Source organism: Tsuneonella troitsensis (assembly GCF_001441535.1).
Lineage (GTDB): Bacteria > Pseudomonadota > Alphaproteobacteria > Sphingomonadales > Sphingomonadaceae > Tsuneonella > Tsuneonella troitsensis.
On sequence record NZ_LMAU01000001.1, the window covers coordinates 558,340 to 614,568 of the forward strand.

Consider the following 56,229-nt stretch of genomic DNA (forward strand, 5'->3'; position numbering starts at 1 on the left):
TCCGCAGCGTGACGGCGGCACCCATCTAGCCGCCTTCCGCGCGGCGCTGACCCGCACGATCAACAATTATGCCGAGCGCACCGGTCTTTTGAAGAAGGAAAAAGTCGGGTTGACCGGCGAGGATATGCGCGAAGGTCTCACCGCAATCGTTTCGGTCAAGTTGCCCGATCCCAAGTTCGGTTCGCAGACCAAGGACAAGCTCGTTTCGTCGGAAGTCCGGCAGCCGCTGGAATCGCTGATGAGCGAGAAGATGACCGAGTGGCTCGAGGAAAACCCGGCCGACGCGAAGCAGATCATCCAGAAGATCGTCGATGCCGCCGCCGCCCGCGAGGCTGCGCGCCGCGCCCGCGAGATGAGCCGCAAGGGCGCGATGTCGGTCGCGTCGCTGCCGGGCAAGCTCAGCGATTGCCGGGAGCGCGATCCCGCCAAGTGCGAACTGTTCCTGGTCGAGGGTGACAGCGCCGGCGGCTCGGCGAAGTCCGGGCGCGACAGCAAGTACCAGGCGATCCTGCCGTTGCGCGGCAAGATCCTCAACGTCGAGCGCGCGCGGTTCGACCGGATCATTTCCTCCAAGGAGGTCGGTACGCTGATCCAGGCGATGGGCACCGGCCTGCGCGACGAGTTCAACCTCGAGAAGCTGCGCTACCACAAGATCGTCATCATGACCGACGCCGACGTCGACGGCGCGCACATCCGCACGCTTCTGCTGACGTTCTTCCATCGCCAGATGCCCGAGATCGTGAAAGCAGGGCACCTGTTCATCGCCCAGCCGCCGCTGTTCAAGGTCAGCAAGGGGCGCAGCGAGGTCTATCTCAAGGATCAGGGCGCGCTCGACCGGCATCTGGTCGAGGCGGGCCTTGCGGGCCGCGTGCTCGAAACGACCGAGGGCGCGCGCTCGGGGGAAGATCTCCGCAGTCTCGTCGACTATGCGCTGCGCATCCGCAGCCTGCTGGGCTTCGTCCCGCGCAAGTACGATCCTGCGGTCATCGAGCAGATGGCTCTGGCGGGTGCATTCGACCCCGCGCTCGACACCGCAGGCCGGACAGAGGCGCTCGACCGGGCGGCTCGCCGGCTCGGCATGGGCGATACCGAAGCGGACTGGTCGGTCATTCGCCGCGACGACGGTTCGATCGCGTTCGCCCGCCGCTGGCGCGGCGTTACCGACGCGCACGAGATCGACGCCAAGTTCCTCGACAGCGCCGAGGCGCGCAAGCTCCACCGCCTGGCCCAGGAGCACGCCGCCGCGTTCGCCCAGCCCAGCCGCTTCTCCCGGACGGGCGCGGAAGTCGAGCCCGAGCCCGAAGCGACCGCCGAGGACGAGGATGAGGTTGCGACGATCGGCGACAGCCAGGCTCAGGCAGCGCCCGTCGCCTTCGACGGGGCGATTACCCGGCCTTCGCAACTGCTAGACGCCGTCCTCGCCACGGGCCGCAAGGGACTGTCGATCAGCCGGTACAAGGGCCTGGGCGAAATGAATGCCGAGCAGTTGTGGGAAACCACGCTCGATCCCGAGAACCGCGCGCTTTTGCAGGTGAAGGTCGAGGATGCCGACGTGACCGACGAGATCTTCACCCGCCTGATGGGCGATGTGGTAGAACCGCGCCGCGAGTTCATTCAGGAGAATGCCCTCAACGTCGCAAATCTGGACGTGTGATCTATCGGCACCCGCGGAAGAGCACGAAGAGGATCAGGCCGACAGCCGCCACCAGCGCGAAAAGCGCGATGATGACGAGGGTATCGGGTTCCACTGCATGTCCTTCCTCCGGTCTTCGCCGGCGAGTCACAAACAAGGGCTAGGACCGAACGTTCCAACGGCTCGCCGCAAGTCATTGTTCTTGCGGGGCTGAACTTACCGAGGCAATCACACGCCATGCCGACCAGATACCGCGCTCCGCTCCTCGCCCTTGCGCTGTCCGCAACGGTGGGCGCCTGCGCCACCGTTCCCGGCGCTTCCCCTGAACCGGTCACGGTCAGGATCGTCGGGCTGAACGACTTTCACGGCAACCTGGAACCTATCCGGCGCCCGGTGATGCTAGACGACGGAGCCGGTGGCAGGACCGAGGTCTACGCCGGCGGTGCGGCATGGTTTGCGAGCGCGGTCGCAAGTCTGCGGAGCCAGAACGAGCACAGCCTCGCGATCGGGGCGGGCGATCTCATCAGCGCGAGCCCCCTGGCATCATCGCTGTTCCTCGACGAGCCGACCATCGGCGTGATGAACCGCGTGAAGCTGGATTTCGCGGCGGTCGGCAACCACGAATTCGATCGCGGATGGCGCGAACTCAAGCGTCTGCGCGAAGGGGGCTGCGAGAAGCTGACCCTGCGCGAGCCCTGCGCGGTCGAGCCGGACTTCAAGGGCAGCGACTTTCCGATACTGGCCGCCAACGTGCGGATGCCCGATGGGAGCACGCTGTTCCCCGGCCATGGCATCAAGCGCTTCGGTAGCGGCGCGCGCGAGGTAGCGGTCGGCGTCATCGGGCTGACCCTGCAGGGTACCGCGAACATCGTCGAACCGGCGGGGATCGCCGGTCTCACGTTCGAGGACGAGGCGACCGCGATCAACGCGCTGGTCCCTCGACTGGTCGAAGAAGGCGCCGATGCGATCGTCGTCTCGATCCACCAGGGGCTGGTGCCCGAACCCGGCACCGGACCCAACGCCTGCGGTGCAATGGCGGGCGATTTGCGTACGATCCTCGAGAAGCTCGATCCGCGCATCGACCTCGTGATCTCGGGGCATACGCACCGGGCCTACGTTTGCGATTTCTCGGCCGTCGATCCGTCGCGGCGGTTCAAGGTGACGAGCGCCGGGTTCGGCGGCACGATGCTGACCGACATCGCGCTGACGATCGATCCGCGGCTGAACGATGTGACCGCCGTCTCCGCCCGCAACGTCCCCGTGCAGAGCCCGGGCGAAGGGCGTCCCGCCAATCCCGCATTTCCGACGTTCGAGCCCGATGCGGCGATGGCCGCCTATGTCACGCGCTACGTTTCGGCGGCGGCCGATGTGGCGAACCGACCGGTGGGCCGGATTTCCGCGTCCGCGCCAAGGGCCGTGCCCGAAAGCCAGATCGGCAACCTGATCGCGGACTCGCAGCTTGCGGCGACCCGCTCGGCGGGGGCGCAGATCGCCCTGATCAACCCCGGCGGAGTCCGCTCGGACCTTGCCGCGCGCGAGGGCGGAACGGTCACCTACGGCGATCTCTACGCTGTGCAGCCGTTCGGCAACACGCTGGTGACGATGACGTACACCGGCGAGCAGCTTCTGCGGATACTAGAGGAACAGTTCGTAAACCCTAACGACGAGAACATCCTGTCGGTGAGCGACGGTTTCACCATGACGCTCGATCCGGCGCGGCCGGCCGGACAGCGGGTCGTCGCTGCGGCGCTCGACGGCACGCCTATCGACCGGGCAGCGAGCTATCGGGTCACACTCAACAGCTTCATCGCTTCGGGCGGCGATGGCTTCGCGACCTTCAAGGAGGGTGCCGATGCGACCACCGGACCGGTCGATCTCGATGCGATGGAAGCCTACCTGCGCGCGCGCGATATGATACCGGTGCCCGCGATCGGGCGGGTCACACTGCTCTCGCGCTAGGCCGCGCGCAGGCCCTTCAAGCCGCGCGCGCCGCCTTCCTGCGCGCTCAGCCCGGCGAAGAGCGTATCGACGATCCGCCCCAGCTTCTGCTCGCTCAGGCGCTCGTCCATGTATGTAAGCACGTCGGCCATGGTGTACGGCAGCACCATCTGGTTGATGAGGCTGAGCGCGTCGTTGATCGCCAGCCCTTCGAACGATCCTTCGGCCTGGGCCTGTGCAATCAGTTCGCACAGGTAATGGTCGGCTAGGTCCACGTAACTGCGGACGCGTTCGAAGTTCGCCGCGCCAAGCTCACAATAGACCTTGAACGCTGCCGGATCGGCGCGGAACCGCTCGCGCTGCAGCAGGAATCGGCGAGCGAAGAATTCATACATCTTGCGATTCGGCGGCAGGTCGGCGGCGACCACGTCTTCCATGATCGTCACATAGTCGGCGAACCAGTTCTCTACGATCGCGTCGAACAGGTCGCTTTCTTCGGGGAACAGCGCTTCCACCCGCGCACGGGGGATGCCCGCGCCGTTGGCGAGCGCCAGTCGGCTGACCTCTTCGCCGCGCTCCTCGATCAGGCGCATGGCGATGCGGACCAGCCGCCCCTTCTCGTTGTCGGGGCTATGCCCGGCGACGGTCATTCCAGTCTCCCCAGATCGCAATGACTGCAATCTAATGGCGAAGACCGTCAACGTGAAGGGGCGTCTCGCCTTGTTTGACGAGCGTCAGGATCCGGTGCGGCGCCAAGTCTGCTCTTCGGTCATCGTGCCGGTGGTCGGCGCGTTCGCATCGGGCATGCGGTAGAGCGCGCCATTGGCGATGGCGTAGACCATGTTGTGGTCGCCCTGCTTGATCAGGATGCGAGTGTTGTCGCTGTACCAGTTGTAGGAACCGCTGGTCTCCACACCGTTTTCGTCGCGCATGGTATAGGTGCCGTCTGTCCGCAGAGTGACCGACCTCTGTCCTGCGCCGACGGGCTGGGCGTAGGTTCCGGCATAATTCACGCTGGTCCGCGCATCGGGCGCGACGGACGGAAAGCGCGTTTCCACCTGGGGCAGGTTTACATCGGCCGCGGCGGTTTCGGTCCCCGCCTCTGCCGTGTCGGCGGCATCGTTGCCTCCACATGCGGCGAGCGCAAGTACGAGTGGGGCGGCGATCGTAGCGAACGCAATACGCATGAGTTTCTCCCGTGAAATGGACGGCCAGCCGCCCCGCGAACGAAATTGAAACCAACTGATCGAGTCAAAGTTTCCTACCGCTTCGACCGCGGAGGCAAGGAACGAATCCCGAAGTCCGCGCGACGTATTCTGAATAGCCCGGACGGCGCTTGGCAAGTCCGGCTTCGAGGAGCGGCTTGCCGGACCAGCGGGTGAGGGTGAACGTCAGGAACAGAGGGCCGATCACCGTCGCCGCGGCGACCCACCAACTCGCCGAGGCCGCAGCGAGCCAGATGCCCCACCACGCGCAGGCATCGCCGAAATAGTTCGGGTGCCGGGTATATCGCCACAGGCCGCGATCCATCACTTGCCCCTTGTTCGCCGGATCGGCGCGGAACCGGGCGAGTTGCCAGTCTCCCACCCATTCGAAGAACACGCCGACCACCCAAAGCGCCAGGCCGGCCAGCGCCAGCGGTCCGATCGGCTGCGTGCTCCCTGCCGCGACGATGCCGGCCTGCGCGGGGCTCGAGACGAGAAACAACAGGACCGCCTGGCCAAGAAACACCTTGGTCAGCGCGGCACTGGCGAAGCGACCCTGCTCGCGCGGCTTCCGCATCATCCGGGCGTATCGCGGATCTTCGCCCTCTTTCCGCCAACGCCGATAAAGGTAGATCGCCAGCCGCCCGCCCCACAACACCGCCATCGCCATGATGAGGGTCGCCAGCGGGCCGGGTTCCGCCACCCGCAACCAGCTGGCGAGTGCGAGCAGCGCCATCCCGCCGCCCCAGAAGCTGTCGATGAACGAAACGTCGTTTATCTGCAGCGATATCGCCCAGAGCAGGAGGACGAGCCCGAGCAGGATCGCCGCATTGCCGACAAGTGCCTCAACCATTGCGTGCCATCCCCTCCGCCTGCTCTGCCAATTTTTCGAAACGCGGGCTGTCTGGCCGTTTCGAGCGATAGAACGCCGCGAACTTCGCCAGGTCCGCCGCCAGATCGTCGCTCGGCCAGATCGGCCGGCCGATCCCGCCTAGCATGGTTTCGTGGTTCACCCACGCTGGCACGATGGGAACACCCGCCGCGCGGGCGATGTGCCACACGCCGGTGCGCCAGGTCCCGTCTCCGGTGCGCGAACCCTCGGGCGCGACGACCAGCGCCAGTTCGTCGGCCGCGGCAAACGCCTGCGCGATCTGCTCGACATAGTTGGAACCGCGCTTCGAGCGATCCACGGATATGCCGCCCATGTCGCGCATGAAGCGGGTCAGGGGCCACTTGAACAATGTGTGCTTGCCCATGAAACTGGGCGCGATGCCAATCTCGTGCGCGACGCCGAGGAAGAAGACGAAGTCCCAGTTGGACGTATGCGGGGCGCCGGTGACGATGAACTTTGGCACGCCAGGGTGGCCGCCTTCGATGCGCCAGCCCTTCCAACGGTAAAGCCCGATGATCAGTCGCTGCACGACGCGCGACACGATGCTCGGCTGCGGCATTACGTTCGGCAAGCATCCCCTCCGGACCGCAGTCTAACTTAGGTTAGACCAGCCCGGGCCGCGAGGCTACATCCTAAACACGCCGAATGCGGGCCGCTCGGCGATCGGCGCCTCGAGAGTGGCGGCAAAGGCGAGGCCGAGGACGTCGCGGGTCTGAACGGGGTCGATCACTCCGTCGTCCCACAGGCGGGCCGTGGCGTAGTAGGGATTACCCTCGTCCTCGTATTTCTGGCGGATCGGGAACTTGAATGCCTCGGCCTGTTCGGGCGTCCAGCTGTCCGCGTCGCGGTGGACGGTGGCGAGGACGCTGGCCGCCTGTTCGCCGCCCATCACGCTGATGCGCGCGTTGGGCCAGGTGAACAGGAAGCGCGGGGAATAGGCGCGCCCGCACATGCCGTAATTGCCCGCGCCGAAGCTTCCGCCGATGACCACGGTTACCTTGGGCACGGTGGCGGTGGCGACCGCCGTCACCAGCTTCGCGCCATGCTTGGCGATGCCTTCCGCCTCGTACTTGCCGCCGACCATGAAGCCGGAAATATTCTGCAAAAACAGTAGCGGAATGCGGCGCTGACAGGCGAGTTCGATGAAGTGCGCACCCTTCTGCGCGCTTTCGGAAAACAACACGCCGTTGTTGGCGAGGATCGCCACCGGCATCCCCCAGATATGCGCGAAGCCGCACACCAGGGTGGAGCCGTAGAGCGCCTTGAACTCGTGGAACTCGCTGCCGTCGACGATCCGGGCGATGACTTCGTGGACATCGTACGGCGCGCGCACGTCGTCGGGGATCAGCGCGTAGAGGTCGTCGGCGTCGAATTTCGGCGCTCTGGGAGTGACGATTTCGACGTTTTGCGCCGCAGAATTGTTCGCGCCGAGGTGGCTGACGATGTCGCGCACGATGGTCAGCGCATGCTCGTCGTTCTCGGCGAGGTGATCGACGACGCCCGACTTCTTCGCATGAAGATCGCCGCCGCCCAAATCCTCGGCCGAAATTTCCTCGCCCGTCGCGGCCTTCACCAGCGGCGGTCCGGCCAGGAAGATCGTGCCCTGTTCGCGCACGATCACCGTCTCGTCGGACATGGCGGGCACGTAGGCCCCGCCGGCAGTGCAGCTGCCCATCACGCAGGCGATCTGCGGAATGCCGAGCGCCGACAAATTGGCCTGGTTGAAGAAGATCCGCCCGAAATGGTCGCGGTCAGGAAACACCTCGGCCTGGTAGGGCAGGTTGGCGCCGCCGCTGTCGACGAGGTAGATGCACGGCAGCCGGTTCTCGGTCGCGATCTCCTGCGCGCGCAGGTGCTTCTTGACCGTCATCGGGTAGTAGGAGCCGCCCTTCACGGTCGGATCGTTGGCGACGATCATCACCTGGCGGCCGGACACGCGCCCGATGCCGCAGATCATCGAGGCGCCGGACACGTCGCCCTCGTACATCCCGTTTGCGGCGAGCTGCCCGATCTCGAGGAACGGCGATCCCGGATCGAGCAGCCGCTCGACGCGGTCGCGGGGGAGCAGCTTGCCGCGGCTGACATGGCGCTCGCGGTGCTTCTCCGGCCCGCCGAGCGCGGCCTCGGCCACCCTGGCGCGCAGGTCGTCCGCCAAACCCTTGTTGTGTGCGAACCGCGCCTTGGCCTCCGGGCTCTCGCGGTCGAGCTTGGTGGTGAGCGTAGGCGCGCTCATGAGCGGGCCTCCCAGAACACCTGAGCGCCGGGCCCCAGCGGCAGGTCGAAGGCGACCCAGCTGACCACCATGGCGACGCCCACCGCCATGAAGGTCAGCGCATAAGGCAGCATGAGCGCGAGCAGCGAGCCGACCCCGAAACTCTTGTCCCACCGTCTGCTGAATGCGAGGATCAAGGGGAAGTAACTCATCAGCGGGGTCATGATGTTGGTGTAGCTGTCGCCCATGCGATAGGCGGCCGTGGTCATTTCCGGGCTGATCCCGAGCAGCATGAACATCGGCACCACGACCGGGGCGAGGGCGCTCCACTTGGCCGATGCCGAGCCGATGAACAGGTCGAGGAACGACCCGAGCATCTGGACGCTGACCAGAAGGATCGGCGCGGGCAGCGCCAGTTGCGACAATGCCCCGGCGCCGTTGATCGCGATGATCGGGCCGATGCGGCTCCAGTTGAACATCGCCACGAAGTGCGCCGCGAAGAACACGAACACGATGTAGGGCGCGATGGCCTTGATGCCGTCGCGCATCATGCCGGTCACGTCCTCGGACCTCTTGATCGTGCCTGCCGCGGTGCCGAAGGCGATGCCGGTGGATACGAACAGCAGGAAGAACCCGGCGATCAGCGCGGCGAACAGCGGCTGGTACTGCGCGGTGCCTTCGCCTTCGTGATTGAACAGCGGCGAGTAGCCCGGAAACAGCGTCAGCGCGGCGAACAGCCCGACGATGGCGAGTGCGACCAGTCCGGCGCGGCGCAGGCCCTTGCGCTCACCCGGTTCCAGCGCCGCCTTGGCGAGTTCGGTGCGGGTTTCCTCGTCGACTTCGCCGTTCCACGCACCCAGCCGCGGCTCGATCACCTTGTCGGTGATGAACCAGATGACGGGGGTGTAGAGGACCACGATGGCCAGGATGAACCACCAGTTGCCTGCCGGGTTCATCAGCCAGTCGGGATCGACGATGCGCGCCGCTTCCTGAGTGAAGCCGAACAGCAGCACGTCGATCTGGCCGGGGGTGATGTTGCCCGCATAACCGCCCGAAACCGCGGCAAACGAAGCGGCGAGCCCGGCCAGTGGATGACGGCCTGCCGACGCATAGACGAGCGCGGCGAGCGGCACGAACACCACGTATGCCGCGTCGGACGCGTGGTGCGAGATCATGCCGATCAGCGCCACGATCGGGGTGAGGATCGCGCGCGGTGCGTTGCGCAGCGAAGCGCGGATCAGCGCGGAGAACATGCCCGATCGCTCGGCCACCGCGGCGCCGAGCATGATCACGAGGATCAGCCCGAGGGGGGCGAACCCGCTCATCGTGCGGGGCATTTCGGACAGCAGGCGACCGATGTTCTCGGCGGAGAAGAGGCTCGTCGCTTTGTACGTGATCGAACCGTCCGCCAAGGTGGCGCCTTCGGGCGCTTCCTCGCCCGAGAAGGGCAGGCTCGCCGACCAGCCGAGCGCATCGCCCAGCGCGGACAGCACCATCAGCGCGATGATCAGGTAGACGAAGATCATTGTCGGCTCGGGCAACAGATTGCCCGCCCGCTCTACGAAGCCGAGGAACCCGCGTTGGCGCTCGGGCGGCGGGGACGCCGAACCCGCTTCTGGGGGGGGTACGGCGTTCTCCGCGCCGCTCATGCCCCGCGCTCCGATAGTCGGGCCCAGGCCTTGAGCGTACCCGCGCCGAAGGCCGCTGCCATGACGGCAACGATGAGCGATGAGGCGACGATGAAGTTCATGCCGACTTCGGGTGGAAACGCGCCGCGGAAGAAGCCCATGACCACACGAGCGACAAGAACCAGCGTGATCGCGACAAGTGCGGTGCGAACCAAAGGCAGACGGCGAATCGCACCCGCGCCGGAAAGGGCGTAAAGCCCCCATCCAGCGAGGATCGCGGCAATGATGCCCGTCATGATGGCGGGCCGGGGAGAACCGGCTTCGGCCAGCCGCGCCATCTGTTCTCCCGCACCGAAGAAGCGGTACCAGTCGCCCCCGCCCAAAATCGCAGCGATATGCGCGAGCGAGGCGGCAAGGCTCATCAGCGCGGCCCCAATCAGCCCCTTGTTGGTCGATGCGCTCATCCCGCAGCCCCGATCAGTTCGCGCCCGATCAGCATCCGGCGGATCTCGTTCGTGCCCGCGCCGATGTCGAGCAGCTTGGCGTCGCGCAGGTAGCGCTCGACCGGCCAGTCTTTCGTATAGCCCGCGCCGCCCAGCGCCTGGACCGCCTCGCCCGCCACGCGGAAGGCGTTCTCGCTCGCCAGCAGGATCGCGCCCGCCGCGTCGAAGCGGGTGGTCTGTCCGGCGTCGCAGCTCTTGGCCACGGCATAGGTATAGGCCCGCGCCGATTGCAGCGCGACGTACATGTCGGCGACCTTGGCCTGCATCAGCTGGAACGCGCCGATCGGCTTGCCGAACTGCTTGCGCTCGCGAAGGTAGGGAATGACCGTGTCGAGGCACGCCTGCATAATCCCGAGCTGCAGGCCCGCAAGCACCACGCGCTCGTAATCCAGCCCGCTCATCAGCACCCCGACACCGCCGTTCAGCGGGCCCATGATGTTCTCTTCGGGCACTTCGCAGTCGTCGAACACCAGTTCGGCGGTCGGGCTGCCGCGCATCCCCATCTTGTCGATCTTCTGCCCGATCGAGAAGCCGGGCATGTCCTTTTCGATCAGGAACGCGGTGATCCCACGCGATCCGGCGTGCCCGTCGGTCTTGGCATAGACCACCAGCGTGTCGGCGTATGGGGCGTTGGTGATCCAGAACTTGGTGCCGTTAAGAACGTAGCCGCCCTGCACGGCGTCTGCCTTGAGCTTCATCGAGACGACGTCGGAACCGGCGCCGGCTTCGGACATCGCGAGGCTGCCGACATGCTCGCCGCTGACCAGCTTGGGCAGGTATTTGGCCTTCTGCTCGTCGGTGCCCCAGCGGCGGATCTGGTTGACGCACAGGTTCGAGTGCGCGCCGTAGCTGAGGCCCACGCTGGCCGAGGCGCGGCTGACTTCCTCCACCGCGATTACGTGTTCCAGGTAGCCGAGACCGAGACCGCCCCATTCTTCCTCTACGGTGATCCCGTGGAGGCCCAGTTCGCCCATTGCCGGCCACAGCTCGCGCGGGAACCAGTCTTCGCGGTCGGCGCGCTCTGCCAGGGGAGCGACCCGTTCGTCGGCGAAGCGGGCGGTTGCATCGCGAATCATCTCGGCGCTTTCGCCAAGCTGGAAGTCGAAATCGGGCGTCGCGCGCAAAGCTGTTCTCTCCTGCTTCTCGCGCTGCGCATAGACGAGCCCCGCGCAGTCGCAAACCCTGCCTTTCCAAACACTTGCGCAAGGATCAAGTTCTACTGCCAAGCCCTTGAACAAGCATAATAATTCTCGTAAGACGCTCAAGGGATCGCATTTCATGACGACAGTTCGTTCGCCATCAGGGCCGAAAGGGCCTTCGCAGCCGGGTGCACCGAGCGCGGAGACCCTGCGCCTGTCCGTGCTCCAAAGCTATCGCGCTGACGGGATCGAGGACGATCCCGAGCTGTCGGCCATCACGGCATTCGCGGCCGAATTGACCGGTTGCCCGATTTCCCTGGTCAGTTTCGTCGAGACCGAACGTCAGCGGTTCCTGGCTCGCGACGGACTGGACGCGCTGGAAACGCCGCGATCGCTCATTTTTTGCGCACACACGATGCTGGGCGACACGGTGATGGAGGTGCCCGATGCATCGTCCGACCCGCGCTTTGCATCCAACGAGCTTGTCACCGGCGATATGGCGATCCGGTTCTACGCCGGTGCGCCGCTCGTATCGCCGGAAGGCGCGCCGCTTGGTGCGCTCTGCGTGATCGACAAGGTAGCCCGGCCCGGCGGGCTTACCGAAATGCAGCGCAACGGGCTGCGCGTGCTGGCGAAGGCCGTCATGCGCCGGCTGGAGGCGAGGCGGTTCGAGCTGGCGACAGCGGCTCGCGAAACGGCGTCCGCGCTGGCGATGCGCGAAGTCGCCGACCTGCTGCCGGCGATCATCTGGTCGGCCAGCGGGGACGGCCAGTTCGATTACTTCAACTCGCGCTGGACCGAGATCACCGGCAACGAACTGCCGAAGACGGCCGACGATTGGCGGGCGGTGGTCCATCTCGACGAAAGCGAAATGGCGTTCGGCAAATGGGCGGAATGCTTCAGGGACGGCAAGCCGTTCGAAAGCGAGTATCGTCTCAAGCAGGCCGACGGCTCGTGGCGATGGACCCTGTCGCGCGCGCTGCCCCTGAAGGGCACGGATGGAAATGTCGTCCGCTGGTACGGCACCCTGACCGACGTCGATTCCGCCTATCGCCTGTCGGAAAACCGCGACCTGCTTGCGCGCGAGCTTTCGCATCGGATCAAGAACATCTTCGCCGTCGTCGCGGGCCTCGTATCCATCCGCGCGCGGCGTCACGAAGCGGCGCGGGAATTTGCCGACGACCTGATCGCCTCGATCCGCGCGCTCGGTCGTGCACACGACTTCGTGCGTCCGGTCGAAGGCTCGAAGGGCGATAGCCTGCGCGGCCTCCTCGGCGAATTGATGGCCCCCTATGCCGAGAACGAGCAGCGGATCGTGCTCTGCGGGAAAGACTGTTCCATCGGCCCGCGGGCGGCGACCCCGCTGGCGCTCATCTTTCACGAACTCGCGACGAATTCGGCCAAGTACGGCGCGCTTTCCGTCGAAGGCGGCAGGGTCGAAATCGAGATCGATTGCCCCGAGGATGACGGCATCGCCCGGATCGAATGGCGCGAGCGGAATGGTCCGGAAGCGGTCGATCAGGGCGCAGAGGGATTCGGCTCGCGACTCGTGCAGATGTCGATCGAAGGTCAGCTCGGCGGAAAGATGGAGCGCCGCTTCGCGCCCGAGGGGCTCGAGGTGGACCTCGAAATTCCCGTGAAGTCGATCCGCAGCTAGTCGGCTTTGCGCCAAACCTGGGTCTGGCAGAACGGCCCGATGCAGCCCTTGACCTCGAGCGTCGAGGCATTGCGCCGCTTGACGATCGAACGATACGATTTGCCGCTCTTGGGATCGTAGATCGTGCCCCGCCAGACATCGCCGTCGGGCTTGAACCCGGTCAGGATCGGCAGGCCGAGGATGCGCCGCGCGCGCAGCGAGCGGTCGGGATTGTTCACGTCGCGCTGATCGGTGCCCTGAGGCGGGGTGACGAGGAACTTTGCCAGCTTGCCGCAACGCGTCGCCCCGCAATCGGCCACGCGGATCTGGCCGCTCCTGTCGGCGGTGGTCCACAGGCCGTCGATCGGCTCGGCTGCGGCGAGCGGCGCGGCGGACAGCAATCCGACCAGGGCAAGCGACACCAGACGCACCATATTCACTCCTGCTCGAATCCGAAGCCATGCGGCCAGCCGGGGGCGGCAAGCCCCATCACCTTGAACAAGTGACCCATCTGGTCGTCGGCGGCAAGGCGATCCCGCGCGGCCATCACGTCGGCGCGCTGATGCGGCGCGCGGATCGCGAGCGCTTCGGCGCGGGTCTCGATCCCCAGCGCCTTCAGCCACTCGCCCTGCGTCGGCGTGCCCATCCACGTGACCCCATGGGCCTGGGCGATCTTGGCGAGCGTCGCGAAATCGACGTGCGCGGTGATGTCCGCCTCTCCCGGAGCGGCGAACGGATCGACCTTGCGATGGGCCCGCACCGCCTGCATCGTCGATCCGGCGCGCAGGTCCGTGTGGCCGTAATCGACCAGCAGCGCGCAGCCACCCTGCGCCGCGAGCCGGCCGGCGATCTCGGCGACCACCGATGCTGCCGCCGGGCTGGTCTCGATAATCGTGCCCTGCCGGCCGGCGCGCCATTCCGAAGGGACCGCGGCATCCATCGGCTGGGCACCCGCCAGGTAGATGAAGCTGTCGCCGTCCAGCCCGACCATTCGCTCGCGCCAGCCTTCGGCGGCGCGCACCAGTTGGCGCACCGGCAGCGCATCGAGGAACTCGTTGCCGACGATCAGCAGCGCGCGATCGTCCGGCAAAGTCGCCAGGTCGCCGTGAAACTGCGCATGCGGCACCGCTTCCTGTTGCAACTTCCTGAGCGCCGGGGAGCCTTCGACGAAATGGACCTCGGGATCGAGGTCATAGCGCTTGGCGGCGCGCAGCGCGTCCCTTGCAAGAGTGCCTCGTCCCGGGCCGAGTTCGACGTATGCGACCGGCAGCGGGCTATCGGCGCGGATCCACATGTCGGCCAGCCACAGCCCGATCAGCTCGCCGAACATCTGGCTGATCTCGGGCGCGGTGACGAAATCGCCGTCGGCGCCCAGCGGGTCGCGGCTCGCGTAGTAGCGGGCGTTCGACTCGGCCATGAAGTGCGCCAGGCTGATCGGCCCGGTGCTGCGGATCAGCCGGCGGAACGTCTCCGCCAGCGGCGTCGGAGTATCGCTCATGCCGGGGCGGGCTGGCCTGCCTGGTTGCCCACGGGGGGCCGGGTCAGCGCGCGGATGACGAAGAACAGCCCGACGAGGATCAGCGGAATGGTGAGCCACTGGCCCATGCTGAGGCCGGTCGAGCGCGCGAATTCGGCCAGCTGCGCGTCCGGCTCGCGGAAGAATTCGGACACGAACCGACCGATGCTCACCAGCACGGTGAATACGCCGACCAGCAGGCCCGGGCGCCAGCGAGCCTTCGTTTTCCAGAACAGCAGCAGCAGCACGACCAGCGGCAGCAAGCCTTCGAGACCCGCCTGGTAGAGCTGGCTCGGGTGGCGGGCGAGCTGGGTGGGGTCTTCGGGGAAGATCATCGCCCACGACATGTCGGTGGGGCGGCCCCAGAGCTCGCCGTTCACGAAATTGGCCAGCCGTCCGAACAGCATCCCCGGCGGCACGCAGACCGCGAGGTAATCGGCGGTGCGCAGGAAGCTGATCTTGCCCTGATGACAGACCCGGGCGATCGCCGCGAGCACGCCGAGCACGCCGCCGTGGAAGCTCATCCCGCCTTCCCACAGCTTGAGCAGGTCGAGCGGGCGCGAGAACAGGCTGGGTATCCCGGTTTCGCCGCCGGTATAGAACGCCGCGTATCCCAGGCGCCCGCCCAGGATGATGCCCACGGTGCACCAGAAGAACAGGTCGTCGGCATGGCGCTGCGCCAGCGGGCTGCCGGGCGCCTTGATCATCTTCGTCAGGTGCCAGTACCCCAGCACGATCCCGGCAAGGTAGGCGAGCGAATAGAACCGCAATTCGAAGAAGCCGAGGTCGATTCCCTTACGGAGTCCGAGATCCTCGAAATGGATCGCATTCGCCGCGATCTGCGAGGTTTCCGCCAGTAGTGACAGCAGCACGATTGATCCTTACCCTTGGCCGCAACCCGCATGGGGAGCCCCTTGTCGCGCGCGTCTTTGGCATAGCGCGGCGGCGGGCGAAACCCCGGCACGATAACGGCAAAGAGGATTGCAACGAGCGATGGCGACCGATCTCGACAGGGACATCAAGCGAATTGGCGACTTCCTGACCGGCGCGGGTCAGATGTTCGAGACCCGCCAGGTCGAACGGCGCGGCGTGTCCATGCCCGCCTTCGTCAACGCCCCGCCGACGCTGGCGCATTTCATGGCGCACTTTTCGAACGTGCATAAAGACGCGGTGTTCATCGTCGACGGCGACCAGCGGATGACCTTCGGCGAGGTCTATGCGGCCGCGGCCTGCGTGGCTCACGGCCTCGTGACCCGGCACGGGATGCAGCGCGGTGACCGCGTCGGCATCGCCGCGCGCAATTCCGCCAACTGGGTCGTGGCCTACATGGGCGTCCTCATGGGCGGCGGCTGCGCCACGCTGCTCAACGGCTGGTGGACCGGCGAGGAACTCGCCTACGGCATCAACCTGTGCGAATGCTCGCTGGTGCTGGCCGACCCGCAGCGCGCCGCGCGCCTCGACGGCATGGCGCACGATGCGAAGGTGGTCGTCTTCACGCACGACGGACCCGCGCCGACCGGGCTCGAGCCGGTCTGGGCCGAAGGCGCGACGGCGATGACGATGCTCGGCACGCTCGGTCCGGACGATCTGGCGACGATCCTCTACACTTCGGGGTCGACCGGCTCTCCCAAGGGCGCCTATTCGGATCACCTCGGCGTGACGAGCGCGGTGATGAACTACGTCGCGCAGACGGCGATGATCCTGCAGATCTTCACCGAACGCGGCGAAGCGCCGACCGTACAGCCCAGTGCGCTGGTCACCGTGCCGCTGTTCCACGTGACGGGCGAAGTGCCGGTGTTCCTCCAGAGCTTCGCGATGGGCCGCAAGCTGGTGCTGATGCCCAAGTGGGATGCGACCGAGGCGCTGCGCCTGCTCGACGAGGAGAAGATCACCTATTTCGTCGGCGTGCCGCTGATGAGTTACGAGCTGGCCACCCACCCCGACCGCGACAAGTACGACCTGTCGCAGTGCAAGACCTTCGCCGCCGGCGGCGCGCCGCGCCCGCCCGAGCACGTGACCAAGATCAAGGAGGCGTTTTCCGAAGGCTTCCCGGTCCTGGGTTACGGCCTGACCGAGACGAACGGCGTGGGCTGCGGCAACCTCAACGAGAATTACATGGCCAAGCCGGGATCGACCGGCACCGCGTCGAAGCCGCTGGTCGACCTCGCGATTCTCGACGACGACGGCAAGGCCCTGCCGCAGGGCCAGGTGGGCGAGGTCTGCATCCGGTCGGTGTGCAACTTCCTGGGTTACTGGAAGAACGAGGAGGCGACCCGCGCCGCCTATACCGACGACGGCTGGTTCCGCACTGGCGACCTCGGCTATCTCGACGCCGACGATTACCTGTTCATCGTCGACCGAAAGAAGGACATCATCATCCGCGGCGGCGAAAACATCGCCTGCATCGAGGTGGAGCAGGAAATCTATGCCCACCCCCACATCGCCGAATGTTCGGTGTTCGGGGTGGCGGACGAGCGCCTGGGCGAGATTCCGGCGGCGGTCTATGTCGCCAAGGAAGGCCACCGGGTCGATCCCGACGACCTGAAGGAATTCCTCGCCGAGCGGTTGGCGAAGTTCAAGATTCCGCAGTTCCTGTGGCCGGTGAACGAGGCGCTTCCGCGGCTCGGCACGCAGAAGATCGACAAGCCCACGTTGCGGGCCCGCTATCAGGCCGAAGCCGAAGCGATGCTCGCAAACGGTGAGGCCGGGTCCGGGGCTGCTTGACCCAGCAACGCATCCCCCACCAGCGCGACGTCGTCGACCGGCGCGCGCTCGCGGATGAGATCGCCGGGCACGTGGCGCGCGACGGGGCGAAAGCCCGCCCCGCGATCGTGGCCGCGCTCAAGGCGGCGCTCGAGGGTGGCCGTGCCGAGCTCGACCGGCGGCTCGAGGACAAGCCGAGCGCCGGGCACGAGATAACCGGCGGCCACTCGTTCCTGATCGACCAGATCGTCCGCACGATCTACGACCACGTGGTCGCCGACGTCTATCCGGCGATCAACCGCTCGACCGCGGAGCGCCTGACGCTCATCGCCGTCGGCGGATACGGTCGGGCGGAGATGGCGCCGCATTCGGACGTCGACATTGCCTTCATCCATCCCACCCGCAACGCGCCGTGGTGCGAGCAGGTGATCGAGGCGATGCTCTATTACCTGTGGGATCTAGGCCTCAAGGTCGGCCATTCGAGCCGTTCGGTCGACGACACGATCCGCATGGCGAAATCCGACCTGACGATCCGCACGGCCCTTCTCGAAGGGCGCTACGTATGGGGCGACCAGAGTTTGTACGACGAGGTCATCCGCCGGTTCGCCGACGAGGTGGTCAAGGGCACCGAGAAGCAGTTCGTCGCCGACAAGCTGGAAGAGCGCAACGCCCGGCACAAGCGGATGGGCGACAGCCGCTACGTCGTCGAGCCCAACGTCAAGGACGGCAAGGGCGGCCTGCGCGACCTGCAGACGCTCTACTGGATCGGGAAATACATCCACAAGGTGCGGGTGGCCGCCGAACTGGTCGACGTGGGCCTGTTCACTCCGGAAGAATATCGCAGCTTCCGCCGCGCCGAGGGCTTCATGCTTGCGGTGCGTTGTCACCTCCACACGATTACCGGGCGCGCGGAGGACCGGCTGACTTTCGACCTCCAGCGGGCGGTCGCGGCGCGGATGAACTTCGCCGACCGGCCGGGCAAGAGCGCGGTAGAGCGGTTCATGCAGTTCTACTTCCTGCAGGCCAAGCGGGTCGGCGCGCTGACGGGCGTGTTCCTGGCGCATATCGACGAGCAGTTCGCGAAGAGCCGTGCGCGCAAGGGTCTGCTGGCCAGCTTCACTCCGCGCGCCCGCGAGCTCAAGGGTTACCGCGTCTACGGCGGCCGGATCGCCGCCCCCGGCGACGACTGGTTCCGCGCCGATCCGATGCGGCTGGTCGAGGTGTTCCATCTGGCCGAGGCGCACGGGCTGGAAATCCATCCCGAAACCATGCGCCAGGCGTCGCGCGATTCGGGGCTGATCCGCCGCGAAGTCCGCGACGATCCCCGCGCCAACGCGCTGTTCGTCGAGCTGCTGGCGGGGCGCAACGATCCCGAGACGGTGTTGCGCTGGATGAACGAGGCCGGGGTGTTCGGCCGGTTCGTGCCCGATTTCGGGCGGGTCAACGCGCAGATGCAGTTCGACATGTACCACCACTACACGGTGGACGAGCACACGATCCGCGCGATCGGACTGCTGAGCCGGATCGAGAAGGGCGAGCTGACCGCCGACCACCCGCGCTCCTCACGCCTGATCCACGAGGTGGCCAGCCGCCGCGTCGCCTATGTCGCGGCGCTGCTGCACGACATCGCCAAGGGTAGGGGCGGCGACCATTCGGTACTGGGTGGCGACGTGGCGGAGGAACTGGGCCCGCGCTTCGGCCTCGACGAGGGCGAGACCGCGCTGGTCGCGTGGCTGGTGCGCCAGCATCTCCTGATGAGCCGGACCGCGTTCAAGCGCGACCTGACGGATCCCAAGACGATCGAGGATTTCATCGCCGAGGTGCAGGGGCTGGAGCGGTTGCGGCACCTGATGATCCTGACCGCGATCGACATCCGCGCGGTCGGGCCGGGCACCTGGAATTCGTGGAAGGGCCAGTTGCTCGGCGAACTCTACGATGCGGCGGAAGAACGCCTGCGCCTTGGCCACATGAGCCACGGGCGTAAGGAACGGGTCGCGGCCAAGAAGGACGCGGTGCGCGCCAAGCTGGGCGACAAGGCCGGCCTTCTCAAGCTCTACGCCGATCGCTTCGACGATTCGTACTGGATCGCGGAGCCCGAGGACATCATCGCCCTCAACCTCATGCACTATGGCCTGAGCCACGAGGAAAAGGACAACCTCTCGGTCCACTGCGAGGTCTATCCTTCGCGCGGGGCCACGCTGGTGACCGTGATCGCCGCCGACCACCCGGGCCTGTTCTATCGCATCGCGGGGGGCATTCACCTCGCCGGCGGCAACATCATCGACGCGCGTATCCATACGACCCGGTCGGGCTGGGCGGTCGACAACTTCCTCGTGCAGGACCCGCACGGGCGGCCCTTCGGCGAAGACGCGCAGATCAGGCGACTGGAGGTGTCGATCGCGGATGCCCTCGCCAACCGCAGCGCGCTCGTGCCGCAGCTCGCCAGGCGGCCCCTGCCGCACAGCCGCGCGCGGGCGTTCGACGTGCGTCCGGTGGTCTCGTTCGACAACCAGGCCTCGGGCCGTTTCACGGTGATCGAGGTGAACGCGCGCGACCGGGCCGCACTGCTCAATCGCCTCGCCCGCGCGCTGTTCGAGAACAGCCTGGTGGTCCACTCGGCCCACATCACCAACTACGGCGAGCGCGCGGCGGACACCTTCTACGTGACCGACCTCACCGGAGGAAAGGTAACCGGGGCGACGCGCCTGAAGGCGATAGAGGCGGCGCTGCTCGAAGCCGCAAGCGACGAGCGGCAGGCGGAGCTGGAGAGCGCCTAGCTACCCCGTTCGCCGAATAGCGCGCTGCCCACGCGCACGTGGGTCGCGCCCAGCATGATGGCCGTCTCGAAGTCGCCGCTCATGCCCATGCTGCGCCCGTCCAGCCCGTTGTCGCGGGCCAGCTTGTCGAGGAGGGCGAAGAAGGGCGCAGGCTCGATGTCGGCTGGCGGCACGCACATCAGGCCGACGACCGGGATCGCCGCGTCGCGCGCCTGTGCGAGCAGGGCGGGGAGGTCCTTGACCGCGCAGCCGCCCTTCTGCGGTTCCTCGCCGACATCGACCTGCACGAACGTTTCGATCTGCCGACCGACCTTGTCGAATGCCTTGGCGAGCGCGGTCACCAGGCTCGGGCGGTCGAGCGAGTGGATGCAGTCGAACAATCGCACCGCGTCTTCCGCCTTGTTGGACTGGAGCTGGCCGACGAGGTGCAGCTTCGCATCGGGATAGCGTTCGCGCAGCGCCGGCCATTTTGCTTGCGCTTCCTGCACGCGGTTTTCGCCGAAGTGCCGCTGCCTGGCCGCGAGCAGCGGCTCGATCGCCTCGGCGGCGTGGGTCTTGCTGACCGCGACGAGGGTGACTTCGCAAGGCTCGCGTCGTGCGATCGCGCAGGCGCGGGCAATGCGGTCGTGGATTTCGTCCAGGGCTAACGCTGCATTCATCACGGCGATGCGCTATAGCGTCGTCATGGGACAGCGCCAGCCACTCCCCGATCTCTGGCTCCTTTCGGATGCCCGCAACGACGAATTGCTGCCGCGTGCGCTGCGCGCACTGCCGCGCGGGTCGGCTTTCGTGTTCCGTCACTACCACCTCGACCCCAGGGCCCGCCGCGCGCGGTGGGACGAGCTCTTGCCGCTGGTGCGCGAAGGCGGACACCTCGCGGTGCTCTCGGGCAGCGACGACGAAGCGCTGCGCTGGGGCGCTGCGGGATCGTATGGTCCGCCCGAGGCCGTGGGCGAGGCGCCCGAGCTGCTTCGCATCGCCGCCGCGCACGACGGGCACGAGATCGCGCACGCCAATGCGTCGGGCGCCGACGCCGCGATGCTATCGCCGGTGTTCGAGACCCGCACCCATCCCGGCGCGGTGCCGCTCGGCCCGGAGAAATTCCATGCACTCGCCGCGCTGGCCGAAATGCCGGTCATCGCGTTGGGCGGGATGACCTTCGAACGGGCCAAGCAACTGGGCTGGATGCGCTGGGCTGCGATCGACGGTCTGGCGCTTAAACAGGACTCCTGACGTCAGGATTCTTGACGGGTGAGTCCGGCACGCGCGATAAGGGCGCTCGGACGAACCAGGGGAAGCGAACATGGCAACACGCGCAATCGGCCGCGCGAACGGACGGGCACCGGCGGCCGACTGGCGCGCCGCGTTCCGCCGTTCGCTGCGCCGGGCGCTGCAGGTCAGCGGCGCGGCGGGCCTGTTCGCCGCGATGCTGTTCCTGGGCCTGGCCCTCGCCAGCTACACCCAGACCGACCCCAGCGCCTCGACCGCGGCAGCGGGCGACGACGTGCGCAACTGGATGGGCGCAAGCGGCGCGTGGGTGGCGGAACGGGTGTTCTTCCTGTTCGGCGTGACGGGACCCCTGCTTCTGCCCCTCCTCTACATTTCGGCCCGCAAGCTGTGGCGCGACGTGGAGGAAGAAGACATCGACGTGCGTACGCGGTGGTGGCGCCCGTTCGGCCTGCTCCTGTTCTCGATGGCGCTGCTCAGCACGGTCCTGGCGCTGGCGTTCGATCGACCGGGCGGTTCGCTCCCCGCATCGATGGGAGGGATCGCCGGCCTGCTCGGCGCGGGCGCGGTAGAGGCGATCGCAGGGCGCTTCGGCGAAGGGGTGACGGGCTGGATCATCCTCGCGTTCGCGCTGGTCGCGCTCGCCGGCGGGGTGGCGGGTGTAACGCGGGTCTTCGCGCTCGACTGGGCGGCGCTGCTCACGCTGCCGCGCTTTCTCAAGCGGACGCCGAGCACCCCGGAAATGGATCTGCCGTTCACGCCCAAGACCCGCGAGCGCCGCACGCGCGAGGTCGAGGAGGAACCGCCGCAGATCGCTGAGCGCCGTGCGCCCGAGATCGCCGATCCGGCCGCCGCACCGCGCGCCGCCAAGCCCGCGGGCAAGAAAGCGCAGAAGGACCTTTTTGCCAGCTACCAGCTCCCCAGCCTCGACCTGCTGGAGGAGCCGCCGGTCCACGCCGCGCCCAAGCTCGACAAGCTGGCGCTCGAGCGGAACGCGCGGCTTCTCGAAACCGTGCTGGACGATTTCAACGTCAAGGGAGAGATCACCGCGGTTCGCACCGGCCCTGTGGTGACGATGTACGAGCTGGAGCCGGCCCCCGGCATCAAGGCGAGCCGCGTGATCGGCCTTGCCGAAGACATCGCCCGCAACATGAGCGCAATCAGCGCCCGGGTATCGTCGATCCCCGGCAAGACCGTGATGGGCATCGAACTGCCCAACGCGGACCGCCAGATGGTCGCGCTGAAGGAGCTCGCCGCCTGCGACGCCTTCGTCAACGCGCGCGGCGCATTACCGATCATCCTGGGCAAGGACATCGCGGGCGAGCCGATCGTGGCAGACCTTGCCGCGATGCCGCACCTGCTGGTCGCGGGCACCACCGGCTCGGGCAAGTCGGTCGGGCTCAACTGCATCCTGCTGAGCCTGCTCTACAAGTTCACGCCCGACGAGTGCCGCCTGATCCTGATCGATCCGAAGGTGCTGGAACTCAAGAGCTACGATGACATCCCGCACCTGCTTTCGCCGGTGGTCACCGAACCGTCGAAGTCGGTCCGTGCCCTGAAGTGGGCGGTCGAGGAGATGGAGCGGCGCTACCGCCAGATGTCGAGCATCGGCGCGCGCAACATCGCCGGCTTCAACGAGCGCGTGCGGACCGCCGCAGCCAAGGGCAAGCCGCTCGGGCGGCGCGTGCAGACCGGCTTCGATCCCGACACGGGCGAGGAGATATTCGAGGAAGAGCAGCTCGATTACGCGCCGCTGCCGCAGATCGTGCTGATCGTCGACGAGCTCGCCGACCTCATGGTCACCGTCGGCAAGGAGATCGAGGTGCTGATCCAGCGCCTCAGCCAGAAGAGCCGCGCGGCGGGCATCCACCTGATCATGGCGACGCAGCGCCCGTCAGTCGACGTCATCACCGGCGTGATCAAGGCCAACCTGCCGACGCGCATCAGCTTCAACGTGACGAGCCGGATCGACAGCCGCACGATCCTGGGCGAGCAGGGGGCCGAGCAGCTGCTGGGCAAGGGCGACATGCTCTACAAGCCGAGCACGGGCGCGCTCGTTCGCGTCCACGGTCCGTTCGTGTCGGACGAGGAAGTCGAGGCGGTGGCCGAGCACTGGCGCGGACAGGGCAAGCCCGAATACATCGACGCGGTGACCGAAGAGCCGGAGGAGGGCTTCGGGTTCTCGTTTGACGACGAGCTGACCGCGTCCGACAACCCGGACGAGCGCAAGTATCGCCAGGCCTGCCAGATCGTGTTCGAGCACCAGAAGGCGTCGGGATCGTGGCTCCAGCGCCAGATGGGCGTCGGCTACAATACGGCGGCCAAGTGGATCGAGCGGATGGAGGAGGACGGCTTCGTCGGTCCGGCAAATCACGTCGGGCGCCGCGACATCTATCGCGACAAGGACGGTAACCCGCTCTGAAGGGCTCCCCCATTCGTTAGGCAACCTGACAAGCAATTGTCGCATTGACGCAACACTTGACGGAAATCGTCCGTTCGCGGACGCAATAAATTACGTCTTGGCGCTAGTGCCTGTAATCTAAGAACAACCAGACAGGGGAGTTCTTGGTCATGACGCTTCGCTACGCAGCACTGCTTTCGTCCGCTTCGGTTGCTCTCGCCGTCGCCGGGACGCAACCCGCCCTGGCTCAGGATGCGACGGACGAAACCTCCGCGTCCGCGCAGGGAGAGGCGATCCCGCAGGAACAGATCATCGTTACCGGCACCCGCCGGACCGATCGCACCGTGGCGGACAGCGCGGTGCCGATCGACGTTATCTCGAACGAGGCGCTGCAGAACCAAGGGACGACCGAGACGAACCGTCTGCTCAACAACCTCGTCCCCTCGTTCAACTTTCCCCAGCCTTCGCTGACCGACGGCACCGACTCGCTGCGACCGGCCACGCTGCGCGGCCTGGCGCCCGATCAGGTGCTGGTGCTGGTGAACGGCAAGCGCCGCCACATCTCCTCGCTGCTCAACCTCAACGGATCGGTCGGGCGCGGCTCGGCGGGCGTCGACATGAACACCATCCCCTCGATCGCGATCGACCGGATCGAGGTGCTGCGCGACGGTGCCGCATCGCAATACGGATCCGATGCGATCGCGGGCGTCATCAACATCCAGCTGAAGCGCCGTCCGGGCGGACGCGCGCAGGCCACCTATGGCAAGTACATCACCACGCTGGAGGACGTGTTCGACGTCGCCAGTGTCGCCCGCACGGCCGCGGCCTCGGGCGATCCGGTGATCACCTACGAAGATCAGGAGAGCAAGCGCCGCGACGGTGAGACCTGGACCATCGCCAGCAACATCGGCGTGCCGGTGGGCGAGACGGGTTATTTCAACGTGACCGCGGAATATCGCGACCGTTCGCCCACCAACCGTTCGGGTCCCGATCCACGGCGGCAGTATGCCGGAATCGGCGACGTGCGCGAGACCACGATCGACCGGATCAATCACCGCTTCGGCGATGGCCAGTCGCAGGATTTCAATTTCGTGATCAACGCCGGGGTGGAACTCGGTGCAGGCTTCGAGCTCTACCAGTTCGGCAGCTTCGGCATCCGTGACGGCAACGGCGCAGGCTTCTTCCGGCGGCCGCTCGATGCGCGCAATGCCGACTTCGCGCGCGGCGGGCAGCCCTATTATGCCGATGGCTTCCTTCCGCTGATCGTGAGCGAGATCATCGATGTCGCGGGTGTCGCGGGTATTCGCGGCGAGACCGCCGGATGGAACCTCGACCTGTCGGTGAACTATGGCTCCAACCGCCTGAACTATTCGGTCGAGAACAGCTTCAACACCTCGCTCGGCGGGCTTGCCAGTCCGCAGCGTTTCAACGCGGGCGGGATGCGGGCCGGACAGACCCTGGTCAATTTCGATGCGCAGCGCGCGTTCGACCTTGGCATCGGCGACACATCGATCGCCGCCGGCCTCGAATATCGCAACGAGAACTACCGCATCGTCCCCGGCCAGCGCGAAAGCTATGTCGCGGGACCGTTTGCTTTCACCAACGGGGCGGCGCCGGGATCGCAGGTGTTCCCGGGCTTCTCGCCCACCACCGCGATCGACACCTCGCGCAACAGCTATGCCGGATATCTCGAGCTCGACAACGACCTGACCGACGCGATCAACGTGCAGGTGGCGGGCCGGTTCGAGCATTTCTCGGACTTCGGCAGCACGATCAACGGCAAGGTCGCCGCCAAGATCGACCTGTTCGACGGACTGGGCGTGCGCGGGTCGGCATCGACCGGATTCCGCGCACCGGGCATGGCGCAGCAGTTCTTCTCGACCACATCGACCAACAACGTAGGCGGCCAGCTGATCGAGATCGGCACGTTCCCCGTCGGCTCGCCCATCGCGGTGGCGCTGGGTGCGCAACCGCTCGAGCCCGAAAAGTCGATCAACCTGGGCGGCGGCGCGGTGTTCACGCTGATCCCAGGCCTCAACCTCACGGTCGACTACTACAACATCAAGATCAACGACCGCATCGTGCTGACGGAAAACCTGCAGGGCGCGGATGTCGTCGCCATCCTGCAGGCCGCGGGCGTGGTGGGCACGTCGGCGCGGTTCTTCATCAACGGCATCGATACCCGCACGCAAGGCATCGACATCGTGGCGAACTACCGCCTGCCCGATTTCGGTGCGGGCAACTTCCGCTTCAACCTGGGTTACAACCGCAACAACACCAAGATCACCGACCGCCGCTCGTTCTCGGCCTTCACCACCCAGCGCCTGTTCGCGCGGCAGGAGAGCTTCCGACTGGTAGAAGGGCAGCCGAGCAACAAGTTCAATGCCGGCGTCAACTGGGACCTGGGCGCCTTCGGGATGACGGTGAACGCCAATCGCTACGGCAGCGTGCTGCTGCCTGACAGTGTGACGACGATCGCCGCCAACGGACAGGCGGTAACTGCCACGAACCCCGCCATCCGCGACGACATTCGCGTCGCGGCCGGAGACGCGCCGGGTGACGTGACCCTGTCGCCGAAGTGGGTGGTCGATCTGGAAGCCCGGTTCAAGGTGATGGAAACGCTCGAACTGGCGGTGGGCGCCAACAACCTGCTCGACGAATATCCCGATCGCCTGCCGTTCGGCACCGTCGGAGGGGTCAACTTCGGCATCAACAATGCCTTCCTGCCCTACTCGTCGCAGTCGCCCTTCGGCTTCAGCGGGCGCTTCGTTTACGGCCGGGTGAGCCTGGACTTCTAGGCCCGGCCATCGACGCATATGAAAAGGGCCCCGCCGGTTCGTGCCGGCGGGGCCCCTTTTTGTTTTGCCCGATGTCGGTGAGGCTTACTTGAGCCCGTCGGCGGTCATCGGGGTACCTTCGGTCGCGGCCTTGGCGGCGGCGGCCTGCACGTCGTCGGGTGCGGCGACGAAGCCGATCTTGGCCAGCGGGCCGTCCTTGCCCCAGCTCTTGGTCCAGGTTGCCAGGTACTCGGCCAGGCCCGGGATCACGCCGATGTGCGCCTTCTTGACGTAGACGTAGAGCGGACGCGCGCCGGGATAGCTGAAGTTCGAGATGTTCTCGTACGTCGCCTCGACCCCGTTCATCGGCAGGTCCTGCAGCTTCTCGATGTTCTCCTCGAGGTACGAGTAGCCGAAGATGCCGACCGCCCTGGGGTTGCCCTCGATCTTCTGGACGATGAGGTTGTCCTGCTCGCCCTGGTCGACATAGGCGCCGTCCGAACGGACTTCGGTGCAGACCTGCTCGTGCTGGTCCTTGTCGCTGTCCTTCAGCGCCTTCATCGCCGGATCGGTGTCGCACCCGACCATCAGGACGAGTTCCTTCAGCGCATCGCGCGTGCCGGACGTCGACGGCGGGCCGTATACGAGGATCGGCTCGGCCGGGAGCGACGGGTCCACGTCCTGCCAGGTCCGTGCGGTTTGCTCCTTGCCGAACGGCTTGGCGGCGATCGCCTGGTAAACGATCGCGGGGGTCAGGTTCATCATGATCCCGCCCTTGGCCGAGGCGAAGGCGATCCCGTCGAGCCCGACCTGGATTTCGACCACGTCGGTCACGCCGTTCTTCTGGCAGTCGGCGTATTCGCTCGCCTTCAGGCGGCGGCTGGCCTGGACCATGTCGGGGAACTGCGCTCCGACGCCGGCACAGAACAGCTTGATGCCGCCGCCGGTGCCGGTCGATTCGATCAGCGGGCTCTTCATGCCCGGATTGGCCGCGACGAATTCCTCGGCGACCTTCTTGGCGAAGGGATAGACGGTCGACGAACCGACCGCGCGGATCGAATCGCGGCTGCCCGAAGCGCCTCCGCCCGCGCCGCCGCAAGCGGCCAGCGCGACGCAGGACAGCGTGGCGAACGCGATAGTCTTGAACTTGGTCATCTCAGGATTGCCCTCTGCTTAGGTCGTCCGCGCCGCTAGCGGTGCGATATGACATGGGAATGACAGGTTTCTTGCAAGGTCTCAAAAGTCGATCTGGGCGCGCATGCCGACGGCATCGACCCCGTAGGACCGGTCCCCGCCCGCTGCCGGGTACACGGCGTTGTCGTACTGCATGCGGCCGTAGTTGAGCATCAGCCGGGTGTAATCGCTGGGCATCCAGTTCAGTCCCACCTGATAGCCGTTCTGCGTTCCGCCGAGAATGCCCGCATCTACAAGGTCGAGCCAGTCGTACCGCAGGTTGAGCTGGACCGCGCCCATGCCGCCCTTGCCGACCGCATTCTTCGGCTTGACCCGGTCGAACACGCCGCCCTTGTAGCCGCGCGTATCTCCGGGCGTCAGGAAATATCCGACCTCGGCATAACCGCCCGAGAACGTGGGATCGCTGAGCGGGCCGGGCCGGTCGAGATGCTGCCAGAACTGCTCCGCCGCCGCGTGCAGGCGACCGGACATGATTGCCGCTTCCAGGCCATAGCCGGTTTCGCTTTCCGCTTGCAGGATGTTGGTATCGATGAAGCGCTGCGAGGTGAAATGCACCAGCGGCCGCTGGCGATAGCGCACCGTGCTCAGTGCCTCGAGATCGGCATAATGGACCGAGCCTCCGACATGGAACTGGGTGTTCCCGGCCTTGGGCATGAACACGATGCGCCCGTCGGCGCCGCGGTTCTTGTTGCTCAGCGCGTCGACGTTGTCGCTGAACACGCCCGCCTGGGCGAGGAAGGGCCCCTTGGCGTACTGCACCGACAGGCCGAGGCGGCGTTCGAAGCCGAACGCGTCGGTGAACGCGGCGCGCTCGATGAACGACGAGTGGAGGCTGCTGGTCAGTTCCTCGAGGCCCTGGAAGTTGTTGTGCTGCCCGACCGTCACGGTCGCGGGACCGCGCTCATAGGTCAGGATGGCATCGGTCAGGGCGACCTCGTTGCCGGCGAAATCGACCTCGAACTTGTAGCCGAAGCCCCCCGGCATATCGCCCTGGACGCCGAGCCGCGCGCGGCGCACCTCGCTGCCGAACCCTTCGGGGCGCAGCGTCGAATCGGGCGCGTCGATGAAGCCGGTGTCGAACTGCAGGCGTCCCCGCGGCTTGAAGGTCCAGCCGCCCTTGCCGGTCACCTCCGGCGCGCCCTTGAAGGCTATCTTGGTGGTGTCCTCGTCTGCCTTCGAGGCTGCCGTCGCGGCGGCGGCGCTCGCGGTCGCGGCGCCTGCGGCGGTGGTCGCGGCCTGCGCCTCGGCCCGCGCGGCACCGAGTTGCGCTTCGAGCGTGTCGATCCGCTCGGCCATAGCGGCCATTTCGGCGCGCATCCTTGCCAGTTCATCGGCGACGGCGGCTGTATCCTGTGCGGCGGCGGGTATGGCCCAGCCTGCGGCAACGGCCACCGCGAGCGTCGAAATGGTGAGGCGGGATCTTTTCACTTCGGTTGCTTTCGTGAAATTCGGGTTACGCTTTCACGGCGCCCCTATGGTCGTTGTGTGACGGGTGTGTGACTGTTTCCACAGTCCTTGGACACGCGCAGCCACAGCCTTGGGCCATGCCCCGCACAATCGTTCGCGCTTGCCCGTAACTGGTTGCAACTGTAACGGCGCGGCCAAAGGAGTGCCCCCATGCGCATCGGCTGTCCCAAGGAAATCAAGAACCACGAATACCGCGTCGGCCTGACGCCGGAAAGCGTCCGCGAACTCACCGCCCACGGTCACGAAGTGTGGGTCGAGACCGGAGCGGGACTCGGGATCGGATCGACCGACGCCGACTATCGCGCGTGCGGGGCCACCATCCAGCCCGATGCGAAGACCGTGTTCGACGGCTGCGAGATGATCGTGAAGGTCAAGGAACCGCAGGCGGTCGAGCGGGCGATGCTGCGCGAGGGCCAGGTGCTCTACACCTATCTCCACCTCGCGCCCGACCCGGACCAGACGCGCGAGCTCGTCGCCTCGGGTGTCACCGCGATCGCCTATGAAACCGTGACCGGGCCGGGCGGATCGCTGCCCCTGCTCAAGCCGATGAGCCAGGTCGCCGGACGCATGAGCATCCAGGCCGGCGCCACCGCGCTGGAAAAGGCCAACGGCGGGCGCGGCGTGCTGCTCGGCGGCGTGCCGGGCGTGCTGCCCGGCCGGGTCATGGTCATCGGCGGCGGCGTCGTCGGCTTCAACGCGGCGCAGATGGCGGTCGGCCTGGGCGCCGACGTGACCATCCTCGACCGCGATCCGGAAGTCCTCGAAAAGCTCGGCATCCATTTCGAAAGCCGCGCCAAGACGCGCTTTTCCAACCAGGCCAACATCGAGCAGATGCTGTGCGAGGCGGAATTGGTGATCGGCGCGGTGCTGATCCCCGGTGCCGCTGCCCCCAAGCTCGTCACCCGCGAGATGCTGAAGTGCATGAAGCCGGGCGCGGTCCTCGTCGATGTGGCGATCGACCAGGGCGGCTGCTTCGAGACCAGTCGTCCGACGACCCATGCCGAGCCGACCTACGTGGTGGACGATGTGGTCCACTACTGCGTCGCCAACATGCCCGGCGCGGTGGCCCGCACCAGCACCTATGCGCTCAACAACGTGACCCTGCCGCACGCGCTCCGAATGGCCGAAATGGGATGGAAGGCGGCGCTCGCCGCGAACCCGCACCTTGCGGAAGGCCTAAACGTCCACGCGGGCAAGGTGACCTACAAGGCGGTCGCCGACGAACTCGGCTACAATTACCTGCCGGTCGCCGACGCGATCCGCTGATCGGATCACTCGGAGGGAAGCCTCAGTCGGGCTTCCAGCCGATCTCCACATAGCGCGCCGAGCGCGGGATGTCGGTGACGGCTTCGTTGATCGTCACCGTTTCGCCCGGCGCGAGCGCGGCCTTGGGCGAGGCGATTTCCCACGAATAGACGATCCGGTCGCGTGCATCGCTCAGCACGATGAGGATCGCGGGAACGCTGCGCGTTTCGCGGCCGACGTTCTTCACCGTGCCGCTCGCGCCGAAATATTCGGTTCCGTTGGGTAGCGTGCGGCGCTCCTGCCGTTCGCGCGGGAAATCGAGCACGAGGTCGGGCTGCTCCAGGCCGAAGGTCGGTCGGCTGATCGGCACCCAGTCGGGCAGGCCCCAGTAACTGACCGCGCCGACCGTCCCGAGCGCGATCGCGGCGAACAGGGCCGCGGCCACCGTCCACACCTTCATCATGTTGCGACGGGGGCGGAAGGGCGGCTCGTAATCGAACTGCGAGACTTCCTCGCCGTAGTCCTCCGGCTCGGCGACCGGCGCCGGGGCCGCCTCGATCACGGTCGGAGGCGGCGCTTCGTCCGGGATGGGCGGCGGAGCGAAGTCGTCCTCCGGCTCTACAGGTGCCTCGGCCCGCTGTTCTATCGCGGGCTCTTCGTAGGCCGGTGCGTGGCGTGTTTCCTCGGCGGGCTGCGCGGTTGGCGGCGGCGGAGTTGCGGGCGCGCCTGCCGTAGCGTCCACCGCCGTCGCGGCGAGCGCCGGTTCGGGATCGATCGAGTCGGCCGGTTCGGGTCCGTCCTGGAACCAGCTATGACGGCATTTCGCGCAACGCACGGTTCTGCCCTCTGCGCCGATGGCGCTGTCCGGCACGACGTAGCGGGTCGCGCAGGCGGGGCAGGCTATGATCATCCTGGGGGCAGCTTACGCATGGTGATTCGCCGCAACAAGAGTCGCCCGCGTCATCTTGCGGGCAGAACAGCTTTTTTCCACATGGAAGCGCGGCTATAGCCCGCGCGCCGATGCCTTTCCCTTCCGTTCACCATACTCTCCAGAGCGCTGCGCCATGACCGGCGAGGGGGGCGACATCGTGAACTTCGACAACGTGGGCCTGCGGTACGGCGCGGATCGCGAGGTGCTGAGCGACGTTTCGTTCACGCTTCACCCGGGCGGATTCTATTTCCTCACGGGCGCGAGCGGCGCCGGCAAGACGTCGATGCTGAAGCTGCTGTACCTTGCCCAGCGGCCTTCGCGCGGCGTGATCCGGATGTTCGGCACCGATGTAATCACCCTGCCACGCGACCGGCTGCCGCTGTTCCGGCGCCGGCTGGGCGTGGTATTCCAGGATTTCCGCCTCGTCCCTCACCTGTCGGCGTTCGACAACGTGGCGCTGCCGCTGCGCGTTTCGGGCGTGCGCGAAAGTGAGCTGCGCAAGCCCGTTACCGAGATGCTCGACTGGGTCGGGCTCTCGCACCGCCTCGACGCGAGACCGGCTACCCTGTCGGGTGGCGAACAGCAGCGCGTGGCGATCGCCCGTGCGGTGATCGGACGGCCCGACATGCTGGTGGCGGACGAGCCGACCGGCAACGTCGATCCCGAGATGGCACTGAAGCTGCTGCGCCTGTTCGAAGCGCTGAACCGGCTCGGCACCACGGTCGTCGTCGCGACGCACGACGTCCACCTGCTCCGCAAGGTGCCGGATTCGCTGATCATGCGGCTGGACAAAGGTCGCCTGTCGGATCCTACGGGCGCTTTACGCTACCCGCCCAGGCGAGAGGCGCGCCAGATCGACGATAGCCGAACGCTCGGTGACGTTTTCCGGTGAAACGACCGCCGGTCCTAGCCCGCGCCGTCGCGCGCAGCCTCGTGCCGTTCGGCGGCAGCCGGGCCGCCGCGCTCATTCCGCAGGCGCGTCTGTCGGGTCCGATGCCGTGGGTGATCGCGATCATGGTGGCCCTGACCACCATCGCGGCGGCGGGCGGGCTCGCGCTCAGCAACCTCGCCCAGACGGCGCGCGGTGACCTGTCCGGCGCGGCGACGGTGCAGATCGTCGAACCCCTGAAGGTAGAACGCGACCGTCAGGCGCGTGCGGCCGAGGCGGCCCTGGCGGAACTGCCCGACGTGGCGAGCATCCGCGTGGTGCCCGAAACCGAGCTCGACGCGATCCTCGAGCCCTGGCTCGGCGCAGGCGCCGACGGCGGGGATGCGGTTCCCGTCCCCGCGCTGATCGACGTGGAACTGCGCGGTCCGGCGACCGATGCGCGGTTGGCCGCCCTGCGCGGCGCCTTGCGAGGCATCGCCCCGGCAGCAAGAGTCGATGCGCAATCCACCTGGCTTGCTCCGGTTTTCGCGGCGATCCGTTCGCTGCAGTATCTCGCGCTCGCCCTCGTCGTACTGCTTGCTCTCACGAGTTCGGCGGCGGTGCTGCTGGCGGCGCGCAGTGCGCTGGGCGGCAATCGCGGCACGATCGAGATCGTCCACCTGCTCGGCGGGACAGACGCGCAGATCGCGCGGATATTCCAGCGCTCGATCGCCTTCGATGCGCTTGTCGGAGGCGCCGTCGGCCTGGCGCTTGGACTCGGCGCGATCGTGGTGCTGGGGCGGCAGTTCGCCGCGCTGGGATCGGGCATGGTCGCAGGCGGCGGGCTGGGTCCGCTCGACTGGCTGCTGATCGCAGCGATCCCGCTTGCCGGCGTCGGCATCGCTATGCTGACCGCGCGGCTGACGGTGATGGGCGCACTGAGGAAGATGCTGTGATCGTTCGCGCGTTCGCCATGTTCGCCCTGGTCTACCTGCTGGGTTTCCTGTGGTTCGCTGCCGCGCTGCCGCAGCCGGTGGAGGGGGGGCGGACCGATGCGGTGGTCGTTCCCACCGGCGGTCCGGGGCGGATCGACCGCGGCCTCGCGATCCTGGAAGACGGCGCCGCGCGCGAGATGCTGGTGACCGGCGTCGACCGCGAAGTGAAAACGCGCGAGTTCGTGGCGTTGTACAAGGTTCCGCCCGCAACGATGGAGTGCTGCGTCACCCTGGGGTTCGCTGCGGTCGACACGCGCAGCAACGCCGATGAAACCGCCACGTGGGTCAAGGAGCGCGAATACAAATCGCTCCGCCTCGTCACCACGGACTGGCACATGCGGCGTGCCGCGGTCGAACTGGCGCGCTCGTTGCCGGACGACATCACGATCCTGCGCGACGCCGTGCCGTCGCGGCCGCGGCTGGGAATCCTGTTCCTCGAATACAACAAGCTGCTGGCCGCCGCGGTGGCGCAGGTCGTGACGGACTAGGGCCGATGTCGGTATTGCGCAGCCTTGCCTTCTACGTGATCTTCTACCTCGGCTCGATCGTCTACACGTCGGGTTCGCTGATCGCGCTGCCGTTCGACGTCCCGCTGTTTCGCCGCATCGTGCGCGGCTGGTCCCGCTGGCAGCGGACCTGCGCCAGGTGGCTGCTCGGGATGGAGGTGCGCATCGAAGGGAGCGGGCCGGTGGAAGGGCCGGTGCTCTATGCGATCAAGCACGAAAGCTTTTTCGAGGCGATCGACATGCCCGCGCTGTTCGACCTGCCGGTCGTCTTCGCCAAGGAGCAGCTTTTCAGGATTCCCCTTTGGGGACCGGCGGCGGCAGCATACGGCATCGTTCCGGTAGAGCGCGAAGCGGGGGCGCGGGCGCTGCGGGCGATGATCGCCTCTGCCAAGGCCTATTCGGATACCGGCAGGCCGCTGGTCATTTTTCCGGAAGGAACGCGGGTCCCTCACGGCACCGAGCCGCCGCTTCAGGCCGGGTTTGCCGGGCTCTACAAGTTGCTCGGGCTGCCGGTGGTGCCCGTCGCGGTCGATAGCGGCCCGCTGTATCACCGGCGATGGAAACGCTCGGGGCCGATCACCTACCGCTTCGGCGAGCCCATTCCGCCGGGCCTTAAGCGCGAGGAAGTCGAGGCGCGCGTCCATGCGGCCATCAACGCGCTCAACCGCGATCCGTCAGTGGTCTGACCGGCCGAAGTCCGGCCGCGCGTCGTCCTGGCCCTGTTCCACGATCGACCGGCGAATGTCGCGGGTGCGGGTGAACAGGTCGAACAATGCGTCGCCGTCGCCGTTGCGGATCGCCCGCTGGAGCGCGGTCAGGTCCTCGGTGAAGCGCCCGAGCATCTCGAGCACGGCTTCGCGGTTGGTCAGGAACACGTCGCGCCACATGACCGGATCGCTTGCGGCGATGCGGGTGAAATCGCGGAAACCGCCGGCGGAATACTTGATCACCTCGCCCCGCGTCACTTCCTCGAGGTCGGAGGCGGTGCCGACGATCGTGTAGGCGATGAGGTGCGGGATGTGGCTGGTCACGGCGAGCACCAGGTCGTGGTGCGCGGCATCCATGATCTCGACGTTGGCGCCGAGCGCTTCCCAGAACGCGGACAGCCGCGCGACAGCCGCCTGGTCCGTGCCTGAGGGCGGGGTGAGGATGCACCAGCGGTGGCGGAAGAGGCTTGCGAAACCCGCATCGGGACCGCTTCGTTCGGTGCCCGCGACCGGGTGCGCGGGGATAACGGTCGCGCCAGGCAGGGCGGAGCGGAGCGCCTCGCCCACCGCGGCCTTCGACGAGCCGACGTCGGTGACGATCGCACCGGGGGAAAGTTCACCGGCGATTTTTGCCGCGGCCGCGCCCATTGCGCCCACGGGCACGCAGAACACGACGAGCTCGGCCCCGGCAACCGCCTCGGCGGCGGTATCGCAGACGGTGTCCACCAGCCCGCGCTCGGCCGCCCGCTGCCGCACGTCGGGATCCGCATCGTAGCCTGTCGTCGAGGAGCCGGGCAGGCTCTCGCGCACCGCGAGCCCGACCGAACCGCCCAGCAGCCCGAGTCCGATCACCGCGATGCGCGTGAACGTCATCCGGCGCGCTCCGCAGCGGCGCGAATGGCGCCAGCGACCGCGTCCATGTCGTCGCTCGTGCCGATGGTGATGCGCAGCGCATGGCCCAGGCCTTGGCCGGGCAGGTGGCGCACGGCATAGCCTGCATCTGCCAGGGCAGCGAGCGCGGCTTCGGCGGTCAGCGCTCCTTCGAACAGTACGAGCACGAAGTTGCCTTCGCTCGGCAGCGGGCGGACGCCGTGATTGCGCAGGCCCGACAACCCCTCGACCAGCCGTGTCCGGCTCGCTGCGTTCTCGGCGCGGCTACGCGCGACGAACGCGTCGTCGCCGAGGGCGGCGAGTGCAGCGGCCTGCCCCGCGTTGGTCACGTTGAATGCGCCGCGAAGCCGGTTGATCGCGCCGATCAGTCCCGGAGCGCCGGTCGCCCAGCCCACGCGTTCGCCGGCAAGCCCGTACGCCTTGGAGAACGTGCGCGTGACGAGCACGTTTTCGTTCCGGCCGGCCAGCGCTATGCCACCATCGTCGCGTCCGTCGGCAAGGTATTCGGCATAAGCCTGATCGACCACCAGCAGGACATCGGCGGGAAGTCCGGCATGGAGCCGCGCCACCGCGTCCGCATCGAACCAGCACCCCACCGGATTGTTCGGATTGTCGAGCAGGACGACCCGCGTGCGATCCGTCACGGCGGCGAGCATCGTGTCGACCGTCGGCGCGTGATCGACATCCTCGGCGAAGACGGCGTTCGCCGCGACCTTCCGCGCGAGCAAGGGATAGAGCGAGAACGAATAGCGCGGCATCGCCACGTCGTCGCCCGGACCCGCGAATGCCTGGACCGCGCAATGAAGCAGCTCGCCCGAGCCCGTTCCGCAGACGATGCGCGCCGGGTCGATGTCGAACTTGGCTCCCAGTGCTTCGCGCAGGACCACGCTGTCGGGATCGGGATAGCGGCTGGGGGGAGCCGGGTCGGCCAGAGCGGCCAGCGCCGCGGGCGAAGTCCCCAGCGGGTTCTCGTTGGCCGAAAGCTTTACGAGCGGCTTGCCGTCGCTACCGGCAGACTTGCCGGGAACGTAGGCGTGAATGTCCTCGATCCACGGCTTCAGGGATGGGCGGTCTGGCATCGGCCCGGCGCATAGCCGCTGGCGCGCGCCTTGCGAACAAAATCCTCCTTCGCCCGCGCTCTGCGAGACTTGTTGACAGCGCGCGCCCGATGCCGCCAAGCCGCGCCGCCATGGCCCCCGCGATCGCCACCAAGCTCTATCCGCTACCGTCGCCGCTGCTGCTCGACGGCGGGCAGGCGCTGGCGGGGGTCGAGGTCGCCTACGAAACATACGGCGAACTCGCACCGGACAAGGGCAACGCGATCCTCGTCTGCCACGCGTTGACGGGCGATCAGTACGTCGCATCGCGCCATCCCGTCACCGGCAAGCCCGGCTGGTGGGAGCGAATGGTCGGGCCGGGCAAGCCGATCGATACCGACCGCTTCCACGTGATCTGCGCCAACGTGATCGGCGGCTGCATGGGATCGACCGGTCCGGCCAGCGCGGCGAGCGACGGCCGGCCCTATGCGATGCGGTTTCCCGTGATCACCATCCGCGACATGGTCCGCGCGCAGATCGCGCTGCTCGACGGGTTGGGCATCGAGCGGCTGCATGCGGTCGTCGGCGGCTCGATGGGCGGGATGCAGGCATTGAGCCTGGCGGCCAACTTCCCCGATCGGGCCGCACGCGTGCTCGCGATCGCCACGACGGCCCGCCATTCGGCGCAGAACATCGCGTTTCACGAAGTGGGACGGCAGGCGGTGATGGCCGATCCGGACTGGCAGGGCGGCGACTACTACGGATCGGGCCACGCACCCGACAAGGGGCTGTCGGTCGCTCGCATGGCAGCGCACATTACCTACCTGTCGGAAAGCGGGCTGACCGAAAAGTTCGGCCGCAACCTGCAGGACCGCGACAGCAAGACCTTCGGCTTCGACGCCGACTTCCAGGTCGAAAGCTACCTGCGCTACCAAGGCAGCGGGTTCACCCAGCGGTTCGATGCCAACAGCTACCTCTTCATCACCCGCGCGATGGATTACTTCGACATTGCAGAGGAACACGGCGGCTTGCTCGCCAAGGCGTTCGCCGGCTCGCCTGCGCGGTTCTGCCTCGTCAGCTTCGATTCCGACTGGCTCTATCCGACGGCGGAAAGCCGACACGTCGTCCATGCGCTCAACGCCGCCGGCGCGGCGGTGAGCTTCGTCGAACTCAGCGCGCCGCACGGGCACGACAGCTTCCTGCTCGACGTGCCCGCATTGGACCGGGTCGTGAAGGGATTCATCGGATGAACTTGCGGCCCGATCTTGCGGTGATCGCGGCGCGTGTGCAGCCCGCCGCCCGCGCGCTCGACATCGGCTGCGGCGACGGCGCATTGATGGCCGCACTCGCGGAAAAAGGGTGCGACGCGCGTGGCATGGAGATCGATCCCGAACTGGTCGAACGCTGCGTTTCGCGGGGATTGAGCGTGGTGCAGGGCGATGCCGACCGCGACCTTGCCGACTATCCCGACAAGGCGTTCGACTATGCGATCCTGTCGCAGACCCTGCAAACCGCCGCCCGGCCCGACCGGATGCTGGACGAACTGCTGCGTGTCGGACGGCAGGCCTTCGTCTCGTTTCCGAATTTCGCGCATTGGCGGATGCGCGCCGCGCTGGCGCTGGGCGGGCGCATGCCGGTCACGCGGCACTTGCCGGTGAGCTGGTACGAGACGCAGAACATCCACCACATGACCGTCTCGGACTTCCGCGACCTGATCGCGGCGATGGGCGTGAAGTGCGAGCGCGCTTGGTTCTTTGCCGGCGACCGCGAGATCGGTGCGAGCCTCGCCAACCTGCGCGCCGAGCACGCCGTGTTCGAACTGAGCCGATAGACGCATGACCGGAGCCGACGATCGCAGCCCGTTCGAACGCCTCATGTTCGAGGACGCCGCGCCGCCTCCCCGCCACCTCGCGGCGCTGGGCCAGCGCTTCGTCGATGCTGCCAAGCCGAAATTTCGCAACTTCCGCGTGGATCTCGAAGCGGTGGAGATCGCCGCGTCGAAGGCGGGCCGCGCCGGAGAGATCCCGGCGGACGACGCGGCGCAGCTCTTCCTCGACCGGGGCGACAGCCTCTCCCTGCCGCTCGTGCGCCTGTACGTCGAAGCGCGCGAGACGGAACTCGTCGCAAAGTGGCTGATGACGCTCGGCAGTTTTCATTCGACCGGATGGGCGACGGTGCGCAACCTTGCGGCGCTCGACGGGATGGTCGCCGCGGGCGAACACGCGCTGGCCGTCGCGATCATCCGCAAGCATCTGGAAAAGACCCAGCGCATCGTGCGCGAACGCTGGCGGACGGTCGCCCGCAAGGAACCCGTCGGCTTGCCGCCCGAGCGGCTTACGCGCTATCGCGAGGAGCTGGCGAAAGTGCGGTGGGAGCTTCTGGGAGAGATCGAGGCGGCGCGAATCGAGATCGCGGAGCTCGAAAGCTATGTCCGCAAGCACGGATCGCCGGAAGACAATCGCGCGATCGACACGATGCTCGCCGATCTCGAGAAGGCACGCGCCCGCTTCACCTGAGCGGCCAATCGGCTATGGCGCGCGGATGATCGTCACCCGCTTCGCGCCCTCGCCCACCGGCCTGCTCCATGTCGGCAACATCCGCACGGCGCTTCATGCCTGGCTGCTGGCGCGCAAGCATGGCGGACGCTTCATGCTGCGGATCGACGATACCGACGCCGAACGAAGCCGCGAGGAGTATGTCGACGCCATCCGCGCCGACCTGTCGTGGCTCGGGCTGGAACCCGACGGGGAGGAACGCCAGTCTGCGAGGCTGGCGATCTACGAGGATGCGTTCGCGCGCCTGCGCGAAGCGGGGCGCGTCTATCGCTGCTACGAGACCGCGCAGGAACTGGACCTCAAGCGCAAGGTGCTGCTGGGCCGGGGACTACCGCCGATCTACGATCGGGCAGGGCTGTCGCTGACGGAGGCCGATCACGCGCGGCTGGCAGCCGATGGCGCGGTGCCGCACTGGCGCTTCCTGCTCGATCATGCCGAGACGATCGAGTGGATCGACGGGGTTAGAGGGCCCCAGCATTTCGACCCGGCGCAACTGTCCGATCCTGTCATCCGCCGTGCCAACGGATCGTGGCTCTACATGCTGCCGAGCGCGATCGACGATGCCGAAATGGCCGTGACGGACGTGCTGCGCGGCGAAGACCACGTCAGCAACACCGCCGTGCAAATTCAGATGTTTACCGCACTTTTTGCTGCAGGGTTCGGTGCAACCAGAACACTGCCGCGCTTCGCGCACACAGCGCTGCTCGTCGGCACCGAAGGCAAGCTGTCGAAGCGCCTCGGATCACTGTCGGCGGGCGCCCTGCGCGAAGCGGGCATCGAGCCCGCCGCGCTGGTCGCGCTGCTGGCCCGCTTGGGTACCAGCCTGCCGGTCGAACCGATTGCCGATCGTGCCAGGCTGATCGACACATTCGACCTCGCCACGTTCGGACGCGCGCCCGCCCGGTTCGACGAGGCGGAGCTTGCGCGCATCAACCATGCGCTGGTTCACCAGTTGCCATTCGCGGAAGTGGCCGGGCGGCTTCCGCATGGAATGGACGAGCGCGGCTGGCTCGCGATCCGACCGAACCTGGAAAAGGTGGAGGACGCAGCGGATTGGTGGGCGATCGTGACGGGGCCGGTGGATCCAGCGCCGTTCGATGCAGAGGACCGGCCATACCTCGCCGAGGCTACGCGCCTTCTTAAGTGGAGCGACGACCCGTGGCACACGCTCACGGGTGCCCTGAGGGATGCGACCGGTCGGAAGGGCAAGGCACTTATCCTGCCGTTGCGCCGCGCGCTCACGGGCAAGGATCACGGACCCGACATGGCGCAATTGCTGCCATTGATCGGCGAGAGCGAGGCCCGCGTCAGACTATCGCGAGCGGCGGCCGGCGATTGAAACCGACCGCGCAGGCGGCACAGTTCACCTCTATTTCCGTTAGCTGACGCAACCCCTGGCGAAATTGCTGGTTAGGGACGGGCTAGCCAGCACGAAGCTGGCCTAACGAAAGGCCGTTTATGATTTTCCGCAAGACAGCCCTTGCCGCCGCCGCCGCCGCTTTGGTCACGCTGCCCGTCGCCGCTCAGGCTGCCCCCGCACCGTCTACTGCACGCACCGCTGCTTCAGTGGAGGACGGTTCCGAGCTTGGAGGCGGATCGGGCTTCGGCAACGCGCTCATAATCATCGCCATCGCTGCTGTCGGGATGCTCGCGCTGATCCTGTCGGACGATGACGAGGATTCGCCGGTCAGCCCCTGACCCCATCTAGGTGCCCTGGCCGCCATGACGAGACAGCTCGTCCCCGGCCAAGGTGACCACGTGAAGAAGATTAGTGCTGCCGGGCGTGCCGAAGGGTACGCCCGCCAGCGCGATCAGCTTGCTCCCGGCGGTTCCGAAGCCATGCCGCAGGGCCATTCGCTTGCCCTTGGCGATCATCTCTTCGAAGCTGCCGATGTCCTTGGTGGTCACCGCGTGGGCACCCCATAACAGCCCGACGCGGCGCGCGGTCCGGGTGGATGGGGTCAGGACCAGCATCGGCACACTGGGGCGCTCGCGGGCGACCCGGCGCGCGGTGCTTCCCGAACCGGTGAACACGATGATCCCGCTGACCGAGACGGTATCGGCAATCGTCATGCACGCGTGGCTCAAGGCATCGGCGGTCGTCTTGTCGGGTGGGGTGTCGAGCAGACGGACTCGCTCCAGGTAGGCGTCGTCGCGTTCGACCTGGGTGGCGATGCGGTCCATGATCGCAACCGCTTCCTCGGGCCAGTCGCCGGCCGCGGTTTCCGCGCTCAGCATGACCGCATCGGCCCCGTCGTAGACCGCATTGGCGACGTCGGAGACTTCGGCGCGGGTCGGGGTCGGGCTCTCGATCATCGATTCGAGCATCTGCGTCGCCACGATCACCGGCTTGCCGGCATTGCGCGCGGCGTTGACGATCTTCTTCTGCAGCGGCGGCACTTCCTCTGGATCGAGTTCGACCCCCAGATCGCCGCGCGCGACCATGATCCCGTCGGCCAGCTCCAGCAATTCGGGCAGGCGCCGCACCGCGCTCGGCTTTTCGATCTTGGCGCACAGCGCGGGTGCCTGCCCCCCGGGGCCGCCCATCAGCTTGCGCGCTTCGGCAAGGTCCTCGGGCCGCTGGACGAACGAAAGGCCGATCCAGTCGACCCCCTGCTGCACCGCGAACGCCAAGTCCTTGCGATCCTTTTCGGTCAACGCCGGGATCGGGACCTCTGCATCGGGCACGTTCACGCCCTTGCGATCGGAGATGACCCCGCCGACTTCGACCGAGCAAAGGATACTCTCGGCCTCGGCCTTGATCACCTTGAGGCGGATCTTCCCGTCGTTGATCAGCAGCCGCTGCCCCTTGTGAAGGACTTCGAACAGTTCGGGGTGCGGCAGTTCGACGCGGGTTTCGTCGCCCGGATCCGGATTGCGATCGAGCGTGAAGTGGCCCGAATGGCGGATGACCGCCTGTCCGTCCCTGAACGTGCCCACGCGCAGCTTGGGGCCCTGAAGGTCCGCAAGGATCGCGATCGGGCGACCGGAGGTTTTTTCAAGGTCGCGGATCGCCTTGATCGTCGCGGCGTGATCGGAGTGGGCGCCGTGGCTCATATTCACGCGAAACGCGTCGGCACCGCCCCGCAGGAGCTTCGCGAGCATTTCGGGCGATCGGCTGGCCGGTCCGATCGTGGCGAGTACCTTGACCTTGCGGTTGCGCGGTTCGAGCTTATGCATTCCCGCCGCCTATTGCAGGGTTGGGCCTCAAGACAAGGATGGAGTCGCAATGGATACGAATTCCGATCCGCTCGATGCACTCGACGACGCGCAGGCGGCAGCGGCATTCCGGCGACTGGTGCGGCATTTGCGCCATCGCACGGACGCACAAAACATCGACCTGATGGGGCTGGCCGGGTTCTGCCGCAATTGCCTTGCCGACTGGATCCGCGACGCGGGCTATCCGGGCGACAATGACGCGGCGCGCGAACTCATCCACGGCTTGCCGGCCGACGAATGGAAGGCCAGGCACCGGTCGCCCGCGACGCAGGACCAGCTCGACCGGATGGCCGCGAGCATCGCGCGCAACGCCCCGGAATAGTTTTCCACCCCACCTTCAAAGGGGGCGGCGGGCTGGCTATCGGACCGGCAACCGATTCTCATTCACCGGAGCTGTGATACCAAAATGGCCGAAGCCACCGACGACCGCCTGCGCCTATTGATCGAGCGCATCGAACGCCTCGAGGAAGAGAAGAAGGGCATCGCCGACGACATCCGTGACGTCTATGCCGAGGCCAAGGCGGTGGGTTACGACGCAAAGATCATGCGCCAGATCGTCCGCCTACGGAAGATGAAGCCCGACGACCGCAGCGAAATGGAAATGCTGCTCGATACCTACAAGGCCGCGCTCGGCCTGGGCTGAACCCTGCGCGGGACGAACCGCGGAACGGGCTGGTTGCCTCGCTCATTGGATCAAGCGAACCCAATCGAGGAGTCGCATCCATGAGCACCGATACCCATACCGTAGACAAGGCCTTCGTCGAGGAAACCTGCGAAGAGCCGCGGATGCCCGGCCACGAATCCGCGATGGACGACAAGCCCGACTGGCAGCCGCGCTACCCCGGCTCGGACCGGCTGAAGGGCAAGGTCGCGATCGTTACCGGCGGCGATAGCGGGATCGGTCGGGCCACCGCCATCCTGTTCGCCCGCGAAGGGGCAAAGGTCGCCGTCGCCTATCTCGAGGAAGACGATGATGCCCGCTTTGTCGCCGACCGAATCGAGGACGAAGGCAGCGAAGCCTTGCTCCACCGCGGCGATCTGGGCGATCCCGACGTGTGCCGGGCACTGATCGACAAGGTGATTTCCAAGTGGGGCCGGCTCGACGTGCTGGTCAACAACGCGGGCGAGCAGCATCCCGACAAGGACATCCGCGACATCACCGCCCAGCAGCTCCAGCGGACGTTCCAGACCAACATCTTCTCGATGTTCTACCTCGTCCAGGCAGCACGCCCACACCTGAAAAAGGGTGCGGCGATCGTGAACTGCACCAGCGTGACGATGTACCAGGGCAGCGGCGAACTGCTCGACTACAGCGCCACCAAGGGTGCGATCACAGCCTTTACGCGGTCCCTGAGCGAGAACCTGGTCGGCGAGGGCATCCGGGTGAATGCCGTGGCGCCGGGACCTATCTGGACCCCGCTCAATCCGTGCGGCGGCTCCTCGCCCGAGAAGCTGGAGCATTTCGGCGAGGACACGCCGATGGGTCGCCCCGGTCAGCCCAACGAGGTGGCGCCGGCTTTTCTGTTCCTGGCCTGCGAGGATTCGAGCTATATGTCCGGACAGGTGTTGCACCCGAACGGAGGCATGATCGTCAATGGCTAGCAGACCCAATCCCTGGAGCGGATCGCCGACCGGTTCGACTTCGGATAAGCCGGGCGGCGGTGGGATGATCGTTACTACCACCCCGTCGATCGAGGGCCGGTCGATTCGCGGATACCATGGTATAGTGACCGGAGAGGTCATCGTAGGCGCCAACATATTCCGCGATCTCTTCGCCTCGATCACCGACATCGTCGGCGGTCGCTCGGGCAAATACGAGGACGTGCTGGCCCGCGCGAGAGGCGAGGCGATTGCCGAAATGGAGGACCAGGCGCTCGCGCTCGGAGCCAATGCGGTCGTCGGGGTCGATATCGACTACGAGGTGCTCGGCCAGAACGGATCGATGCTGATGGTCAGCGTCAGCGGGACGGCGGTCACGGTCTGATATCCATCGTCTGTTGCCCCTGCGCGGGAGGGTGCTAGACCCTTGCCGCAAAAGGGGGAATCTTGCCGATGAAGCGTTTCATGCTGTCCGCTGCAAGCGCGCTTGCGCTCGTGCCCGGAGCCGTCGCGGCGCAGGAAACTGCTGCGGTATCCTACATCCATGCAGGCCGTCTGCTCGACCGGCCGGGTGAGGCGCCTCGCGGTCCCTCGACGATCATCGTTCGCGACGGGAAGGTGGCCGAGGTCCGCGACGGACTGGTCGTTCCCGAAGCCGGTGCGACCCTGGTCGACCTGAAGGACAGCTTCGTGTTGCCGGGGCTGATCGACATGCACGTCCATCTCCTCGGCATAGGCGGCGATCCGCTGCGCGCGCGGCTCGAAGCGTTGACCAGCGAAGACGAAGATGATGTGCTGTACGGCGCGGGCAACGCGCGCACGACGCTGCGCGCCGGATTCACCACCGTGCGAGATCTGGGCGGCACCGCGCGCTCCATTCGCGCGCTGCGCGATGCCATCGCGCGCGGCGATGTCGAGGGGCCGACCATTGTGAACGCGGGCGAGCCGATATCGGTGACCGGCGGTCACGGCGATCCGCTCAACGGGCTGTCGGCAACGATCGCTCATGCGGTAGAGCCCGAGGTGGTCAACACCTGCGACGGCGCGGACGACTGCCGGCGCGCGGTGCGCCGCCAGGTCGGGCGCGGCGCGCAGGTCATCAAGTTCATGGCCACCGGCGGCGTTTTGTCCAACGTATCCGGCGGGCTTGGCCGGGCGATGATGCCCGAGGAAATGAAGGCGGTGATCGATACCGCGCACGCTCTCGGCCGCAAGGTCGCCGCGCACAGCCACGCCAAGGAAGGCACCGCCGCCGCGGTGGAGGCCGGTGTCGACACGATCGATCACGGCACGTTCCTCGACGATGCGACGGTCCGGTTGATGAAGGCGCGCGGGACATGGCTCGTACCGACCATGATCGCGCCGGTCACCGCCCTGCAGCAGGCCCGCGCCGGTCTGCTGCCACCCGCCACCATACCGAAGGCCGAGGAAGCCGGCGCGGCCGCCCGGGAAAGCCATCGCCGCGCGATTGCCGCCGGGGTGAGGATCGCGTTCGGCACCGATTCCGGAGTCAGCAAGCACGGCGAGAACGCCAAGGAATTCGCGCTGATGGTCGATGCCGGGATGACCCCGGCTCAGGCGATCAAGGCCGCTACCGCCGATGCCGCCGAAGCGCTCGGCAGGTCGGAGATCGGGCGCATCGCCCCGGGCATGGCCGCCGATATGATCGCGGTCGACGGCGATCCGCTGGCCGATGTGCGCGAACTGGAGAACGTCGATTTCGTGATGAAGGCGGGAAAGGTCGTCCGCCGGGACTAACGCCCGATCGTCACGATCCCCCGCTGGATGACGCCAGCACCAGCGAAATGAACAGGCCGTTGTGGAGGATGTGCAGCAGCACCGCGCTCCACAATCCGTGAGTCACTCGCAGGTACCCCAGCAGCAGGGCCAGCATCAATTGCGGCAGGACCAGCGGCAGCATGGCGGGGCCCGCGGTTGCGAAGTTCGTCAGGTGGACCGCCGCAAAGGCGATCGCGCTGACCCAGAAGAACCATGCGAAGTGCCGCTGGAACCAGCGGACGGCGTTCCGCTTTCGCAGCAGAAACAGGGCGGCGACTGCAGCCAGTGCAGCGACCGCCGCGACGATCATAAGCGGCATCGCACCCTCAGACTCGCCGCCGAACGGTGCCGCTGCGCCGAGAAGCGCGAGCAGCGCAACGAACAGCAGAGGTGTCGCCAGCAGGTGCCCCGGACGCCCCGAGAGCCAGCCGCGAAAAGCGATCTCCTCGCCCACAGGCGCACCGATGACGATCAGGGCGATCAGTGGCGCGGAGAGTGCGAGCTCGTCGAGCATGTGTTCGGGCATGTCGAACCCGATCTGCACCGCCAGCGCCAGGCTGCCCAGGAGCACGGCCATGAACGCGATGTCGAGCGCGAAAAGCTTGAGCACCGCCGCGAATCCCGGCGCGATCCGGGTGTCCGCACGATCGGGGAGGGCCGGCCGGCGTATGAAGCCGAACCACGTGCGCCAACTGGCGGGCGCGGGCAATGCCCACCCGGCTCTTGTAGGTTGCCCGCTCATGCGGCTAATGCGCCCCCGTTCCAGATACGTCATGCAAGAACGGACTTATGGCAGGCCATTCCAAGTTCAAAAATATTATGCACCGCAAGGGCGCGCAGGACAAGAAGCGCTCGGCGCAGTTCAGCAAGCTCAGCCGCGAGATCACCGTCGCGGCCAAGATGGGCACGCCCGATCCGGACATGAACCCGCGCCTGCGGCTGGCGGTCAACAACGCCAAGGCCGCATCGATGCCAAAGGACAACATCCAGCGCGCGATCGACAAGGCCGCGGCGGCGGGCGGCGAGGACTACGAGGAAGTGCGCTACGAAGGCTACGGCCCCGGCGGCGTGGCCCTGATCGTCGAGGCTCTGACCGACAATCGCAACCGCACCGCGACCAACGTGCGCACCGCGTTCAGCAAGAATGGCGGCAACCTGGGCGCGACCGGCGCGGTGAGCCACGGCTTCGAGCGCAAGGGACTGATCGAATATCCGGCGAGCGCGGGCGACGAGGAGAAAGTCCTCGAGGCCGCGATCGAAGCGGGTGCCGACGACGTCGAGAGCGGCGATGAAGGCCACACGATCTGGACCGACATGGAAGCGCTGCACGAAGTGGCCGGCGCGCTCGAAAAGGTGCTGGGCGAGGCCGAAAGCGTCAAGCTCGCGTGGAAGCCCAACATCACGGTCGAGGTGGACGAGGCGAATGCCGGCACGCTGCTCAAGCTTGTGGACACCCTCGACGACGACGACGACGTGCAGACCGTCTGGGGCAACTACGAAGTCAGCGACGAGATCATGGACAAGCTGGGGTGATGGGTCTCCCCTCCCGCTCGCGGGAGGGGCCGGGGGTGGGCCCGTCCTGCACTCGCGCCCACCCCCCGACCCCCGTCCGCACGCGGGAGGGGCACTAGATGTGGGCGATCGTCGCCAAGGCGCTGCTTGCCGGGTCGATGATCGCGGCCATTTCCGAGCTGGGACGGCGCTTGCCCGCGACCGCGGCCATCGTCGCGTCGCTGCCGCTGGTGTCGGTGCTGGGGATGATCTTCCTGTGGCAGGCGCGCCCGGACGCCGAGAACATGGCGGTCCATTCGGCCGCTACGTTCTGGTACGTCCTGCCGAGCCTGCCGATGTTCCTGCTGATCCCGCTCCTGCTGCGCAACGGCGTGCATTTCTGGCTATCGCTCGCGCTCGGATGCGCCCTGACCGTCGCGCTCTATCTGGTGATGATGCACTTCGGGCCGCGCTTGGGGCTGCGACTGTGACCGCTAGATCGGCGCCATTCCACGCATGATCGTCCTCGGCCTCGACCCGTCGCTCTCGTGCACCGGATGGGGCGTCATCCGGGTAGAGGGATCGCGCACGACTCACATCGCCAACGGGCAGGTGCCGACCGAGGCGAAGGCGTCGATGGCCGATCGGTTGCACCACCTGCACGATGCGGTTGCCGCGGTGATCGCCGCCCATGCGCCCGACCGGGTGGCGGTGGAGGAAGTCTTCGCCAACAAGAACCCGCAATCGACCCTGAAGCTGGCGCAGGCGCGCGGCGCGGTGCTGGCCGCCTGCGGTCGCGCGGGGGTCCCCGTGCGCGAACACGCCGCCCGGCTGGTCAAGAAGGCGGTCGTCGGTACCGGCGGCGCCGAAAAGGCGCAGGTCCAGGCGATGCTGAAGGTACTGCTGCCCGGCGCGGCGATTGCCGGACCCGATGCTGCCGACGCGCTGGCCGTGGCCATCGCCGACGCGCACCTGGGCGGGTGAGTTTCCTACTTGATACCGGGTTGCTAAGCGGGCCCGGAATGACTGCTCGCCCGGCCCTTTCCGATCATTCTTCAGCGCCGCTCGACCGGTCTCGTTCTTTGGTCCCAGAACTGTGTGACAGGCGTGACATGCCCTCGGCAAAATGGACCGGGACAGGCTGATGTTCCTCGTCGTATTCCGCAATCGCAAGCGCGCCGGCATGGACCACGACGCCTATGCCGCCGACGCCGCCGAGATGGAGGCGATGGCGTTGTCCCAGCCGGGCTACCGCTCGTTCAAGTCGTACACCGCCGACGATGGCGAGGTGGTGGCGGTCAGCGAATGGGACGACGAGGCTTCGGCCCGGGCATGGGGGCGGCTTGCCGAACACCGCGCGGTCCAGCACAAGGGCCGGCAGGACTACTACGCGGATTACACGCTGTTCGCCTGCGCGCAGCCCCGCGTCCATCGATTCAAGGCAGACGAGACATGACGATCCACTTCTATGGCATCCCCAACTGCGACACCGTGAAGAAGGCGCGTACCTGGCTCGATGCCAAGGGCCGGGACTTCGAGTTTCACGACTTCAAGAAGGAAGGTGCGGACCAGGATCTCGTGCGCGGATGGGTGCAGGCGGTCGGCTGGGAACGCGTCCTGAATCGCCAGGGCACGACCTTCCGCAAGCTCGAGCCGGCGCAGAAGGAAAATCTCGATTCGGAAAAGGCGATCCGGCTGATGGTCGCGCAGCCTTCGTGCATCCGGCGCCCCGTGATCGATCACCCCGGAGGGCTGCTGGTCGGGTTCGACGAAAGCGAGTGGAACGCCGCACTCGGATGACGTTCAGAATGACACGGGCACATCGCGCGCCGATGCGATTCCTTTATCTCCTCGCCGTCTTGGCAGCTGCGGTCCCGGCGTCTTCGCCGCTCTCGGCCCAGCTGGTCATTGCCCATCGCGGCGCCAGCGGGGAGCGGCCCGAGCACACGCTCGCCGCCTACGAGCGGGCGATCGACGCCGGCGCGGACTTCATCGAGCCGGATCTGGTCGTGACCAAGGACCTCGTCCTCGTGGCGCGGCACGAGAACGAACTGTCCGACACCACCGACGTCGCCTCGCGCGAGGAATTCGAAGATCGCCGCCGCTCGAAGGAGATCGATGGGCAGCTCGTCGCGGGGTGGTTCGCGGAGGATTTCACGCTCGCCGAATTGAGGACCCTGCGGGCCAAGGAGCGGCTTCCGGCACTGCGGCCCGCCAACGTCCGCTACGACGGGCTCTATCAGGTGCCCACCTTCGCCGAGATCGTCGCCTTGGTGCGCGCCAAATCGGCCGAGACCGGGCGCACGGTGGGTCTGTATCCCGAACTCAAGCATCCCACTTTCCTGCTGCAACAGGGCATCGACAGCGTCGACCTGCTCGTGGCGGCGCTCCGCAAGGAAGGGCTCGACGGGAAGCAGATCCCGCTGTTCGTCCAGTCCTTCGAGGTCGCCCCGCTCGAACGGCTCGACAGGTTGACCGACGTGCGGCTGGTCCAGCTCGTCGCGGCCGATGGCGGTCCGGCGGACGAAGCCGGGATGACATACGCCGAAATGGTCAGCGAAAGCGGCCTGCCGCGGATCGCGGCCTATGCCGACGCGATCGGGGTCGAGGCGTCGCTGGTCGTCGGTGCGGACGGCCGCACGACGGGCCTCGTCGCCGCAGCCAAGGCGGCAGGTCTGCCGGTCCATGCCTGGACGTTGCGAAAGGAAAACGCCTTTCTGCCGCCCACCTTGCGTAAGGGCGCCACCGAGGCCGCGACGGGCGATTTCGCCGCGGCGTGGACGTTGCTGGCAGCCGCCGGGGTCGAGGGTGTGTTCACCGACGATCCCGCGCTTGCTGTGCCGCTCAGGCGGTCCGCACTGCCGTGACGATATAGTTGAGCGCGAGGTCTTCCGACAGGTGGAGGCCCCTCGCTGGCGAGAATGTTATGCCCCGAGGCACGCTCATAGTCAGACCAGCGCCCGCAAGTAGAATTTCCATCTCATCCGGGGTGACGAAATCATCCCAATGATGCGTGCCCTTCGGCACCATTCCCACCGCTTCCGCCGCGCCGACGAGGAGGAGGCGGGATTGCAAGGTCCGATTGGGGGTCGACAGCACCATCAGCCCGCCGGGCGCGAGCCTGGCGGCCAGCGCGGCGACGAACGCCTGTTTGTCGGAAACGTGCTCCAGCACTTCCATCGAGGTCACGAGGTCGAACGTGCCGATGTCGAGCGCGCCGACCTCGCCCGTCATGTACCGGATGTCGAGACCGGCCCCTTCGGCATGGGCGGCGGCGGCCATCGCGTTCTCGGGTGCGGCGTCGATCCCGGTGACGTCGGCGCCGAGCCGGGCGAGCGGTTCGCACAGCAGCCCCGCACCGCACCCGACGTCGAGCGCGGACTTGCCTGCGAGCGGCCGGACGCTGCCTTGCGTTCCCCAGTGCGCGTCCACGGCGTCGCGAATGAAGCCGAGCCGCACCGGGTTCAGCCGATGGAGCATCGCGGACGAACCCCTGGGATCCCACCAGTCCTTCGCCAGCTTGCCGAAATGCGCCGCCTCGTCTTCGCGAATGGTGGCGGACCCGGTCGTTTGGCGGTCCGAAGTTTTCGTATCGGCGCGGGTTGTTGCATCAGCCATGCGCCACCCCTAACAGCGCGGCGGTAAGTCATCCAGCAGGAGCTCGTTCGCTTGGCCCGGATCGTGATGAAATTCGGCGGCACTTCGATGGCCGGGACCGAGCGCATCCGGCGCGTGGCGAACATCGTCCGCAAGCAGGCCGCCGGCGGCAACGAAGTCGCCGTGGTGGTGTCCGCCATGGCCGGAGAAACCGACCGGCTGGTGAACTTCTGCCGCGAGGCGAACCCGATCTACGATCCGGCCGAGTACGACGTGGTCGTCGCATCGGGCGAGCAGGTGACGAGCGGGCTCCTCGCCCTGACGCTGCAGGCCCTCGGGTGCAGGGCGCGGTCTTGGCTCGGCTGGCAGATGCCGATCCGCACGATCGAGGCGCACGCCAAGGCCCGCGTCGAGGATATCGATTCCGAAGCCCTGCTCGCCAGCATGAAGGCGGGCGAGATCGCCGTGATCCCCGGCTTCCAGGGCGTCTCGCACGAAGGCCGCGTGACCACGCTGGGGCGCGGAGGGTCCGACACCTCGGCGGTCGCGGTAGCGGCAGCCATCGGCGCGGACCGCTGCGACATCTACACCGACGTCGACGGGGTCTATACCACCGATCCGCGTATCGTCGCCAAGGCGCGCAAGCTGAAGGCGGTGACCTACGAGGAAATGCTCGAACTGGCATCGGTCGGTGCGAAGGTCCTGCAGACCCGCTCGGTCGGCCTGGCGATGAAGGAGGGGGTGCGCGTGCAGGTCCTCTCCAGCTTCATCGGCGACGATGCGGTCCCCGCGGACGAAATACCCGGCACGATGATCGTCTCCGAAGAGGAGATGGAAGCGCTATTGGAGAAGGGCGAAATGGAACGCCAGCTAGTCACCGGCATCGCGCACGACAAGAACGAGGCGAAAGTCATCCTGACCCGCGTGCCCGACCGGCCCGGCGCGGTGGCGCATATCTTCGAGCCGCTCGCGCAGGCATCGATTAACGTCGACATGATCATCCAGAACGTAGGCCGCGACAAGGGCGAGACCGACGTCACGTTCACCGTGCCGCAGGCGGATCTCGCACGCGCGCAGGCCCTGCTCGAGGACCGGCGCGACGAGATCGGCTTCAACCGGATCATCACCGACAGCAAGATCGCCAAGATCAGCGTCGTCGGCGTGGGCATGAAAAGCCACGCGGGCGTCGCCAGCACGATGTTCAAGGCGCTGGCCGAGCGCGGGATCAACATCCAGGCGATCTCCACCAGCGAGATCAAGGTGAGCGTGCTGATCGACGAGGACGAGACCGAGCTGGCCGTGCGCGTGCTGCACACCGCCTATGGGCTCGACGCCTCCGACGGCGAGTGAGCCGGGCACGATGAGCCACACGGCGACGATCCTGCTGCTCGGCTCGGGCGAACTCGGCCGGGAATTCGTTATTTCGGCGAAGCGGCTCGGCGCACGGGTGATCGCCTGCGACGCCTACGACGATGCACCCGCGATGCAGGTCGCCGACGCGCGCGAGGTGTTCCCGATGCTCGACGGCGCGGCGCTGCGCGCGGTGGCGGAGAAGCACCGCCCCGACCTTATCGTACCCGAGATCGAGGCGATCCGCACCGAAGTGCTCGCCGATCTCGAGGCGCAAGGGATGTGCGTCGTCCCGTCGGCCCGCGCCGCGCAGCTGACGATGAACCGCGATGCGATCCGCGATCTGGCGGCAGAGGAACTCGGCATCGCGACGTCGCGATACCGGTACGCGGAGACGCTGGACGAGTTCCGCGCCGCGGCCGAATTCACCGGCTTTCCCTGCGTGATCAAGCCGGTCATGTCGTCGAGCGGAAAGGGCCAGTCGACCGTGCGCGATGCGGGCGAGCTGGAAGCCGCGTGGAACTATGCGGTGGCCGGAATGCGCGGAGACCGCACGCGCGTGATCGTCGAGGCGTTCGTCGATTTCGACTACGAGATCACGCTGCTCACGATTGCTCACGCGGGCGGCGTGTCGTTCTGTCCGCCGATCGGCCATCGGCAGGAGCGCGGCGACTACCAGGAAAGCTGGCAGCCGGCGCCGATGTCGCCCGCCGCGATCGCCAGCGCGCAGGCGATGGCGCGCGTGGTGGTGGAGGCGCTGAAGGGCGACGGGCGGGGCTGGGGCCTGTTCGGCGTGGAATTCTTCGTGCGCGGCGACGAGGTCATCTTCTCCGAGTTGAGTCCGCGTCCGCACGATACCGGCATGGTCACCCTGGCCAGCCAGAACCTGTCGGAATTCGACCTCCACGCCCGCGCGATCATGGGGCTGCCGCTACCGGCGGAGATCCGCGCGCGGCCGGCGGCATCGGCGGTGATCCTGGCCGACCGCGACAGCGCGTCGCTATCGTATAGCGGACTGGCCGAAGCGCTGGCGGAAGACGGCACCGATTTGCGCATCTTCGCCAAGCCCACCAGCCGTCCCTATCGCCGGATGGGCGTCGCGCTCGCCACCGCTGGCGATGTCGAACGGGCCCGCGAAAAGGCGCGCAACGCGGCGGGACAAGTGCGGATTGGCTACGGCGACTGACGCGCGGCTATTCGCGGAAGGCGTTTTCCGACAATCGGGTGATCGGGGTGAACAGGTAGCTCAGGATCGAGCGCTGCTCCCCGCGCAGGCTGACGTTGGCCATCATGCCCGACCCGATCCGCAACGGCTTGCCGTTCGGTGACTTGAGCGTGTCGGCGGTCTGCACCTCGACCATGTAGAAGCTCTCGCCCTCGTCGTTCTGGACGGCGTCGGGAGAGATCGACGTGACCACGCCGTCCAGCGTTCCGAAGACCGCCGAGTTGTAGGCGGTGATCTCCACTCACGCCTTTTGCCCAAGCGCCACGTTACCGATGTCGCTCGGCCGGACCATGACTTCGACATAGAGCGAATCGTCCGACGGCACGATCTCGGCGATCGGCATTCCGGCGGTGACGGTGCCTCCCACGGTCGTCACCAGCACGCGGTTGACCTTGCCGGTCATCGGCGCGCGGATCGCGCTGCGGTCGACCCGGTCGGACAGCGCGGGCAGGCTCTGCCGCTGCATCATCAATTCGGCCTGCGCCTGCGACAGTTCCATCCCGGCGCGCGACTTCCAGTCGCTGAACTGCTGCGCCGACGATGCGCGCGCCTCGGCCACCGAAGACTGGGCGCGGGCGACCGCGGCTTGCGCGGCGACGACTTCGTTCTGCGCCACCTGCGCCGCGTTCTCCGCCTTGATCAGGTCCATCTTGGGCACGATGAGCTGTTCGGCCAGCGGCCTCAGCATTTCCAGCTCGCGGTTGGCGGTGACGAGGTTCGACTGCCGCGACTGGAGCATGGACCGCGCCTCCGCGACCGACCGCTCCGCCTGGACCACCCGGGCCTGCCCCGCCGCTCGCAGGCCGTCCAGTTCGGCCATGCGCGCCGCATGGAGCGATTGCTCGACCGAAACCTGATCGGGCGCCACCACGCCGCTGTAGCTCGGCGACCCGCCGCGCACTTCGGCCTGCAGGCGCGAAATCTTGGCTTCCAGCGAATTGACGTTCGCCTCGGTGCTTCCGTACGCCGACGTGCTCAGCGTCGGGCTGAGCCGCACCAGGATGTCACCGCGTTTCACGGTATCGCCCTGCTTGACCAGGATCTGCTCGACCACCCCGCCTTCGAGGTTCGATACCACCTGCAGCTTCGAACTGGGCACGACGCGGCCCATTCCGCGCACCGTGCGGTCGATCTCGGTCAGGCTGGCCCAGACGAGGAAGATGACCACGAACGCCGCCAGGATCCACAGGATCACGTTGGCCGATTTGCGCGCGCGATATTCCTCTTCCTCGAACTCGACTTCGGATTCGCTGAAGAACGATCTGGGAAGGTGCAGCATGGAGTTCATCTCGCACGAATGCGCGCGACGTTGCGCGTGATGCTGTCGGGGGTGCCGTCCATCGCGATCCGGCCGCGCGACAGCAGGATGACGCGATTGACGAGGTTGAGCAGCGAGGGGCGGTGCGTGATGACGATCAGCGTGCGCCCCTCGAACTCCTGGCGCAGGTTGGTCATCAGCCGCGCTTCGGTTTCGGAATCCACCGCGCTGGTTGGTTCGTCGAACACCAGGATCGGGGGCCTTCCCACCAGCGCGCGCCATCGCGATCGCCTGTCGCTGGCCGCCCGACAGGCCTTCGCCGCGGTCGGCCAGCTGGACGTCGTAGCCGTTCGGCATCGTGGCGATGAAATCGTGCGCCAGCGCGGCCTTGGCGGCGCGGATCATCTCCTCGTCGTCCACGTCGTCACGGCCGAGCAGGATGTTGTCGCGCAAGCTGCCCGTCAGGAGCAGGTTGTCCTGCAGCAGCGCCCCGACCTTCGATCTGAGCGCGCCCGGCGCGAGTTGGCGGATGTCCGTTCCGTCGAGCATGACCAGCCCGCTGGTCGGCGGATAAAGCCCCATGAGGAGCTTGGCGATGGTCGTCTTGCCCGATCCCACCGGCCCGACGAGGGCGACGTGCTCGCCCGGTTTGATTCGGAACGATACGTCGGTCAGCGCCAGTTCGGCAGCGCCCGGATAGCGAAAGTCGACGTCGCGAAACTCGATCGCGCCTTCCACGCTGCTCGGAGACAGTCCGAGGCTTCCTTCCGGCCCTTCGCCCGGCTGTTCCATCAGCTCGTTGATCTGCTGGTATGCCGTGCGCGTGGCATTGATGCGCGTGAGCAGGTTGGCGATCGCCCCGAGCGGCGCCACCGCGCGACCAGCCAGGATCGAACAGGCGATGAGGCCGCCCATCGTCAGCCGTTGGTCGGCGATCGCGAACACGCCGAAGATGACGATGCCGGTATAGGCCATCGTCTGCGCGCTGCCCGCCACGTTGATTGACAGGTTGGAGGTAAGGCGCTGGCGCAGCGACGCCTGCGAGTGGCCCTTCATCGCCGCATCCCAGCGCCGTTCCAGCATCGGGCCGGCGTTGGCGGACTTGACCGTCTCCAGGCTGCCGATCGTCTCGACGAGCACCGCCTGTTTGCCCAGCGCCTCGCCCAGGGTCCGGCTGGCGAGCCGCCGCATGACCGGTTGCGAGGCGAGTGCAGCCAGAATCACGAGCGGGATCAGGACGAGCGGCACCATCACCAGCCATCCGCCGATCAGCGCGATCGCGATCAGGGTGATGATCACGAACGGCAGGTCGACGAGCGTCGTCAGCGTGGCCGAAGTGAAGAAGTCGCGCAGCGTCTCGATCTCGCGTACGAGTCCCGCGAGCCCTCCGGTCGACCGGCGACCCAGATCGAGCCGCATGTCGAGGATGCGGGCGAATATCGCGCGCCCGATGTCGCGGTCGACCCGCGCCCCGGCGACGTCGACGAAATACGACCGCAGCAGCTTCAGGATGAAATCGAAGATCAGCACGACCGCCAGGCCGATGGTCAGCCCGATCAGCGATTCGGTCGCGTTGTTGGGAACGATGCGGTCGTAAACCGTCATCGTGAACAGCGCGACGATCAACGAGAAGAAGTTGATCATCGCGGCCGCCACGCCGACCTTCACATACAGCGCCCTGTTGCGCCGGAGCGGGCCGGCCAGCCATTCGGCCAGCCGACCCTTCGGCTCCTCGACTTCCATCTGCCCGTACATGCGCCCCCCGGTCGCCTGCTAGACCGACACGAGCGTGTTCGCGTACATCATCTGCGACACGTCCTGGTCCGCCTGATCGAGCGGGCTGACATACAGCTTGGAGGCAAGCGCATCGCTCAAGGCGAAGGCGAAGGCATCACTGTCGGCATCCCCCGCGTAGTATTCGCCCTTGATCGTGCCGTCTTCGTTGTAGCTGCCGAGCGCGTTGTGGATTTCCTGGCCCGTCTTGCCGCCGTCGGCCGTCGAGGTCTGCCACTTCTTGGGCGCGGCATCGAACTGGAACTGCGCGAAGTCGACCGAAGCGTCGTTTTCGTCGCTGGCGTACCTTTGCAACCAGTCGATCGCCTCGTCGATGTAAACCCGCGGCGCATTG

54 protein-coding genes (2 of these 54 cut by a window edge) are annotated in these 56,229 nt (G+C 66.9%); 31 read left to right on the forward strand and 23 right to left on the reverse strand.

What is annotated here, in order from left to right; translation table 11 throughout:
* Nucleotides 1-1,654: the 3' portion of a DNA topoisomerase (ATP-hydrolyzing) subunit B gene (gyrB, locus tag AR323_RS02825; RefSeq protein ID WP_057882588.1), read on the forward strand. The gene continues 866 nt to the left of window position 1, outside the view; only the last 1,654 of its 2,520 coding nucleotides appear in the window; the start codon falls outside the window, past its left edge; the stop codon is at nt 1,652-1,654.
* Nucleotides 1,655-1,870: 216 nt separating this feature from the next.
* The gene (locus tag AR323_RS02830) at nt 1,871-3,592 is read left to right on the forward strand and encodes a bifunctional metallophosphatase/5'-nucleotidase (protein ID WP_057882407.1); all 1,722 of its coding nucleotides are present in this window, start codon (nt 1,871-1,873) and stop codon (nt 3,590-3,592) included.
* On the opposite strand, the gene AR323_RS02835 is transcribed toward AR323_RS02830, so the two are convergent.
* The 8 genes from AR323_RS02835 to AR323_RS02870 all read right to left on the reverse strand — a co-directional run bounded on the left by AR323_RS02835 (nt 3,589) and on the right by AR323_RS02870 (nt 11,135).
* Entirely contained in the window at nt 3,589-4,221 is a 633-nt protein-coding gene (locus AR323_RS02835; RefSeq protein ID WP_057882408.1) for a TetR/AcrR family transcriptional regulator, read from the reverse strand. The genes AR323_RS02830 and AR323_RS02835 overlap by 4 nt on opposite strands.
* An 84-nt stretch (nt 4,222-4,305) precedes the next feature.
* Complete coding sequence (locus AR323_RS02840) at nt 4,306-4,758, reverse strand: hypothetical protein (protein WP_057882409.1); 453 nt, start codon at nt 4,756-4,758, stop codon at nt 4,306-4,308.
* A 64-nt stretch (nt 4,759-4,822) separates the two neighbouring features.
* Complete coding sequence (locus tag AR323_RS02845) at nt 4,823-5,629, reverse strand: DUF1295 domain-containing protein (protein WP_057882410.1); 807 nt, start codon at nt 5,627-5,629, stop codon at nt 4,823-4,825.
* Nucleotides 5,622-6,227, reverse strand: a complete 606-nt coding sequence (locus AR323_RS02850; protein WP_057882411.1) for a 1-acyl-sn-glycerol-3-phosphate acyltransferase — start codon at nt 6,225-6,227, stop codon at nt 5,622-5,624. Before AR323_RS02850 ends, AR323_RS02845 begins: the two co-directional genes overlap by 8 nt.
* Nucleotides 6,228-6,293: 66 nt before the next feature.
* On the reverse strand, nt 6,294-7,901 hold the full coding sequence (locus AR323_RS02855; RefSeq protein WP_057882412.1) for a carboxyl transferase domain-containing protein: 1,608 nt from the start codon (nt 7,899-7,901) through the stop codon (nt 6,294-6,296).
* Nucleotides 7,898-9,529, reverse strand: coding sequence for an AbgT family transporter (locus tag AR323_RS02860; RefSeq protein WP_057882413.1), 1,632 nt, complete (start codon nt 9,527-9,529; stop codon nt 7,898-7,900). The genes AR323_RS02855 and AR323_RS02860 overlap by 4 nt, the downstream gene beginning before the upstream one ends.
* Nucleotides 9,526-9,972, reverse strand: coding sequence for a hypothetical protein (locus tag AR323_RS02865; protein ID WP_057882414.1), 447 nt, complete (start codon nt 9,970-9,972; stop codon nt 9,526-9,528). Before AR323_RS02865 ends, AR323_RS02860 begins: the two co-directional genes overlap by 4 nt.
* Nucleotides 9,969-11,135, reverse strand: a complete 1,167-nt coding sequence (locus AR323_RS02870) for an isovaleryl-CoA dehydrogenase (protein ID WP_057882415.1) — start codon at nt 11,133-11,135, stop codon at nt 9,969-9,971. The genes AR323_RS02865 and AR323_RS02870 overlap by 4 nt, the downstream gene beginning before the upstream one ends.
* 154 nt (nt 11,136-11,289) lie before the next feature.
* Between AR323_RS02870 and AR323_RS02875 the strand changes: the two genes are divergently transcribed.
* Complete coding sequence (locus AR323_RS02875) at nt 11,290-12,807, forward strand: sensor histidine kinase (protein ID WP_057882589.1); 1,518 nt, start codon at nt 11,290-11,292, stop codon at nt 12,805-12,807.
* On the opposite strand, the gene AR323_RS02880 is transcribed toward AR323_RS02875, so the two are convergent.
* The 3 genes from AR323_RS02880 to lgt are packed head-to-tail and all read right to left on the reverse strand — an operon-like array spanning nt 12,804 to nt 15,177.
* On the reverse strand, nt 12,804-13,220 hold the full coding sequence (locus AR323_RS02880; RefSeq protein ID WP_057882416.1) for a DUF2147 domain-containing protein: 417 nt from the start codon (nt 13,218-13,220) through the stop codon (nt 12,804-12,806). The two genes, AR323_RS02875 and AR323_RS02880, sit on opposite strands and share 4 nt — an antisense overlap.
* A 2-nt stretch (nt 13,221-13,222) precedes the next feature.
* Nucleotides 13,223-14,284, reverse strand: coding sequence for a class I SAM-dependent methyltransferase (locus AR323_RS02885; RefSeq protein ID WP_057882417.1), 1,062 nt, complete (start codon nt 14,282-14,284; stop codon nt 13,223-13,225).
* Nucleotides 14,281-15,177, reverse strand: coding sequence for a prolipoprotein diacylglyceryl transferase (gene lgt / locus AR323_RS02890; RefSeq protein WP_057882418.1), 897 nt, complete (start codon nt 15,175-15,177; stop codon nt 14,281-14,283). Before lgt ends, AR323_RS02885 begins: the two co-directional genes overlap by 4 nt.
* A 118-nt stretch (nt 15,178-15,295) precedes the next feature.
* On the opposite strand from lgt, the gene AR323_RS02895 reads away from it, so the two are divergent.
* Both AR323_RS02895 and AR323_RS02900 read left to right on the forward strand, forming a co-directional pair.
* A complete protein-coding gene (locus tag AR323_RS02895) occupies nt 15,296-17,026 on the forward strand; it encodes a class I adenylate-forming enzyme family protein (protein WP_057882419.1) in 1,731 nt (576 codons plus the stop codon).
* Nucleotides 17,023-19,782 (forward strand): [protein-PII] uridylyltransferase, encoded by a 2,760-nt coding sequence (locus tag AR323_RS02900; protein WP_057882420.1) that lies wholly within the window; start codon nt 17,023-17,025, stop codon nt 19,780-19,782. The genes AR323_RS02895 and AR323_RS02900 overlap by 4 nt, the downstream gene beginning before the upstream one ends.
* Here AR323_RS02900 and AR323_RS02905 read toward each other — a convergent pair.
* A complete protein-coding gene (locus AR323_RS02905; protein WP_057882421.1) occupies nt 19,779-20,441 on the reverse strand; it encodes a YggS family pyridoxal phosphate-dependent enzyme in 663 nt (220 codons plus the stop codon). The two genes, AR323_RS02900 and AR323_RS02905, sit on opposite strands and share 4 nt — an antisense overlap.
* A 7-nt stretch (nt 20,442-20,448) precedes the next feature.
* Here AR323_RS02905 and AR323_RS02910 point away from each other — a divergent pair, with 7 nt between their 5' ends.
* The 3 genes from AR323_RS02910 to AR323_RS02920 all read left to right on the forward strand — a co-directional run bounded on the left by AR323_RS02910 (nt 20,449) and on the right by AR323_RS02920 (nt 26,208).
* Complete coding sequence (locus AR323_RS02910) at nt 20,449-21,015, forward strand: thiamine phosphate synthase (RefSeq protein ID WP_235510425.1); 567 nt, start codon at nt 20,449-20,451, stop codon at nt 21,013-21,015.
* Nucleotides 21,016-21,085: 70 nt separating this feature from the next.
* Nucleotides 21,086-23,431 carry a DNA translocase FtsK gene (locus AR323_RS02915; RefSeq protein ID WP_057882422.1) on the forward strand — a complete coding sequence of 782 codons (2,346 nt, stop codon included), beginning with the start codon at nt 21,086-21,088 and terminating at the stop codon, nt 23,429-23,431.
* 149 nt (nt 23,432-23,580) lie between these two features.
* Complete coding sequence (locus AR323_RS02920; RefSeq protein ID WP_057882423.1) at nt 23,581-26,208, forward strand: TonB-dependent receptor plug domain-containing protein; 2,628 nt, start codon at nt 23,581-23,583, stop codon at nt 26,206-26,208.
* An 84-nt stretch (nt 26,209-26,292) separates the two neighbouring features.
* Here the strand turns inward: AR323_RS02920 and AR323_RS02925 are convergent, their stop codons facing one another.
* Together AR323_RS02925 and AR323_RS02930 are read right to left on the reverse strand one after the other, a co-directional pair.
* The gene (locus AR323_RS02925; protein WP_057882424.1) at nt 26,293-27,342 is read right to left on the reverse strand and encodes a substrate-binding domain-containing protein; all 1,050 of its coding nucleotides are present in this window, start codon (nt 27,340-27,342) and stop codon (nt 26,293-26,295) included.
* Nucleotides 27,343-27,423: 81 nt separating this feature from the next.
* On the reverse strand, nt 27,424-28,809 hold the full coding sequence (locus AR323_RS02930; protein ID WP_057882425.1) for an OprO/OprP family phosphate-selective porin: 1,386 nt from the start codon (nt 28,807-28,809) through the stop codon (nt 27,424-27,426).
* A 189-nt stretch (nt 28,810-28,998) separates the two neighbouring features.
* On the opposite strand from AR323_RS02930, the gene ald reads away from it, so the two are divergent.
* Nucleotides 28,999-30,114: an alanine dehydrogenase gene (gene ald, locus AR323_RS02935; protein WP_057882426.1), complete on the forward strand. Its 1,116-nt coding sequence runs from the start codon at nt 28,999-29,001 to the stop codon at nt 30,112-30,114.
* A gap of 22 nt (nt 30,115-30,136) precedes the next feature.
* On the opposite strand, the gene AR323_RS02940 is transcribed toward ald, so the two are convergent.
* Nucleotides 30,137-31,003: a zinc-ribbon domain-containing protein gene (locus AR323_RS02940; RefSeq protein ID WP_057882427.1), complete on the reverse strand. Its 867-nt coding sequence runs from the start codon at nt 31,001-31,003 to the stop codon at nt 30,137-30,139.
* A gap of 154 nt (nt 31,004-31,157) precedes the next feature.
* On the opposite strand from AR323_RS02940, the gene ftsE reads away from it, so the two are divergent.
* From ftsE to AR323_RS02960, 4 genes are read left to right on the forward strand one after another with little or no spacing between them, the layout of a single operon-like run.
* Entirely contained in the window at nt 31,158-31,916 is a 759-nt protein-coding gene (gene ftsE / locus AR323_RS02945; RefSeq protein ID WP_057882428.1) for a cell division ATP-binding protein FtsE, read from the forward strand.
* Nucleotides 31,913-32,848: a cell division protein FtsX gene (locus AR323_RS02950; protein ID WP_057882429.1), complete on the forward strand. Its 936-nt coding sequence runs from the start codon at nt 31,913-31,915 to the stop codon at nt 32,846-32,848. The genes ftsE and AR323_RS02950 overlap by 4 nt, the downstream gene beginning before the upstream one ends.
* Nucleotides 32,845-33,375: a YdcF family protein gene (locus AR323_RS02955; RefSeq protein ID WP_057882430.1), complete on the forward strand. Its 531-nt coding sequence runs from the start codon at nt 32,845-32,847 to the stop codon at nt 33,373-33,375. The genes AR323_RS02950 and AR323_RS02955 overlap by 4 nt, the downstream gene beginning before the upstream one ends.
* Before the next feature lie 5 nt (nt 33,376-33,380).
* A complete protein-coding gene (locus AR323_RS02960) occupies nt 33,381-34,079 on the forward strand; it encodes a lysophospholipid acyltransferase family protein (RefSeq protein ID WP_057882431.1) in 699 nt (232 codons plus the stop codon).
* Here AR323_RS02960 and AR323_RS02965 read toward each other — a convergent pair.
* Both AR323_RS02965 and AR323_RS02970 read right to left on the reverse strand, forming a co-directional pair.
* A complete protein-coding gene (locus tag AR323_RS02965; RefSeq protein ID WP_057882432.1) occupies nt 34,068-34,973 on the reverse strand; it encodes a prephenate/arogenate dehydrogenase family protein in 906 nt (301 codons plus the stop codon). The two genes, AR323_RS02960 and AR323_RS02965, sit on opposite strands and share 12 nt — an antisense overlap.
* Nucleotides 34,970-36,070, reverse strand: coding sequence for a pyridoxal phosphate-dependent aminotransferase (locus AR323_RS02970; protein WP_057882433.1), 1,101 nt, complete (start codon nt 36,068-36,070; stop codon nt 34,970-34,972). Before AR323_RS02970 ends, AR323_RS02965 begins: the two co-directional genes overlap by 4 nt.
* A 110-nt stretch (nt 36,071-36,180) precedes the next feature.
* On the opposite strand from AR323_RS02970, the gene metX reads away from it, so the two are divergent.
* From metX to AR323_RS02995, 5 genes are all read left to right on the forward strand, one after another.
* Nucleotides 36,181-37,278 carry a homoserine O-acetyltransferase MetX gene (gene metX, locus AR323_RS02975; protein ID WP_057882434.1) on the forward strand — a complete coding sequence of 366 codons (1,098 nt, stop codon included), beginning with the start codon at nt 36,181-36,183 and terminating at the stop codon, nt 37,276-37,278.
* Nucleotides 37,275-37,859 carry a methionine biosynthesis protein MetW gene (gene metW, locus AR323_RS02980; RefSeq protein WP_057882435.1) on the forward strand — a complete coding sequence of 195 codons (585 nt, stop codon included), beginning with the start codon at nt 37,275-37,277 and terminating at the stop codon, nt 37,857-37,859. Before metX ends, metW begins: the two co-directional genes overlap by 4 nt.
* 4 nt (nt 37,860-37,863) lie before the next feature.
* Nucleotides 37,864-38,544 (forward strand): hypothetical protein, encoded by a 681-nt coding sequence (locus tag AR323_RS02985; RefSeq protein ID WP_057882436.1) that lies wholly within the window; start codon nt 37,864-37,866, stop codon nt 38,542-38,544.
* A 25-nt stretch (nt 38,545-38,569) separates the two neighbouring features.
* A complete protein-coding gene (locus AR323_RS02990; RefSeq protein WP_057882437.1) occupies nt 38,570-39,922 on the forward strand; it encodes a glutamate--tRNA ligase in 1,353 nt (450 codons plus the stop codon).
* A gap of 119 nt (nt 39,923-40,041) precedes the next feature.
* Nucleotides 40,042-40,281 (forward strand): hypothetical protein, encoded by a 240-nt coding sequence (locus tag AR323_RS02995; protein ID WP_057882438.1) that lies wholly within the window; start codon nt 40,042-40,044, stop codon nt 40,279-40,281.
* 6 nt (nt 40,282-40,287) lie between these two features.
* Here the strand turns inward: AR323_RS02995 and pyk are convergent, their stop codons facing one another.
* On the reverse strand, nt 40,288-41,763 hold the full coding sequence (pyk, locus tag AR323_RS03000; RefSeq protein WP_057882439.1) for a pyruvate kinase: 1,476 nt from the start codon (nt 41,761-41,763) through the stop codon (nt 40,288-40,290).
* A gap of 49 nt (nt 41,764-41,812) precedes the next feature.
* Here pyk and AR323_RS03005 point away from each other — a divergent pair, with 49 nt between their 5' ends.
* From AR323_RS03005 to AR323_RS03025, 5 genes are all read left to right on the forward strand, one after another.
* Complete coding sequence (locus AR323_RS03005; RefSeq protein WP_057882440.1) at nt 41,813-42,124, forward strand: DUF1244 domain-containing protein; 312 nt, start codon at nt 41,813-41,815, stop codon at nt 42,122-42,124.
* Nucleotides 42,125-42,208: 84 nt separating this feature from the next.
* The gene (locus tag AR323_RS03010; RefSeq protein ID WP_057882441.1) at nt 42,209-42,445 is read left to right on the forward strand and encodes a DUF2312 domain-containing protein; all 237 of its coding nucleotides are present in this window, start codon (nt 42,209-42,211) and stop codon (nt 42,443-42,445) included.
* 80 nt (nt 42,446-42,525) lie between these two features.
* Entirely contained in the window at nt 42,526-43,404 is an 879-nt protein-coding gene (locus AR323_RS03015; protein WP_083495196.1) for an SDR family oxidoreductase, read from the forward strand.
* Between the two features lie 64 nt (nt 43,405-43,468).
* The gene (locus AR323_RS03020; protein ID WP_057882442.1) at nt 43,469-43,786 is read left to right on the forward strand and encodes a heavy metal-binding domain-containing protein; all 318 of its coding nucleotides are present in this window, start codon (nt 43,469-43,471) and stop codon (nt 43,784-43,786) included.
* A gap of 68 nt (nt 43,787-43,854) precedes the next feature.
* Nucleotides 43,855-45,159: a metal-dependent hydrolase family protein gene (locus tag AR323_RS03025; RefSeq protein WP_057882443.1), complete on the forward strand. Its 1,305-nt coding sequence runs from the start codon at nt 43,855-43,857 to the stop codon at nt 45,157-45,159.
* Between the two features lie 10 nt (nt 45,160-45,169).
* On the opposite strand, the gene AR323_RS03030 is transcribed toward AR323_RS03025, so the two are convergent.
* Entirely contained in the window at nt 45,170-45,922 is a 753-nt protein-coding gene (locus tag AR323_RS03030) for a CPBP family glutamic-type intramembrane protease (protein ID WP_161808707.1), read from the reverse strand.
* Nucleotides 45,923-45,969: 47 nt separating this feature from the next.
* On the opposite strand from AR323_RS03030, the gene AR323_RS03035 reads away from it, so the two are divergent.
* The 6 genes from AR323_RS03035 to AR323_RS03060 all read left to right on the forward strand — a co-directional run bounded on the left by AR323_RS03035 (nt 45,970) and on the right by AR323_RS03060 (nt 49,538).
* Nucleotides 45,970-46,713: a YebC/PmpR family DNA-binding transcriptional regulator gene (locus tag AR323_RS03035; RefSeq protein ID WP_057882445.1), complete on the forward strand. Its 744-nt coding sequence runs from the start codon at nt 45,970-45,972 to the stop codon at nt 46,711-46,713.
* A 98-nt stretch (nt 46,714-46,811) separates the two neighbouring features.
* Entirely contained in the window at nt 46,812-47,162 is a 351-nt protein-coding gene (locus tag AR323_RS03040) for a DUF3147 family protein (protein ID WP_057882446.1), read from the forward strand.
* A 25-nt stretch (nt 47,163-47,187) separates the two neighbouring features.
* Complete coding sequence (ruvC, locus tag AR323_RS03045) at nt 47,188-47,655, forward strand: crossover junction endodeoxyribonuclease RuvC (protein WP_057882447.1); 468 nt, start codon at nt 47,188-47,190, stop codon at nt 47,653-47,655.
* Nucleotides 47,656-47,815: 160 nt separating this feature from the next.
* The gene (locus AR323_RS03050; RefSeq protein ID WP_057882592.1) at nt 47,816-48,127 is read left to right on the forward strand and encodes an antibiotic biosynthesis monooxygenase family protein; all 312 of its coding nucleotides are present in this window, start codon (nt 47,816-47,818) and stop codon (nt 48,125-48,127) included.
* Nucleotides 48,124-48,471, forward strand: coding sequence for an arsenate reductase (locus tag AR323_RS03055; protein WP_057882448.1), 348 nt, complete (start codon nt 48,124-48,126; stop codon nt 48,469-48,471). Before AR323_RS03050 ends, AR323_RS03055 begins: the two co-directional genes overlap by 4 nt.
* Nucleotides 48,472-48,479: 8 nt before the next feature.
* Nucleotides 48,480-49,538: a glycerophosphodiester phosphodiesterase family protein gene (locus tag AR323_RS03060; RefSeq protein WP_235510426.1), complete on the forward strand. Its 1,059-nt coding sequence runs from the start codon at nt 48,480-48,482 to the stop codon at nt 49,536-49,538.
* Here the strand turns inward: AR323_RS03060 and ubiG are convergent.
* A complete protein-coding gene (gene ubiG, locus AR323_RS03065; protein WP_057882450.1) occupies nt 49,516-50,289 on the reverse strand; it encodes a bifunctional 2-polyprenyl-6-hydroxyphenol methylase/3-demethylubiquinol 3-O-methyltransferase UbiG in 774 nt (257 codons plus the stop codon). The two genes, AR323_RS03060 and ubiG, sit on opposite strands and share 23 nt — an antisense overlap.
* 51 nt (nt 50,290-50,340) lie before the next feature.
* On the opposite strand from ubiG, the gene AR323_RS03070 reads away from it, so the two are divergent.
* Both AR323_RS03070 and purT read left to right on the forward strand, forming a co-directional pair.
* Nucleotides 50,341-51,618 (forward strand): aspartate kinase, encoded by a 1,278-nt coding sequence (locus AR323_RS03070; protein ID WP_057882451.1) that lies wholly within the window; start codon nt 50,341-50,343, stop codon nt 51,616-51,618.
* 10 nt (nt 51,619-51,628) lie between these two features.
* Complete coding sequence (gene purT / locus AR323_RS03075; protein ID WP_057882593.1) at nt 51,629-52,804, forward strand: formate-dependent phosphoribosylglycinamide formyltransferase; 1,176 nt, start codon at nt 51,629-51,631, stop codon at nt 52,802-52,804.
* A gap of 7 nt (nt 52,805-52,811) precedes the next feature.
* On the opposite strand, the gene AR323_RS03080 is transcribed toward purT, so the two are convergent.
* The 3 genes in view from AR323_RS03080 to AR323_RS03095 are tightly spaced (at most 18 nt apart) and all read right to left on the reverse strand, a layout consistent with a single transcriptional unit that may run on beyond the window.
* Nucleotides 52,812-53,084, reverse strand: coding sequence for a putative HlyD family type I secretion protein (locus AR323_RS03080; RefSeq protein ID WP_057882452.1), 273 nt, complete (start codon nt 53,082-53,084; stop codon nt 52,812-52,814).
* Nucleotides 53,085-55,856, reverse strand: a complete 2,772-nt coding sequence (locus AR323_RS15065) for an HlyD family type I secretion periplasmic adaptor subunit (RefSeq protein WP_235510427.1) — start codon at nt 55,854-55,856, stop codon at nt 53,085-53,087.
* 18 nt (nt 55,857-55,874) lie between these two features.
* On the reverse strand, nt 55,875-56,229 hold the 3' portion of the coding sequence (locus AR323_RS03095; RefSeq protein ID WP_057882454.1) for a hypothetical protein. The gene runs 818 nt beyond the window's last position; only the last 355 of its 1,173 coding nucleotides appear in the window; its start codon lies off the right edge, out of view; it ends in the stop codon at nt 55,875-55,877.

Excerpts from the sequence above, each read along its gene's own strand:
- metX (WP_057882434.1), top strand. The coding sequence starts at position 36,181 with ATGGCCCCCGCGATCGCCACCAAGCTCTATCCGCTACCGTCGCCGCTG.
- ubiG (WP_057882450.1), bottom strand. The coding sequence starts at position 50,289 with ATGGCTGATGCAACAACCCGCGCCGATACGAAAACTTCGGACCGCCAA.
- AR323_RS02865 (WP_057882414.1), bottom strand. The coding sequence starts at position 9,972 with ATGAGCGCATCGACCAACAAGGGGCTGATTGGGGCCGCGCTGATGAGC.
- AR323_RS02960 (WP_057882431.1), top strand. The coding sequence starts at position 33,381 with ATGTCGGTATTGCGCAGCCTTGCCTTCTACGTGATCTTCTACCTCGGC.
- AR323_RS03025 (WP_057882443.1), top strand. The coding sequence starts at position 43,855 with ATGAAGCGTTTCATGCTGTCCGCTGCAAGCGCGCTTGCGCTCGTGCCC.
- ftsE (WP_057882428.1), top strand. The coding sequence starts at position 31,158 with ATGACCGGCGAGGGGGGCGACATCGTGAACTTCGACAACGTGGGCCTG.
- AR323_RS03005 (WP_057882440.1), top strand. The coding sequence starts at position 41,813 with ATGGATACGAATTCCGATCCGCTCGATGCACTCGACGACGCGCAGGCG.
- AR323_RS02880 (WP_057882416.1), bottom strand. The coding sequence starts at position 13,220 with ATGGTGCGTCTGGTGTCGCTTGCCCTGGTCGGATTGCTGTCCGCCGCG.
- AR323_RS02850 (WP_057882411.1), bottom strand. The coding sequence starts at position 6,227 with ATGCCGCAGCCGAGCATCGTGTCGCGCGTCGTGCAGCGACTGATCATC.
- AR323_RS03015 (WP_083495196.1), top strand. The coding sequence starts at position 42,526 with ATGAGCACCGATACCCATACCGTAGACAAGGCCTTCGTCGAGGAAACC.
- AR323_RS02915 (WP_057882422.1), top strand. The coding sequence starts at position 21,086 with ATGGCAACACGCGCAATCGGCCGCGCGAACGGACGGGCACCGGCGGCC.
- purT (WP_057882593.1), top strand. The coding sequence starts at position 51,629 with ATGAGCCACACGGCGACGATCCTGCTGCTCGGCTCGGGCGAACTCGGC.
- AR323_RS03050 (WP_057882592.1), top strand. The coding sequence starts at position 47,816 with ATGTTCCTCGTCGTATTCCGCAATCGCAAGCGCGCCGGCATGGACCAC.
- AR323_RS02895 (WP_057882419.1), top strand. The coding sequence starts at position 15,296 with ATGGCGACCGATCTCGACAGGGACATCAAGCGAATTGGCGACTTCCTG.
- AR323_RS02885 (WP_057882417.1), bottom strand. The coding sequence starts at position 14,284 with ATGAGCGATACTCCGACGCCGCTGGCGGAGACGTTCCGCCGGCTGATC.
- AR323_RS03020 (WP_057882442.1), top strand. The coding sequence starts at position 43,469 with ATGATCGTTACTACCACCCCGTCGATCGAGGGCCGGTCGATTCGCGGA.
- AR323_RS03010 (WP_057882441.1), top strand. The coding sequence starts at position 42,209 with ATGGCCGAAGCCACCGACGACCGCCTGCGCCTATTGATCGAGCGCATC.
- AR323_RS02860 (WP_057882413.1), bottom strand. The coding sequence starts at position 9,529 with ATGAGCGGCGCGGAGAACGCCGTACCCCCCCCAGAAGCGGGTTCGGCG.
- ruvC (WP_057882447.1), top strand. The coding sequence starts at position 47,188 with ATGATCGTCCTCGGCCTCGACCCGTCGCTCTCGTGCACCGGATGGGGC.
- AR323_RS02940 (WP_057882427.1), bottom strand. The coding sequence starts at position 31,003 with ATGATCATAGCCTGCCCCGCCTGCGCGACCCGCTACGTCGTGCCGGAC.
- AR323_RS03055 (WP_057882448.1), top strand. The coding sequence starts at position 48,124 with ATGACGATCCACTTCTATGGCATCCCCAACTGCGACACCGTGAAGAAG.
- AR323_RS03060 (WP_235510426.1), top strand. The coding sequence starts at position 48,480 with ATGACACGGGCACATCGCGCGCCGATGCGATTCCTTTATCTCCTCGCC.
- AR323_RS03035 (WP_057882445.1), top strand. The coding sequence starts at position 45,970 with ATGGCAGGCCATTCCAAGTTCAAAAATATTATGCACCGCAAGGGCGCG.
- AR323_RS02970 (WP_057882433.1), bottom strand. The coding sequence starts at position 36,070 with ATGCCAGACCGCCCATCCCTGAAGCCGTGGATCGAGGACATTCACGCC.
- AR323_RS03030 (WP_161808707.1), bottom strand. The coding sequence starts at position 45,922 with ATGAGCGGGCAACCTACAAGAGCCGGGTGGGCATTGCCCGCGCCCGCC.
- AR323_RS02965 (WP_057882432.1), bottom strand. The coding sequence starts at position 34,973 with ATGACGTTCACGCGCATCGCGGTGATCGGACTCGGGCTGCTGGGCGGT.
- metW (WP_057882435.1), top strand. The coding sequence starts at position 37,275 with ATGAACTTGCGGCCCGATCTTGCGGTGATCGCGGCGCGTGTGCAGCCC.
- AR323_RS03040 (WP_057882446.1), top strand. The coding sequence starts at position 46,812 with ATGTGGGCGATCGTCGCCAAGGCGCTGCTTGCCGGGTCGATGATCGCG.
- AR323_RS02855 (WP_057882412.1), bottom strand. The coding sequence starts at position 7,901 with ATGAGCGCGCCTACGCTCACCACCAAGCTCGACCGCGAGAGCCCGGAG.
- AR323_RS02985 (WP_057882436.1), top strand. The coding sequence starts at position 37,864 with ATGACCGGAGCCGACGATCGCAGCCCGTTCGAACGCCTCATGTTCGAG.
- AR323_RS02910 (WP_235510425.1), top strand. The coding sequence starts at position 20,449 with ATGCGCTATAGCGTCGTCATGGGACAGCGCCAGCCACTCCCCGATCTC.
- AR323_RS02995 (WP_057882438.1), top strand. The coding sequence starts at position 40,042 with ATGATTTTCCGCAAGACAGCCCTTGCCGCCGCCGCCGCCGCTTTGGTC.
- ald (WP_057882426.1), top strand. The coding sequence starts at position 28,999 with ATGCGCATCGGCTGTCCCAAGGAAATCAAGAACCACGAATACCGCGTC.
- AR323_RS02840 (WP_057882409.1), bottom strand. The coding sequence starts at position 4,758 with ATGCGTATTGCGTTCGCTACGATCGCCGCCCCACTCGTACTTGCGCTC.
- AR323_RS02830 (WP_057882407.1), top strand. The coding sequence starts at position 1,871 with ATGCCGACCAGATACCGCGCTCCGCTCCTCGCCCTTGCGCTGTCCGCA.
- AR323_RS02875 (WP_057882589.1), top strand. The coding sequence starts at position 11,290 with ATGACGACAGTTCGTTCGCCATCAGGGCCGAAAGGGCCTTCGCAGCCG.
- AR323_RS02845 (WP_057882410.1), bottom strand. The coding sequence starts at position 5,629 with ATGGTTGAGGCACTTGTCGGCAATGCGGCGATCCTGCTCGGGCTCGTC.
- AR323_RS02905 (WP_057882421.1), bottom strand. The coding sequence starts at position 20,441 with ATGAATGCAGCGTTAGCCCTGGACGAAATCCACGACCGCATTGCCCGC.
- AR323_RS02925 (WP_057882424.1), bottom strand. The coding sequence starts at position 27,342 with ATGACCAAGTTCAAGACTATCGCGTTCGCCACGCTGTCCTGCGTCGCG.
- pyk (WP_057882439.1), bottom strand. The coding sequence starts at position 41,763 with ATGCATAAGCTCGAACCGCGCAACCGCAAGGTCAAGGTACTCGCCACG.
- AR323_RS02920 (WP_057882423.1), top strand. The coding sequence starts at position 23,581 with ATGACGCTTCGCTACGCAGCACTGCTTTCGTCCGCTTCGGTTGCTCTC.
- AR323_RS02835 (WP_057882408.1), bottom strand. The coding sequence starts at position 4,221 with ATGACCGTCGCCGGGCATAGCCCCGACAACGAGAAGGGGCGGCTGGTC.
- AR323_RS02990 (WP_057882437.1), top strand. The coding sequence starts at position 38,570 with ATGATCGTCACCCGCTTCGCGCCCTCGCCCACCGGCCTGCTCCATGTC.
- AR323_RS15065 (WP_235510427.1), bottom strand. The coding sequence starts at position 55,856 with ATGTACGGGCAGATGGAAGTCGAGGAGCCGAAGGGTCGGCTGGCCGAA.